The sequence below is a fragment of the Halomonas sp. DP1Y21-3 genome (assembly GCF_019801245.1).
Lineage (GTDB): Bacteria > Pseudomonadota > Gammaproteobacteria > Pseudomonadales > Halomonadaceae > Halomonas > Halomonas litopenaei.
Map to the genome: position 1 here is coordinate 1 of NZ_JAHVJM010000005.1, position 57,671 is coordinate 57,671.

The window sequence follows — 57,671 nt, forward strand, 5'->3', positions numbered from 1 at the left end:
CGCCACCAGGCCGGTGATAAAGGCCAGCGGCAGGCCGGTGACCAGCAGCGCGAAGATGGCGCCGACCAGCAGCAGGGTTCCGTCTGCGATGCTCATCAGTCAGCGCCTCCTTCGGGTGCATCGGGGGCGGGCTTGCCCTTGATCGACTGGATCAGGTGAATCAGCGCCTGGACGCACATGATCGCCACCGCGGCGAGGATCATGCCCTTGACCAAGGCGGGGAACGGCGGGTTCCAGGAGGTGCCGGAGCGCTCCAGCTGCCACTCGCCGAGGGGGTTGTGGGAGGCGCCGTAGAACATCACCCAGGCGGCGTAGGTCATGCCCAGGCAGAAGCCGAAGGTGACCAGGTCATTGAAGCGGTCGAGCCACAGCCGGAACCTCGGGCCCACGGCGTCATAGAGCACCTTGACCCGGATATGGCGGTTGGAGGCCAGCGCGGCCGGGCCGCCGAGACAGAAGCTGACCGCCACCAGCATGACCACGGTCTCGTGGACCCAGGAGGTGGGCGCGCCGAAGCCGTAGCGCATGATCACCTCATAGACGCTGATGGCCATGGCGATAAACACCAGCCAGGCGGCGAACTGGGCCACCCGGACCACGCCACGGTCGAACCGGCTGCGCACCACATCGGGGGCACGCTCGGGCGTCCTGTCCGCCGACGGGTCGGGGTTCGGGCCGTGAGAAGGCTCGGGTGAAGGATCATGCGAAGGCTCGTGCGAAGGCTCTTGTGACGGATCAGGCGGCCGCCCGGCGCCGTCATGTGGCGATCCGGCGGGGGTGTTGTGGGAGGAGGGAGGCGTCATGGTTGCTCCAGGCCGCTGGCGGCGTTGGTCAACAGGTTGAAGGTCACGACCACGGGTGCGGTCAGCAAGTCGTCACGGAGCTGCCCCCCGGTGTCAGCAGGCTGGACCGGGGGGCAGGGCCCCCATCGGGGGCAGGACGGCTGGCGATGCTTACAGTTGGCCGCGGGCGGTCAGGAAGCCGGTGGCGGCGTCGTAGACCTTCTGGGTCATCTCGTTCTTGCCGGCCCACTCCTGCCATTCCTGTTCAGCCGCCTGACGGAAGGCCTTGCGTTCTTCGTCGGGCAGGTCGAACGGGTGAACCTCCGGGTCCGCCTGGAGACGGGCAAGCGCTTCGATGTCCTGGGCCTTGAGTCGGGCGATCAGGTCGTAGGCCATGGCGTCGAAGGCGGTCTCGAGGGTGGTCTGAAGGTCTTCGGGCAGGCCGTCCCAGATATCCTTGTTCACCGATACCGCGATCATCGGCATGGAGTGGAAGCCCGGGTACAGCGGGTAGGGCGCAAAGGCGTGGAGGCCCTGGGCGTCGTTGTTCGACAGCACCGTGGAGTCGGCGGCGTCGATCACGCCCTTCTCAAGGCCGGTGTAGACCTCGGAGCCGGGCAGGTTGACCGGCGTGGCGCCGATGCGCTCGAAGATGTTGTAGACCATGCCCTGGGGCGCACGAATCTTGAGTCCCTCGAAGTCTTCCAGCGACTCGATGGCCACCGTGGACGGGATCGACTCCAGCGGGAAGGTCGCCGCCGCCACCAGATGGGCGCCGTAGGGCTCCACCAGCTCGTTGTAGAGATCCTCGCCGCCGGCGTTGTTCATGAACTCGAGGAAGTCATAGGGGTCGTTCCAGGCGCCCACCAGGTTGCCGAGCATGCCGAAGGCCGGGTTCTGGCCGGAGAAGTAGCTGGGGTCGGTCATATGGCCCTGCAGGATGCCGGAACTCACCGCCTGCAGGGTTTCGGTGGGACCTACCACCGAGTTGATCGGCAACACCTCGATGGCCACACGGCCATCGGTCATGGTCTCGATGCGCTCGGCCCACTCCTGCTTGATCTTGAAGCTCGGCTCGCCGGCGGTCTCGGAGGCCTGGAAGGTCCACTCGTATTCAGCGGCCTGGGCACTGGCGGCAGCAGTGATGGCGATGGATGCCGCACCGATGGAGGCGGCAAGACGGGAAAGCCTGGGGATAGCTCGCATGGTCGATCTCCCTGATGAGAGCGTGATCGTTATTGGTGTGGCGGCAAGTCTTGACCGAGTTGCGAGTATGTTCAACATATACTTTCGTATGTGTGTACTTTGTGGCGCCCGCGACGTAGGCTTGCCCAGGACCCGACGAGCGGGTCGGTATTCTCCATGACGTCAAAGGCCAGCGATTGGCCCGAGACAGCAGGCAGACCGGTTGCCGCTCGCCCCGTGACAGAGTTGAAGGAGCCAGGCAATGGCCGATAGTGATCAGGATTCCCCAAGCGTGGGTGTCGAGGCAGCAAGCGACGAAGCGGCGACCGAAGTGCCCCAGAAGGCACGCTTTCGTAGCGCCGAGTGGTTCGGCAGTGCGGACAAGAACGGCTTCATGTACCGCAGCTGGATGAAGAATCAGGGGATTCCTGACCACGAATTCGATGGCCGCCCGATCATCGGTATCTGCAACACCTTCTCCGAGCTCACGCCGTGCAACGCCCACTTCCGCAAGCTGGCCGAGCACGTCAAGAAGGGCGTGCTGGAGGCGGGCGGCTACCCGGTGGAGTTCCCGGTGTTCTCCAACGGCGAATCCAATCTGCGTCCCACCGCCATGTTCACCCGCAACCTGGCGAGCATGGACGTGGAAGAGGCCATTCGCGGCAATCCGCTGGACGGCGTGGTGTTATTGACCGGCTGCGACAAGACCACTCCGGCGCTGTTGATGGGGGCGGCCAGTTGCGACATCCCGGCCATCGTGGTCACCGGCGGGCCGATGCTCAACGGCAAGCACAAGGGCCGGGATATCGGCTCCGGCACCGTGGTCTGGCAGCTGTCCGAGGAGGTCAAGGCAGGCAAGATCTCGATCCACGACTTCATGGCCGCAGAGGCCGGCATGTCACGCTCCGCCGGCACCTGCAACACCATGGGCACGGCCTCCACCATGGCCTGCATGGCGGAATCGCTGGGCGTTTCACTGCCCCACAATGCGGCGATTCCTGCGGTGGACTCGCGCCGCTATGTGCTGGCACACCTGTCGGGCAATCGCATCGTCGACATGGTCAAGGAGGACCTGCGGTTGTCTCGGGTCTTGACCCGGGAGGCCTTCGAGAATGCCATTCGCACCAACGCCGCCATCGGTGGCTCGACCAATGCGGTGATCCACCTCAAGGCGATCGCCGGACGCATGGGCGTCGAGCTCGAGCTCGATGACTGGAACCGGGTAGGGCGCGGCACCCCGACCATCGTCGACCTGCAGCCGTCGGGGCGCTTTCTGATGGAGGAGTTCTACTACGCCGGCGGGCTTCCGGCGGTGCTGCGGCGCCTCGGTGAGGCAGACCGCCTGCCCCACAAGGAGGCGCTGACGGTCAACGGCCAGACCCTGTGGGACAACGTCAAGGATGCGCCGCTCTACAACGATCAGGTGATTCGTGAGCTGGACAACCCACTGGTGGACGACGGTGGCATGTGCGTGCTGCGCGGCAACCTGGCGCCCAAGGGCGCGGTGCTCAAGCCCTCGGCGGCCAGCCCCGAGCTGATGCGTCACCGTGGTCGCGCGGTGGTGTTCGAGAACTTCGACGACTACAAGGCGCGGATCAATGACCCGGATCTGGAGGTCGATGCCGACAGCGTGCTGGTGATGAAGCACTGCGGTCCCAAGGGCTACCACGGCATGGCCGAGGTAGGCAACATGGGCCTGCCGGCGAAGCTCCTGGCCCAGGGCGTGACCGACATGGTGCGGATCTCGGACGCTCGCATGAGTGGTACCGCCTATGGCACCGTGGTCCTGCATGTGGCGCCGGAGGCGGCGGCCGGCGGTCCCCTGGCGGCGGTAGAGAACGGCGACTGGATCGAGCTGGATGCCTACGACGGGCGCCTGCATCTGGACGTCGACGAGGCCGAGCTCGAGCGGCGCCTGTCCGCCAGCGATCCCACCGAGGCGTCGCGCCGTATCGCCTCCAGCGGTGGCTACCGTCAGCTCTACATCGAGCACGTGCTGCAGGCCGATGAAGGCTGCGACTTCGACTTTCTGGTGGGCTGTCGTGGCGCGGACGTTCCGCGACACTCCCACTGAGCGCCCCGACCTTCGCACCCAATGGCAGACCGTTGCCGCTCGCATGCCGGCGGCAACCGCAGGAGAACACCATGACCCAGCGCCCCCGCCTTACTCCCGACCAGCTGCGTTCCCGCTGGTGGTTCGACAACCCCGACCACCCGGGCACCACCGCGCTGTGCATCGAGCGCTACCTCAACTACGGGGTGACCCTCGATGAGCTGACCTCGGGCAAGCCGATCATCGGCATCGCCCAGTCCGGTTCCGACCTGACCCCCTGCAATCGTCACCACATCGAGCTGGTCAAGCGGGTCAAGGATGGCATTCGCGCCGCCGGCGGGGTGCCCTTCGAGTTCCCCCTGCATCCGATCCACGAGAACGTGCGCCGGCCCACCGCAGCACTGGACCGCAACCTGGCCTACCTGGGCCTGGTGGAAGTGCTGCACGGCTACCCGCTGGACGGCGTGGTGCTGACCACCGGCTGTGACAAGACCACCCCGGCCTGTTTGATGGCGGCGGCGACGGTCAACATTCCGGCCATCGTGCTGTCCGGCGGCCCCATGCTCAACGGCTGGCGGGGCAACGAGCGGGTCGGCTCCGGCACCATCATCTGGGAGCTGAGAAAGCGTCTGGCCGCCGGCGACATCGACTACGCCGAGTTTCTTGCCCGGGCCAGCGACTCGGCGCCTTCGGTGGGCCACTGCAACACCATGGGCACCGCCTCCACCATGAATTCCATGGCCGAGGCGCTGGGCATGAGCCTGCCGGGGTCGGCGATGATTCCCGGGCCCTACAAGGAACGCGCGATGGTCGCCTACGACACCGGCCAGCGCGCGGTCGAGATGGTGTGGCAGGACCTGCGTCCGCTCGACATCCTGACGCGCGAGGCGTTCGAGAACGCGGTGGTGGTGTGTTCGGCGCTGGGTGGATCGTCCAATGCGCCGATTCACGTCAACGCCATCGCCCGCCATGCAGGCGTTGCGCTCGACAACGACGACTGGCAGCGGCTGGGCCACCGGATTCCGCTGCTGGCCAACGTGATGCCGGCCGGTGCCTATCTGGGCGAGGAGTTCCATCGTGCCGGCGGGGTGCCGGCGGTACAGCACGAGCTGCTCGAGCGCGGACTGCTGCACGGCGACGTCACCGGCGTCGACGGTCGTCGCCTGGCCGACAGCATCGCGGGCCGCGAGACCCTGGACGAGGAGGTCATTCGACGCTTCGACAATCCGCTGGTCGAACACGCCGGCTTCCTGAACCTCAAGGGCAACCTGTTCGACTCGGCGCTGATGAAGACCAGCGTGATCTCACCGGACTTCCGCCGGCGTTTTCTCGAGAACCCCGACGACCCGGAGGCCTTCGAGGGCCGGGTGGTGGTGTTCGACGGCTCCGAGGACTACCACGCCCGCATCGACGATCCCGAACTCGGTATCGACGCCAGCACCATCCTGATCATGCGAGGGGCGGGGCCGGTGGGCCACCCTGGCGGTGCCGAGGTGGTCAACATGCAACCGCCGGAGGCGCTGATTCGCCAGGGGATCGAGTCGCTGCCGTGTCTGGGCGACGGACGCCAGTCGGGGACGTCGGGGTCGCCCTCGATCCTCAACGCCTCGCCGGAAGCCGCCACCGGCGGGCCGCTGGCGCTGGTCCAGACCGGCGATCGACTACGCGTGGATCTGGGACGCTGCGAGGTCCGCCTGCTGGTGGACGATGACGAAATCACCCAGCGTCGACAGCGTCTCGACGCCCAGGGCGGCTATCCCTATCCGGCCCACCAGACGCCGTGGCAGGAGATCCAGCGCACCCTGATCGAACCACTGGATCGCGGCATGACCCTGCGCGGCGCCGACGCCTACCGTGACGTGGCGCGCCAGAGTCCGCCCAGGGACAATCACTGAACGACGCACGTCAACCCGTGCTGATCCCCCCAGCCAGCCCGCCCCCGTCGTTGACGGGGGCGGGCTGTTTTGTCGGTGGGTGCCCGGGCAAGTTGACGGGCAGGGTGTCGGATCAGGTTCGTTCGTCATGCCGGCGCAAGGCTCGCCTGACCCAGCGCTCCAGGGTCGAGATCAAGCCCAGCGGCGGAGAGCATGGCAGCACGATCTCGGGTAGCCGAGTCGAACGTCTGCGTCTGCGATCATGCTGGTGCAGGGGAGGATCAAAAGGGCGCATGGTCTACCTCCAGAGTGTGGTTCAACCACCGTCTGCACGGGGTGGCCAGTTCGCAACGTTGGCGCGCGGGCAGGCGGTGAGACGTCGTCGCTGTTCGCGCTCGCAGGAAGCGCATGGCGCACCTCCTTGCGTCCTTTCCCGATCAGTATCGGGATGTCTGCCAGCATGGTCGTCCTCTCTGGTTCATTCCAGCGAAAGTCTCTACACTTTATTTTCAGATAAATTGAAAATAGTAGTGACATGCACAGCGACCATTTGAGCGCACGTCCGTTGCCGCTGCTGGATCTCGACATCGTCCGCAACTTCGTTGCCATCGTGGAACATGGCAGCTTTTCCCGTGCGGCAAAACAGGTGCATCGCACACCCTCTGCCCTGAGCATGCAGGTCAAGACCCTCGAGGCGACGCTCGAACAGCGGCTGCTGCTGCGCCATGCGCGTCGAGTGGTGCCGACGCCCGAGGGCGAAAAGCTTTTGGGCTATGCCCGGCGTCTGTTGCAGCTCAACCACGAGACGGTCTCCCAGTTTCTGCAGGCGCCGCTGCAGGGCGGCGTTCGCCTGGGCACCTCTGACGACGTCGGGACCCGGGTACTGCCGTGGGTGCTTTCGCGGTTTGCGCGGAGCTTTCCCGAGGTCCAGGTGGACGTGACCGTGGCACCGAGCGAGGATCTGGTGGCGCGGCTGGACGCTGGCGAGGTCGACGTGGCGCTGATCACCGCCGGCACGCAAGGCCTGGCTGGCGCCCGGGGTGAGGTGGTCCACCGGGAAGCGCTGGCATGGGTCGGACGCGGAGGAGGGGCGGCGCACCAGCGGCGACCGCTGCCGCTGGCGGTGGCCAACGCCGGCTGTGCCTGGCGAAAGCTTGCCCTGTCGGCGCTGGATGGGGCCAATGTCGACTATCGCATCGCCTACGTCAGCGAGAACTGCGCCGGCCATCTGGCGATACTCGACGCCGACCTGGCGGTGTCCGCCTTGCCTCGCAGCCTGGTGGAGCCGCCACTGGTCACCCTGGCAGAGCCCGAAGGGCTGCCGCCCCTGGGGCACTATCAACTGGTGCTGTTGCGAACACCAGGGGCAACCGCTGCGGTCGACGCCCTGGCCGAAGAAGTGGCCTCGGCGTTCAAGCAGTGGTCAAGCTCCGGCGCCCACCGCCCCGGCCTCCTGGGTGGCTGAAATCCCTGGTCCGGCGGCAGACCGTCTGGCCTGGCCCTGGCCCTGGCACCTGCTCTTGCCCTTGTTCTTGCGATAAGCTGGCGGCCTTTCGTCGGCCCGCCTGACGGTGGCGTGCGTCGACGGGAGGAAGGCAAGAGAGGGGGGAGAGGAAAGAGAGGAAAGAGAGCCAAGAGAGGCAGGAAAGAAGACGGGGGCGCTGATGGAGATGGAAGAGATGGATGAGGGGAAAAGTTGGAGGAGAGGGGAGAGATGGAGCAGATGAAAGCGAAGCCGTTTCGACTAGGCGTGGCCGGCGCCGGCAAGATCGTCCGAGACCAGCATGTGGACGCCATCCGTGCCACCGAAGGACTTGAGCTGGTGGCGTCGGCGGACCCTCATTCGCGCCTGGAGGGCGTGGCGTCCTACGCCAGTCTCGAGGAGATGCTCGACGCCGCGCCGGATATCGACGCCGTGGCGATCTGCACCCCTGCCCATCTGCGCCACAGGCTCGCCAGTCATGCGCTGGCCCGTGGCAAGGCGGTGCTGCTGGAAAAGCCGCCGGGTGCCACCCTGGCCGAGGTGCAGGACCTCAAGGCACAGGCCGAAAAGGCGGGACTTACGCTGTTCGCCGCCTGGCACTCGCGCTTTGCCCCGGGCATCGCCGCGGCCGCTGACTGGCTCGCTGGACGCCGGGTCGAGGGCGTCGATATTCGCTGGCACGAGGACGTGCGGGTGTGGCATCCAGGCCAGGCCTGGCTGTGGGAAGCCGGCGGCATGGGGGTGTTCGATCCGGGCATCAACGCCCTGTCCATCGTTACCGCACTGCTGCCCGATCCGTTCTTCTTGAAGCGGGCCAATCTGGTGGTGCCCGCCAACGCCCAGACACCCATCGCGGCGACGCTTGAATGGCGTACCGCCGATGGCGTCCTGCTGAGCGGTGACTTCGACTTCCGTCACGAGGACCCGCCGTGCTGGGAGATGACCTTCGTCACCGATGGGGGAAGCTTGACCCTGGAGGCGGGGGGCGCCCGCCTGATCGTCGATGGAAAGACGCTGATCGATGAGCCGGAGCGCGAATACCAGGGCGTCTACGCGCACTTCCACAGCTTGCTCGAGACTGGCCACAGCGATATGGACATCACGCCGCTGCAGCAGGTGGCCGACGCCCTGATGCTGGGGCATCGTCAGGCCACCGAGGCCTTCGTCGACGATGATGGCAGCGCGTGAACACGACACTTCGCGTCGATCTCTCGATGACCCACGACGTCGTCGCTCAATTGGTGTGAGCTGAACCTTTCAGAAACAGCGGGTTATTCGTCAGTGGCGAATTCGTCGTGGCGAGCCAGCAGCTGGCACAGTACCTGGGCGGCAGCGCCGCGGGCGGCGGTCGCGAGGCTGTCGTCGAGGATGCGCACCGGAATCGGCGGCGCCTGTGGCAGCAGATGGTTCTGATGACGAGTGAAGAACGCAAGCGCCGGGTCCAGCAGCAGTGCGCCCAGCTTCACCAGCGAGCCACCGATGACGATGCGCTCTGGATTCAGGGTGAGGTGGAGATTGAGCAGCAGCAGGCCCAGGGCTTCCCCTGCCTGGTTGAGGGTCTCGGCCACCAGGTCGGGGTCGCGGTGATGCTTGATGCCTTCGCTCAAGGAGGCGCCGGCCTCGATACCCAGGGCATCACGCAGGGCCCAGCCACTGACCAGGGTCTCGGCGCAGCCGTGGTTACCGCAGTGACACGGCTTGCCCCCCGGCGCCAGGAGTGTGTGGCCGATCTCGCCGGCCAGCCCATGCACGCCGCGAATCACCCGGGGCGGCGTGCCTTGCACCACCAGCCCGCTGCCGATCCCGGTAGCCGCGCTGACGTACAACAGTGAGGACGGCGTCGCGGCCTCCTGGCCGCTGGACGGGCTGCAATAGAGCTCGCCAAAGGCCGCCGCCTTGGCCTCGTTGTCCATGCACCAGAATCGTCTCGAATCATCGTCGAGTTCCGGCAGGCGCTGCCTGAGCATCTCGAGCAGCGGGACGTCTCGCCAGCCCAGGTTGGGCGCCAGGCTAAGCCGCGACTGCTCCGGCGACGTCGGCCCCGGCACCGCCAGTCCCACACCGAGCAGTGTCCTGTGTGAAAGCGCCGTCCGGATAAGCTCGCGCACCATGGGCACGATCTGATCCAGGGTATCGTCTGGCCGGGTCGGCACCACGGCCTGGTGTCGCTGGGCCAGGATCTGGCCATGAAAGTTGATGGCCAGCACGTGCAGGCCATGGACCCCGATCTCGATGCCCAGGATGGCATGGCTGTCGGGATTGAGGGACAGCGCCCGTCCGGGGCGGCCGCTACCCCCGCGCAGCAGATCGCCTTCGACCAGCCAGCCCTGGTCCAGCAGCGTCTGCACGGCGGCGCCGACGGTTACCTTGGTCAGGGCGGTGCGCTGGGCAAGCTCGGCACGGGTCAGCCCGGGCTGGCGGCGCAGCCACTCCAGCAGAGAGGCGCGGTTGCGTGACTTGAGCGCACCAAGGTCGCCGGCGGTGGAAGAGGCGGTCATGAACGAAAGTCTCCGACCCTGTCAGGGATGGGGAAGGTCGCGTCGAGTGTATCAAGGCGGGCGACGGGCCGCAGCGCCGGACTTTAGGGCTTGTCTGAAAAGTGCCTGCGCTCGGTAATACGGCGTTAAAAATCGGCTGGTGCGCCAGCCCGGTCAAAATGCTCATTTACACCCCGTAAACTGCGCTTTCTCACCGATTTTTGCCTTGTCTAACCTTCGCTCGTCGACTTTTCGGACAGCGCCTAGCGCCGTACAGTAGCGCCCGACTGCATCGCCCGACTGCATCGCCCGACTGCATCGCCCGACTGCATCGCCCGACTGCATCGCCCGGCTACATCGGCCGAACAAGGATCCTGAGTGAATCCGTGCGACGCCTGTGCCGCTTTTCAGAAGAGCACTGGATTTCAGAAGAGCACCGGGCGCCATCAAGCACCTTTCCGCTGGGAGGCTTCTGTTCGACATAAGTGCAATGGCACATGGCGTCCGACTCGACAAGACTGTGCACTTAGTTAGGACAAATTACTAACGAGATATTAGTAAAGAGAAGTAACAAACATCTCTCGTCGAACGAACGGATCTCGCCAGACGAAAGGCTTCGCCAATCGAAAGACTTCGCCGATCGAAAGGCGAAAGAGGTGACGCGCGCCGCCTCCAACAGGCCAAGCCGATACGTCGATGAGCGCAGGCGCTTCCAGGCAAGTCCTGGATGGCTTAGGTACAACCCCTACAACAGCAACGGGAGTCACGCTGACATGACGAAGGAATCTCGAGCGCCGGTGGCGCTTTATCCAGGCCTTGCGGGCAGGCGGGTGGTCATCACCGGTGGCGGCTCGGGAATTGGAGAGGGGCTGGTGGAAGCCTTTGTCGAGCAGGGCGCCGAAGTGCACTTTCTCGACCTCGCCGAGGCGCCATCACAGGCGCTGGTGGCGCGTCTGACCGAGCAGGGTGCCGGCCGCGATCGGCTGCAATTCCATCACTGTGACCTGACCGATCTGGCGCGTCTCGACGAGGTGCTGAGCGCGATCGGTGATGTCGATGTGCTGGTCAACAACGCGGCCAATGACGATCGCCATCGTCTGGCGGACATCACCCCGGCCTATTTCGACGAACGCATCGCCGTGAACCTCCGCCACCTGGTGTTCGCCACCCAGGCGGTGGCGCCGGGCATGGCCAGGCGTGGCGGCGGAGCGGTGATCAACCTCGGCTCGATCAGCTGGCACCTGGGCCAGGCAGGCCTGGCGCTCTACGAGACGGCCAAGGCCGGTATCGAGGGGCTGACCCGGGCGCTGGCCCAGGAACTGGGTGAACAGGGCATCCGGGTCAACTGCGTGATCCCCGGCAACATCAAGACGCCGCGCCAGTCACGCTGGTACAGCGCCGAACAGGAGGCCCAGATCGTCGCCGAGCAGAAGCTCAAGGTGCGCCTCGAGCCTCATCACGTCGCGGCGATGGTGGTGTTTCTCGCTTCCGACGCGGCCAGCGGCTGTACCGCGCACAACCACTGGGTGGACGCCGGCTGGCTGTGACCCAGCCTTTTTTCAACTGCGATATCACAACAACAAGGAGTTCAGCATGCCTATCGTATCCTCACCGGCGGACGCCGCCTCGCTCAAGCGACAACGCTATGTGTTCGCCATCTGCTGTATCGCCGCCATCGGCGGTTTTCTGTTCGGCTTCGACAGCGGCGTGATCAACGGCACCGTCGATGGTCTGCAGACGGCCTTCGACTCCGACAGCGTCGGCACCGGCTTCAACGTGGCCTCGATGCTGCTGGGTTGCGCCATCGGTGCCTTCTTCGCCGGCCGCCTGGCCGATCGCTACGGCCGTCGTGCGCTGCTGATCGTGTCGGCGGTGTTCTTTCTGGTCAGCGCCTGGGGCTCCGGGGTGGCGACCGGCTCGCTGGAGTTCGTGATCTACCGGGTGCTTGGCGGCATGGCGGTGGGCGCGGCCAGCGTGATGACGCCGGCCTACATCAGCGAGGTGGCGCCGGCCGAGCGGCGCGGACGGCTGGCCACGATCCAGCAGGTGGCGATCATCTCGGGGCTGTTTATCGCCTTCGTCAGCAACTATGTGCTGGCCAAGATCGCCGGCGCCTCCACCGCCAGTCTGTGGTTCGGCTTCGACGCCTGGCGCTGGATGTTCTGGATCGAGATGCTGCCGGCGGCGATCTTTCTGCTGGCACTGCTGGGTATCCCGGAGAGCCCGCGTTTTCTGATCAGCCGCGGACGCGACGACAAGGCGACACGGGTGCTGGTCACCCTGCTCGGCGAGCAGGCGGGGCAGGCCAAGGTCGCCGAGATCAAGGCGTCGCTGAACGCCGACCATGTGCCGAGCCTCAGGGATCTGATCAACGCCACCAGTGGCAAGGTGCACGGCATCGTCTGGGTCGGTATCGGGCTGGCGGTGTTCCAGCAGCTGGTCGGGATCAACGTGGTGTTCTACTACGGTGCGGTGCTGTGGCAGGCGGTGGGCTTCTCCGAGGGTGATGCCCTGCTGATCAACGTGATCAGCGGTGCGGTGTCCATCGGCGCCTGTCTGATCGCCATCGCGCTGATCGACCGCATCGGTCGCAAGCCGCTCTTGTGGGCCGGTTCAGTGGGCATGGCGCTGACCCTGTGTCTATTGGCCTACGCCTTCTCCACCGCCAGCATGGTAGACGGAAAGCTGGCCTTGGCCGGTGACATGGGGGTGCTGGCGCTGCTGGCGGCCAACGCCTATGTGCTGTTCTTCAATGTGTCCTGGGGGCCGGTGATGTGGGTGATGCTCGGTGAGATGTTCCCCAATCAGGTGCGCGGTTCGGGACTGGCGGTCTCGGGGCTGTTCCAGTGGCTGGCCAACTTCGCCATCACCATGACCTTCCCGATCATGCTGGCGGGAATCGGCCTTGCCGGGGCCTATGGTGTCTACGCCTTCTTCGCGGCCTGCTCAGTGGTGTTCGTGATGAAGTGGGTCAAGGAGACCCGTGGACGGGAGCTTGAGCAGATGGCCTACGAGTAACCCATGCGTTCGGGTTGGGCAGCAGGCGGGTTGCCCATGGTGAACGGGGCTGTCGTCCTGCATCTTAGGTGCCACGCCTGCTGATGGTGGGACCCCGGCGAGATCAAGGCGCCGGGGTCTTGTCGTCTCCAGTGGCCTCGGCGATGCCACGCTGGACGCGATGGTACAGCGAGACCAGCATCAGCACCGCCATCAGCCAGAATACCGCTGCGATAAACCAGCCTGCCGCCAGGCCCACCGCCACCACCAGGGCGAGCATGCCGATGACCAGGGCGCGATCGCTCTTGCCCATGGGGCCATCATAGCGACGGGTGGCGCCGACCAGGGGGCCCATGACGCCGGCGTACTCGACGATGATCGCCAGCACCATGGCGATCAGGACGGCGCCGGGGCCCGTCTCGGGCAGCAACGCGAAGGGAACGAACAGGGCGGCGTCCGAGACCACGTCGCAAAGCTCGTTGAGATAGCCGCCCAGGGCCGTCTGCTGGCCGTGTTCACGGGCGAGCATGCCGTCGATGGCGTTGAGCGCCATACGCAGGGGAAGCCACAGTGCGATCAGTACGAACCAGAGCTGCGTCTGCACGTTGAGGCCAACCACTGCCGCCACCAGCAGTGACAGCACGGCGGCCAGCAGGGTGACCTGATTGGCGCTGACGCCACGCTGGTGAAGGCGGCCCACCAAGGGACGCAGCAGGGCTTGAAAACGAGGCTTGAAATCATACACGGAGGCCATGTCAAAGGTCCTTTTTGACGGGCTAGGCGAGGGGGACGGGGCTGGCGGGTGCGTGGGCTGCGCCAGGCCGCCAGCATAGCATGGCGGCTCCCACAGGGCCTTGACTAGCCGGTAGGAGGCAACTCCAGGTCGCTGCCGAGCACCGAGTCGCCGGGCTTGATGCCCAGGGCATCGGCGGTACCGGCGAGCACCGCCTGGGCGGCGCGAAAGGCGTCCTGGGGACGCCGCGTGCGTATCGCCTCCATCAGCTCGCGGTGACGCTCGAGGCTGTCCTCGGGGTCGCTGGCGCTTTCGTTGGAGGTCTCGATCAGCAGGTAGATCGAGGGGCGCAGGATATGCGAGAGCTGGGACCAGACGATATTGCGGGTGGCCTTGAAGATGGCCACATGGAAGGCGATGTCGTGATCGCTGTGCAAGCGCTTGGCGTCGCCCTCGGCGGCGTTCATGGCGCTTTCCATGCCCTCGAAGGCCTCCTCGATGGCGACCAGATCGCGGGCCGTCGCGCGGCGGGCGGCGGTCATCGCCACGTAGGGCTCGACGTCGAGGCGGAAGCTCAGGATCTCGCGCTGGATCTCGGGGTTGGGAGCCGCGTAACGGGTCATCCAGTCGGTGACCGACGGGTCGAGGATGTTCCAGGCCTCGACCTCGCGCACCTTGGAGCCGTGGCCGGAAATGCGCTCGATGATGCCCACGTCCACCAGCTGGCGCAGGTCGCTCCTGACCGCCGAACGGTTCAGCGCAAACTGTTCGGCCAGGTCGACCTCCTTGGGCACGAAGTCGCCGGGGCGATAGCGTCCGCCGAAGATGGCCTCGGCCAGGTAGTCGGCCACGCTGGGGCGTTTGCTGTTGCTGCGAGATGGGACGGCCACTGACTTGCTCCTGGCGAATGCAGTGACGATGCTAGCGAATGTGCAACATAGTGACAATGCGCCTTAGTGACAACGCGGCACAGCGACAACGGGGCATAGCGACAATAGGGCACAGTGGCAGCGCTGGTGGGCTCGCGGGCAGGCAGTCTAGAGGGAACCGTCTTCTCAGAAGCCGCTCTCGCGGATCACCACCGAAGCGAGCCAGGTAGTGAACTGGCCGACCAGGCTCTGACGCTCGGCGTCGATGTGCAATTGGCCAGCGGCCTGCCTGCCGCCTGTCCAGGGGCTGTCCAGGCGGGCTTCGATCGCGATCAGCGCGCGTTCAAGACGCAACTTGCCGCGCTCCTCCGGGTCCTCGTAGATGGACAACGGGCCGCCGTGGCGCGCCGCCAGCAGGGGGTGACTCAGGTGCTCGGCGCGGGTGGCACCGATGCTGGTGACGTGTCCGGCCAGTGCTCGGGTGTGGCCCTCCACCAGAAAGCGCACCCGGGCACCAGGACTCAGGCGGTGGACCTCGTCCTGAGGCACGTAGGCATCGATGACCCAGGTCGAGGGGTCCACCAGTACGCCCAGCGGCTCTCGGGTCGCGACCCATTGCCCCGGCGTCTGTTGGCGATCGAAGCGCTGCCATTCGCCGGCGAAGGGGGCGTTGATGACCAGTCGCTGCTGCTCCCGCCGGGCGGCCTCTCGTCCGCTTTCGCTGACGCGGTGTAGCGCCAGGGTAGCGCTGTCGCGATTACGCCCATCGTCGGCGTCGAGCAGCCCCGCCAGTTCGGCCTCCAGCAGGTCGAGCTCGCTGTCCTGGGCCAGCTCGCGACGTCGGATATCCGGCTCGCTCAGCCGCACCAGGGCCGCCTCTCGCTCGACCCGCCCGGAGGCGGCGATGGTCTCCAGGCGTGCGGGAAACGGCGAGTACAGGGTCAGTTCGCGCTCGGCGTGGAGCACGCCAGGCCCGCTGACGCGGGTCTGCAGGGGCAGGCAGGCCAGCAACAGCAGGGAGCCGAGGGCGAACAGCCAGGCCAGGCGAAAGCGCCGGGGGACGGCGCGGCGATGGGACCACCAGTGCTGCAATTCTCGGGTGACGGGCATCAGGATGAACCAGGCTATTTCCACGGCGAACAGGACGATGCCCAGCGCCTTGAAGAACAGATGATAGACGGCCAGGGCGATGCCGAGGAACAGCACCAGTCGATACAGCCAGGTGGCGAAGGCGAACAGCACCAGCGAACGTCGCTGATGACGGGGGAAGGGGTCCGGCCAGGCCTCGTCGAGCCCCAGCAGTCGCCGGCGTAGCCACACGCGGGCCTGGGCGCCGGCGCGCTCGTGCAGGTTGGGGAAGTCGAGCAGATCGGTCAGCACGAAGTAGCCGTCGAAGCGCATGAAGGGACTTGCGTTGATCGCCAGGCTCAGCACCCAGCTGGTGGTGGCCAGATACAACAGCGCCGAGTTGACGGCGCCCGGCTCGGTCAGCACCCAGCCAAGGGTCGCCAGGCCTGCCAGGCCAAGCTCCACCAGCATGCCCGCCGACGAGATCGCCAGCCGCGATCGGCTGCGCCTGAGTTTCCAGCTCTCGCCGGTGTCGGTGTAGAGCATCGGCCACAGCACGATAAAGGCGACGCCCATATGCGCCACCTTTACCCCCAGCCGGGTCGCCACCAGGGCATGGCCGAGTTCGTGGCAGGCCTTGGCCACCACCAGCGCACAGGCGAAACTGAGTATGCCCGACAGCGAGAAGGCGTCCATCACCGCGTGGGTAAAGTGGTCCCAGCGGCGCACCACCAGCACCAGCCCGAGCAGTCCGAGCAACAGCACCGCCGTGACCATGCCACGGCTGAACAGCCAGGGCAGGGCGCGCACCACGGCGCCAAGAAAGCGCTGCGGGCGCACCAGCGGCAGGCGAAAGAACAGATAGTGATGCAGCCACCAGGACAGCTTGCGCCAGGCGGCGCCTGTGGCGGCCTCGCGGGCCATGCGGTCGGTAGCGTCGGGCCCGGCCCGCAAGAGACGGTGATGCTCGAGAAAGTCCACTAGTTCGAGCACCTGCTCGAGCGACGGCTGCATCGGCGTCTGGGCGGCGATCTCGTCGCGAATCCGCGCGGGACTCGCCCCCCAGCGCGCCAGACACTCGAACTCGAGCCAGCCGATCCGGTAGAAGCGATTGGTCACCGGGTCCTGGATCGACCACTGGGGCTCGCCGTGGCGATCACGGCCCGCATCCACCAGCACCAGGTCCTCGCGCAGCGGTGGCGGCGAACGATCCGAGCGTTCATCGACGCCGGCGGTGTGATGGGCCATCGTCGCGGTAAAGGGGCTGGCGTTGGCTTCCGTGGGGGAGGCAGCCGCGCTATGGGAAGCCCCCGGGCCATGGCTTGCGGGTGTCGCTGAGGCCATGGCTACCACCCCGTCCAGGCGCGCAGGGCCGACAGCGGCCGGCGCAGCAGGTAGTAGCCGAGACTGACCTCTTCGCCGTAGACCTTGGCGGTGCCGTGCAGCCCCAGGCGTACCTTGTTCGCTGTCGAGTCGGCCTGGGTATTGGTCCCCTGGTCGAGGCTCTGTCCGGCGCTGTCTTTCACCTTGGTCGGCGCAAGCTCGGCCAGCAGGCGATAGGCGGCGACGCCATCTGCGTCGGTCGAGGCTTCGTAGCTGGTCTGGGTGAGGCGCGCGCCGATCGGTTCCAGCGGACGGGCGCTGAGGAATACCTTGACCTCGGCCCCCGCTGCCAGGGTGATGGCGTCGGCGGCGGCCAGCTGGATCTCCACCGCCGGCTGATCGGGGTCGGCCAGGCGCAGGATGCGCTCGCCGGTGGCGACGGGGCGTCCTTCCCAGTCGTCGGGGTCGCTGTAGACCGCAACTCCCGCCGTCGGAGCCGTCACCAGGGTGCGTTCGAGCCTGGCCTCCAGTGCCTCCAGTTCGGCCAGGCGCTGTGCCTGCTGGCGCCTCAGGCGACTTATGTCGGCGAGCCGTGAGCGGTCGTCGAAGGCCAGGTTGCCGGCGGCGTCGAGCTCGGCGCTGGCCACCTCGAGCTGACGCCTGAGTACCTCGGCGCGGCCTTCGAGTTCGCTACGATCCAGGCGAAACAGGGGGGTGCCGGCCTCGACGCGTGAGTTGGGTTCCACCAGCATCTCGGCCACCACACCGTCCAACGGGCTGGTGATGGCGGCGCTGTCCAGCGACACGATCTCGGCCGGGGCCAGGGCCGACTGGCGCACCGGCAGGAACATCGCGGCGATCACTGCAACCAATAACAGCCAGCCGAGCCGACGACGCGGTAGCTGCCAGGCGCGGCGGCGTGGCGCCAGGGCCTGCCAGCAGTAGCGCCAGGTGGCGGCCAGGCCACCGAGCTGCTGGCGCAGCGCCTGGGGCGGTGGCTGCTCGAGCAGAAACAGCGCCCAGGCATGGTCGGTGGACGACTTTCGGTCGACGTCGGCGCCGCCGGGACCCAGCGGCACCAGCCACAGCACCTCTGGCCACCACTGGGCCCAGCCCTCGGCCAGGTCCTCGGGGAGTTCCAGTTGATCGCGCAGCAGCAGCCTGGGGCCATCGATGTCGTGTTGATCGAGCAGCCAGGCGCTGAGCCTTTCCACCCAGTTGACGAAGGGGGTGCGCTCGGTGGGCGTGGCCAGCCCCGAGACACAGCGAAGCTTGACCGCGCCCCGGGCACGGCCTTCCAGCACCAGGGCCTGACGAAAGCGCAGCAGCGGATAGGGGTCGTTGGCGATGGAGAAGGCCAGGGTGGTGCGTGAGTCGGCGTCCAGCGCGCGATCTCGCAGGGCCAGGCTCAACGACGCCAGCGACACCGGGCGTGGGTGTTCGCTGGCGCTCATGGCGTGCCTTCGTCGCTGTCCTCTGTGGTGGGCGATTCGGCCACCAGGGTGGCACGCCCGGTCATGCCCGGCATCAGCTCGTCATGGGCCTGGTCGAGGCGTGCCTCGAGCTCGACGGTCTGGGCCACCGCATCGATGCGGGCACTCACCGCGCTGAGCGTGGCGGCGTAGCGCTTGCCGGTCTCGCTGACGTCAAGACTGACTGGCTGGCCTTCGCCGAGCTCGGCCAGGTGCGCCGAGGGGGCATTGAGCCGGACCTTGAGAGGGCCATCACCGACCAGATCGGCGATCGGCGTACCGGCGGCCATGGTCTGAAAGGGCTTGACGTGAACCGCTGCGATGCGCCCGGCGAAGGGCGCCTTCAAGGTACAGCGATCGCGCTGGACGGCGGCAAGGTTCAAGGCGCTCTGGGCCTTGTCGACCTCCGCGCGGGCCAGCGCCACCTCGAGATCGCCCACTGCGTCCAGGCGGCGCAGGCGGTCCTTGGCCTGGCTGTTGAGCCGGGCCACGCCGAGTTCGGTATTGGCCACGTTGACCCGGGCCTGTTCGATTCGACAGTCGAAGCGGGCAAGCACATCGCCCTCGGCCACCGTAGCACCCAGCGACACGGCCAGCTCGTCCAGGGTGCCTTCCATGCGGCTGGACAGGGTCGCCTCCTGCTGGGGGGCCAGCAGGGCGCGCATGGTCAGCTCGCTCCGGCTTTGCTGGGTCGATTGCTGTGCCGACTGCTGGGTCGATTGAGGTGCCGACTGCTGGGCCGATGCCAGCGCCGAAAGCCCGAGCAGGGGCAGGGCGAGACCGAGGAGCATCCCGGCCGAGCGCGGGCGAAGACGACTAGACGGCATCGGTGCCCCCCTCATCGGCGCCCGTCCCAGGCTGCGGGCGACGCGGCTCCAGGGTGGGCCCGCCGGCTGGTGCCGGTGGCTGGCCCGGGTGAGGCGCAATGATGCCCTGGCGCTCGTGGGTGGTCATGATCCGCTCGATCTCGCTGGCCAGGGTCTGTACATCGTGCTGGGCGACGGTCTCGGGCAGCACGTCCAGGCCCACCGAGTTGAACAACCGGCCCCAGGCGGCCTGGGCGCGGGAGTAGGCCGCCTTGCGCTGGTACTGGGACAGCAGATAGCGGCTCTCGGCGCGAATCACCTCAAGCTCCGAGCCGATGGAAGAGGAGGCCGCGGCCTTGGCGTAGGCCAGCAGGTCCTCGTCCACCTCGAGGCTCTCGTCGCTGTACTCGAGCTCTTCGCGGGCCAGGTGGTAGCGCAGGGCGCCCACCCGAACCTGGGTCAGGACCGCCATGGACAGCGCGGTACGGCGCAGGTTGTCGGCGTCACCCTGGGTGTCCTGGGCTTCGTTCAGATCGGGATAGGACAACAGCTTCAACAGGTTCAGGGACACATTGACGCCGGTCTCGGTCCAGTCGTTGTTGTACAGGTAGTCGTTGGAGTCATACTCGATGCCCGCGCTGACCGTGACGTTGGGCCACAGCCTGAGCTTGGCGGCTTCCAGGTCGTTCTGGTTGACCCGCTTGCGGTACCACTCCTCCATGATCTCCGGGCGGTGCTGCAGCGCCAGCTGTTCCAGGCGCTCGATATCGCTGACGTCCGGGGGAAGATCCGGTTCCGGTTCGTCGGCCAGGATCAGGCGGGTACCGGGGGGCAGCGACATCAGCGCGGCCAGTTCGGTCTTGGCCAGCTCCAGATCCTGGCGGCGCGCGGTCAGCAGGGTGGTGGAGTCGAGCAGGGCGCGCTGGTAGGCCAGCACCTCCTGGCGTGGCAGCAATCCCTGGCGCTGGGCCTCACGGGCGGCGTCCAGCGCTACCTCGGTGCGCGCCAGCAGTACATTGAGGCGAGGAATCAGGCGTTGGGCGGCCAGCGCCCGCCAGTAGGCGTTGCGCACGTCGCGCAGCACGTTCTGGGCGACCTTGCGCCGACGTTCCTCGGCCATCAGCATCTGGTCGGCCTTCTGCTGGTTCTCGTAGTAGGCCAGGCCGAAGTCGAGCAGACTCCAGGACAGGCCAAGGCCCGCGGTGGAGCGGTAGCGCTGCTCCGAGGTGGAGGGGCGCAGGCTTTCCTCGCCGTCTTCGATACCGATGGAGGTGCCACCGGAGTCATTGCTGCGATCACTGTAGCCGGCCTCGGCGACGATGCGTGGCAGCAGTTCATGGCGCGAGACGTCACGCAGGTTCGAGGCCAGGGCGCTTTCCATCAGCTTCAGGCGATAGTCGAGGTTGTACTTGAGTGCCCGGGCGGCGGCCTCGTAGAAGGTAACCGGCTGATTGAGCGGCTCCTGCAGGCGATACATCTGGGCCTGGTCGCTGATCGCCCGCTGACGGATCTCGGTGGCGTCGAAGGGCTGGGGCTCGAGGCTGGAGCAGGCACTCAGGGTCAGGCCGGCGGTGACCGCCAGCGTGGTGAGCGGTAGTCGATGCATGCGGTGTCCTTGTCGTTCGAATCTCACAGGTCGTGCTCCCCTCGCAGCGGCGCGGTGGAGCCGGCCATGGCCGTCAGTTGTGCGCGAAAGCCTGCAGCGACTCTGGGAGAGGCGCCGGAGGTCTCTTCTGGCCCGCGCCAGCCGTCCTGGGCCAGCGCTGCTGGCTCGAGGCGATCGTCCTGGTCACCATCGGCGATCCATTCGGCCCCCGGCGGCAGCACAGGCCGGCCATCATCTGCCGCGTCGGGGTTCGGCGCCTCGGCCGAGCCAGGTTGAGCGTCGCCCGGCGTCGAGCTTCGCGTCGGAATCGTCGGTTCGCCATCGGTACCAGCGGCGTTGTTCAGCAATTGTTCGCGGGTGGGAGCGTAGACGGAGGGATCGGCCAGCAGGCCATCTGCCGTCAGGTCGGTGCGACCGTGGCGGCCCAGCAGCAGCAATTGATCCTGCTCGGCATATAGGCGACTCAAGGCTACGCCGCGCAGCACGTACTGGCCTGGCACCTCACCCAGGCCGTTGGCCAGCGACGGGATCTGCATCTCCAGCGGCCTGACCAGCCAGGGCTGGGCGCCGTGGGACAGGCGCAGGTAGTCGAAGACCTGGCGGCTATTGCGCTCGACCTCCGGGGTGACATAGACCACCGGGTCGACATCGCCGAGAGTGGCGCGCGACTGGCTCCCATCGTCCGGGCGCAGGAAATGGGGCCCGGCGCCATCCCTGATCGGAATATAGGGTGCGGCGATATCCAGGGTCAGGGTCAGGGTGGCGGTGTCGCTGGCGCCGGCCTGGTCGGTCAGGGTGTAGACGAAGACCTCCTGCAGCAGCGGACCCAGGCCGCTGGCGCGCAGTACCTCGCTGTTGGTGCGGTCGATAAAGTAGCGGTAGCTGCCGTCCGCCTCGATGATCAGGGTGCCGTAGCGGCCCGCCAGGCGCTCGCCGGGCGCCGCGCTGACGCCATCCTGTGCCACCAGGGTGACCCTTTGGGTCTCGCCGTAGCGCTCGGCGTCGACGTCGGTGTCGTTGGGCAGCACGTTGCCGGTGGCGTCGGGACGGCTCGCGCCTCCGCCGATGTCCACGGCGTCGCCGCTGTCGTCGCGGGCCGTCGGTGTATCGTTGCGCCCATCGATGGTAATCGTCAGGCTGGCACTGGCGGGACCGCCCCAGCGGTCCTCCAGCGCATAGGTGAAGACGTCGACCAGGGTCTGGCCGCTTTGACGCAACGCCTGGACCTCCGGGTTGTCGTCATCGACCTGGTAGCGGTAGCTGCCGTCGGCCTCCATCACCAGGCTGCCGTAGCGGCCCACAAGGGCATTGCCGAGGGTGCCTTCGGTGCCGGCACTTGGGTCATCGCCGGTGCGAACGCCGGTCACCGTCAGGTTGGGGCCGAGCAGGTTGACGCCGAGGTTGATGTCGCCATCGACGTCGCTGTCGTTGTCGAGCACATTGCCCACGGCGTCCGCCCCGGGCGTGGCATTGTCGCGGCCACTGGCCTCCACCGCCAGGCCATCGTCGGCGCCGGGCACCGGCGCCTGGTTCTGGCCGCGCACGAACACCGTCAGTTCGGCCAGGTCCACCAGTCCCGCCAGATCACGGGCCTCGTAGGTGAAGACGTCGCGGCGGAACTCCAGCGGGCCAAGCCCGAGGATCTCGGCGTTGGTCTGGTCGACCGCGTAGCTGTAACTGCCGTCGGTAGCAAGCGTCAGGGTGCCGTACTGGCCTGTCAGGGTTATCGTGCCGGCGCTGGGGGTGGACAGGGCCCCGCCTGCGGCCTCGGTGCCGGGTCGGGCGCCACTCACGGCCAGTTGGTCACCGGCGTCGATATCACTGTCGTTGTCGAGCACATTGCCGCTGGGATCACGGCCGGTGCCCTGATCGCTGTCGGCCACCGCCAGGGCGACGTTGTCGGCGGCCACCGGGGCATCGTCGCGTCCCTCGATGGTCACGGTCAGACGCGCCGTGGTGCTGGCACCCAGGGGATCGACGCTGCGGTAGACGAAGACCTCGGTGAGGGTATCGTTGGCGGTTCTTAGGGCCTCCACCGCCGGATTGCTGTTATCGACCACGTAGGAAAAGCTGCCGTCGGCGTTCAGGGTCAGGGTGCCGTAGCGCCCGGCCAGCGGCTGGCCGGCGGCCACCGTGGTGGTGTTGAAGCGGACCTGATCGACACTCAGTGTCTGTCCATCCACGTCGTCGTCGTTGGTCAGGACATTGCCACTGGGGTCGTCACCTGGGGTGGCGTTGGCGGTACCCCCGGCTTCCACCGCGATGGCCTGGTCGGCCACCGGACTTGGCGGATCGTTGGCGCCGGTGACGGTGACGACCAGCTCGGCCAGATCCGGATTGCCGGCGGTGTCGATCAGTCGGTAGGTGAAGGTCTCGCTCAGGGTGGCGCCTGCCGCCAGGGCCTGTACGGCGGCGTTGTCGCCGTCGACCACGTAGCGGTAGCTGCCGTCGGCGTCTACCGTGAGCCGCCCGTACTGACCATCGACGCTGGCGCTGACGCCACCGAGGCTGGTCATGGCGCCGCCGGCCGCCTCGCTGCCGGGGCGAATGGCGCCGATGGAGAGCGCACCCTGGTCGATGGTATCCACGTCAGCATCGACGCCATCACCGTCGTCATCAGCGATCAGATTGCCGGTGCCGTCCACCGCTGGTGTGGCACCGTCGGTGGACGGTGCCTGGGCGCTGGTGGTGTTGTTGGTGGCGACGGGGTTGTCCTGGGCGCCTTCGATGGTGATGGTCAGCACCGCGATGTCATCGAGTCCCTCGGCGTCGGTGACCAGGTAGCTGAAGGTCTCGCTCAGGGTATCGCCCACCGCCAGGGCTTCGACGGCTGTGTTGTCGTCATCGATGACGTAGTTATAGCTGCCATCCGGATTGATGGTCAGGGTGCCGTAGCTGCCGATCACGTCGGTGGCGCCGGTGACCTCATCGAAACTGCCGAGGAGCTCATCGCCAGTGCGGATACCGGTGACCGCCTTGGTCTCGCCGTTGCGGTCGACGTCGGTATCGTTGGTCAGCACATTGCCGCTGGCGTCCTGGCCGGCGGTGGCGTTGTTGATGCCACCTTTCTCGATGGCCACGCCGCTGTCGTCGACGCCCACCGGGGCGTCGTTGGCGCCTTCGATGGTGATGGTGATGGTGGCCTGGGAGGTGGCGCCCGCGCGATCGCCGATCTCATAGACAAAGGTTTCGGTCAGGGTATTGCCGCTCAGCCTCAGCGCCTCGACGGCAGCGTCGTCGTTGTCGAGCTGGTACTCCGCCGAGCCGCTCGAGGAGATCACCAGGGTGCCGTAGCTGCCCTGGATACGGGTGGGCGAGGCGGGGTCGCTGTTGACCGCCTGCAGTGAGCTGTCGTCGGTGCCCGCCCGGACCACCGTCAGCACGTCGGGGTCGGCGTCACCTTTGTCGGGGTCTTTGTCGTTGATGATGACGAGACCGTTGGGGTCGATGCCGCCGATATTGAAGCGCCCCCCTGCCTCCACGGCGGTGGCGCTGTCGTCGATGGCCAGAGGAACATCGTTGACCGCGATGACCTCGATGGCCAGTGTATCGCGGGCGATCAGGGCGTCGTCGATCTTCTCGCCGGGGATGCCGTTGCCGTTGTCCGGGTGATCGCCGAAGTTGCCGTTGTCGCTGGTAACGATGGTCAGGGTATCGTCACCGTTGAAGTTGGCGACGCCGGTATAGGTCAGGGTGGCGAGGGCAGCGTTGATCTCGTCGACGCTGCCCTCGATGGTCACGCTGGCGCCACTGCCTGACACAGTGGCGCTTCCGGTGCCGGCGGTGACCGTCAGGGTGCCATTGTTCACGCTCAGGGTGGTGGTGAGGACCTGTGCGCCGCTGGTGCCGGGCGTCAGGGCGTCGGGGTCGGCGATCGAGATGCCGGTGATGGTAATGTCGGTGTCTTCGTCACCGGAGACCGGCGAGGCCGGCAAGGTGTGGACCGGGGCGTCGTTGAGTTCGACATAGCCGATATCGGCGTCGAAGGTGGTGTCGCCGTCTACGGCGCCGGTGATCAACGATAGGCTGCCGTCGTCGGAGGGTCCGCTGTCGATACGCGCCTTCAGCTCGCCGGCATCGGCGTCGGTGAGGCTTTCGCTGGCCGAGATGCGATAGCTGCCCTTGGGCAGCACGCCGAAGGAGTAGTTGCCGTTTGGGTCGGTGACGGTGGTGTAGCTGACGTCGTCGGCGTTACCGAAGGTATCATCGCTGCCTGCCCAGGTCAGGGTCACACTGACGCCGGCCAGACCATCGCCATCGGGTGTCTTGCTGGTGTTGGCGCTGAGGGTGTCATTCCACAGGGTGCCTTCGATCAGCCCGAGACTCGCCCCGGCGGTCAACACATAGTCATTGAGCCCGCCGCTTCCGTCGGCATCGGTACGCTCGCCCGCTGCCGAGCCGTCGGGGCCGACATCGCTGCCAGCAAAGCCATCGAAACTGCCGTCGTCGGGCAGGCTGGACCAGGCAAGACGGGCCTCGGCGGCGGTGGCCGTCACCACCGCATCGTTGGGTACCTCGAGGCGATAGGACACGCTGACCTCGCTGCCCGGGTCGAGCTGTGCAAAGGTGACCTCGATTCCACTGGCGGTGGCGTTGGCCACGACTCCGGCCGGCAGGCCGCCCAGGCTGTAGCTCTGGCCATCGATGACCACACTGTCGATGACATAATCGCTGCCCGAGGGAGGAAAGGCGTCGGTCAGCACCACTTCGTAGGCGGGCATGCCACCGTTCTGGGTAAAGGCAACGGTGACGCTGGCGGTACCGGTGTTGTCATCCGGAGCGGGATCGAAGTCCACCACCGTCTTGGTCATATCGGTAAAGGACGGCTCGACGATTCGTTCGTAGATTTCCTCGCTCTGGAAACTGGTGCCGTCGCGGCTTTCGGTCACGACCATGCCAAGCTCTGTCCCTGCCTGGTTGGTCGAGACGTTGTCGACCCGCACATTGAACTCGAGCGAAATGCCTTCCTTGTCGAGGTCGTTGTTGGTGTTGGTGATGGTGCCCAGGTCGATGGTCAGGGTGCGTCCATCGCCGCTGATGGTGTAGCGGGCAGGGTCGAGCACACCCTCCGGTCCGACGCTCAGGTCGCTCTGGATGTACCCGGCCTCGGGGGACTGGCCATTGCCATCGACGGAATTGGCGCCGGTGTTAAGGTTGCTTGTCAGACCGCCACCGTTGGCGATGAAGGCCATCTTGATCTGGTTGGCCGTCTCCGGGAGAATGGTGAGACCTTCATCGACCTGAATCGTCAGTTGATAGTTGTCCGTAGTGCCTTCGGGCAGCAGCGCCACCACCCTGTAGCGGATGATTTCACCCACCGCGACGTCTTCGCGGGTGTCGCCGGTCGGGTCTGCAGCTGCGGTGCTGTCCAGCCCGCCGACGCGGGACACCTGCAGTGTCTGAGCGATCGGGATCGCCTGGATATCGATCTGCCGATAGTCGTTGAGGGAGCCATCCCCCAGTTCCCCGTTGGCCCCTGTACGTTCGGTACCATTGCTGGAGCTGGTCTCGTCGAGACTGGTCCAGTCGACCCGGGCCTCGGAGGTGAGGTTCGCCAGATCCGCGGCAGTGGCGCCCACGGTGCCTCCGATGGTCAGGGTGATGGAATGGTCGGTACGCAGGTCGAGATCGAATCCACTCTTGAGGCTGAGTTGATAGCCGTCGGTGTCGTTGCCGGTGATCTCGAAGTCACCCACGGCGGGCCCGTTGGCGTCGCTGAAACTCACCGCCTCAAGGCTGACGCCGTCGAGTTCAGCAGGTAGCTGGACAGACAGCCCCAGGTCGAAGGCGTCGACCCCCGAGGTGTTCGAAAAGGTGACGGCGTACTCGATGGCGTCACCAGAGTCGACTCCGAGACCCGGGTCGGAAGGGGTGGTCAGCGCCTGTTCGATGGTGACCGTGGGTTCCACCAGGGTGGTGGTCGGACCCGTACCGGGCTGACTGACGTCGCGATCCACGGCGGTGGCGCCGTTGATCTCGTCGCCGTCGACGTCCTGATAGCTCAGGCTGGCCTTGTGCTCGTGGGTGACGTCTTGCTGGTTGCCGGGGGTATTGCTGGCGATCAGTTGGAGGCGCAGCACGAAGGTATTGTTGCCGGTGTCGTTGTCGCCAGTGGCGCTGGCGGCGCTGAAGGTGAACTGGCCATCGACGCCGTCAGCGCCCAGGGTGCCGCCGCTGCCGGCAAGCGCGCTGACGGAGACACTGCCTGCGAAGTTGGCGCTCAGGTTGTCGCTGCCGGCGGCCAGGGTGATCAGTTCATAACCCGAGTTACTATTGAAGCTGGTATCCAGCGCCATGCCCGGCGGTATCAGGTCATTGACCCTGAGTTCCTGGGTAGTGCCTTCCGGCAGGGTCACCACGATGTCGTAGAGCATCGACTCGCCGACCACCAGGTCGGCGCCGTCGGTGTGGGTCTCGCTCGAGTCGTTATCAGTGGCGGCGCCGCCGTCCGCGAAGGTGGTCGTGATGGTTGGCGCCGCCACCTGCTGGGTCGCGTCGTCCTCGAGGTCCGTCGGGGTGAAGTCGGTGCCACCGTCGACGCTGGCGTAGTTGGTGAGCGTTGCCGTGGTGCCTAGGGTGCGACTGGCGCTGACCGCCTCGGCCACGGTCACGTCGTAGGTGATGACGATGATGTTGGTGCCGGCGGCGTCGCTGGCGCTGCCATCCCGCCCGGCCTGCAGGGTGGCCTGGCCGCTGTCGTCGAGCAGGGTGATGGTGTTGCCACTGACGCTGTAGTCGGTGCCCTCGATCAGCACGCTGCCGTCACCGAGCGTCAGGGTCAGGTTGGCACCGCCCAGGCTGCCACCGACAAAGGCCAGGTCCGTGGGCAGCTCGATCTCGGTCGTCACGTCGAAGGCGCCGCCGCCGCCGGTGTTCTCGAGCAGCGTGGCCAGGCGCAGGGTGTCGCCGGCGTCGATGTCGGTGACGTCGCCGTCAACCGCCGCCGGGTCGGTGATGCTGCCGGTGAAGGGCGCACCCGCCGAGCCGGGCGCATTCCAGCTGCCGCTGGTGCCGCTGACGCTGCCGTTGGTCGAGGACACCACCCCATGGGTGATGGTGACGACCGGCTCGGCCACCGATTGCACCTTGACCACGTCCTGGGTCACCAGTTCGGTCTGGTCGAGGGTGGTGGTCTGGCGCGATTCGGCCAGCACATCCAGCGAGCGGCCGTCGGCGAAGGGCTGATCCCCCACCGTCATGGTAAAGCTCAGGGCGATGGTGCTGGCCTCTGTCGTGGACAGGTCTGCCAGGGTAAAGACGATGGCATTGCCGGGACCGCTCGCTACGCTGGTGATCTCGCCCGCCCAGCTGTTGTCCGCTGCCAGGGACCACTGGCCGGAGTCAGTACCTTGCGTCCAGCTGATACCGGAGGTGTCGAGCAGCGGCAGCGGCAGGTAGGCGATCAACTGGAAGTTTTCGTGGTCGCCGGTGACCAGCTCGTAGCGCAGGGTGAAGGTCACCTCGTCGCCGGGAGCCAGTTCGCTGGCGCCTCCTTCGATGGCGATGTCCACCTGGCTGGTGGGCACCGTCAGTTCGGTGCTGGAGCCGTCGGTCTCGCTCTCGCCGGTCAGGTTGTTCGGGTTGAGCAGCAGGGTGGCGTCGACCTCGGCGGCATTGCCGATACTATCGCCTTCGTTGATGTCAGGGTGATCGCTCACGTTCGCGTAGGCGTCATCGATGACCGCGCGATAGCTGATCAGCGCACGGGTGGCGCCGGCGTCGATCATTCCGTCGAAGGCGGCGTCGCCGGCGAGCCAGGCCTGGTCGACCAGGGCGTTCTCGATCGACTGGGCGATATCGAAGACAAGGGTGGTGGTGCCATCGGCATTGACGCTGGTGGTGACCACCAGATCGATGGTGGTGGCGTCATCACCGCTGTAGAGGATCAGCGTCGGGGTGCCCTCGAGGGTCTGGCCGTCGCCGAGGGTATCGGTGACGACAAACTGACCCTCGAGCTGGGTGTCCTCGCCAAAGGCGAAGTAGTCCGACAGCGCCATCTCCAGCCGGTATTCCAGGGTGTCACCCGGGGTCAGGCCGCTGGTGCCGGTATCGATGGCCAGGGTGGCGGTCTTTTCCAGGGTGATCGACTTGGCAACGAAGCTCAGCTCATCGCCGGTACCCTCGAAGCTGACCTTGCCGTCGGGATCGTCGGGATTGCGGTCGCGATCGTCCAGCGGCAGCCAGACGCCGCTGCCGGTGGGGGCGCCAAAGGTGATCGTCTGGTCGTTGCCGGTCACCGGGTCGAGGACAGGGTCGCCGTTGGCATCGGTCTCCGGCACATAGAAGTCGACCCGGCTGGACTGGGCCTCGGTGAGGTTGGCGTAGGTCACCGTGTAGGAGGTGATGAAGGCATCGCTGTTGATCAGCGCCTGTATGGTCAGATCACCGGTGTAGGTGTTGCCGCTGGCCAGGGTGATGGAGGTCAGGGTGCCGTTGCCGGGATCGATGGCGGTGACCTGAACGTTGGTCGGCACCGGCTGGGTGATGACCACGTCGGTCAGGGTCTGGGCGGTGGCACCGGCGCCGGCCGGTCGCACCGTGGTGACCAGGCTGTGGGGGTAGTTCTCGCCGGTGGTGGTGTCGCCCTCGCTCATGTCGAGGCTCTGCTCCACCGCGATGACCGTGGGGGTGATGGTGAAGGCGACCGCACTGCCGACCAGGCTGGGGTCCTGCTCCGGGTTGGACAGGGCATCGTTACCGAGCTCGAAGCCGGCCATGGCCTGGATGACCAGGTCCGGGCTGCCGTTGGTCTGGGAGGTATCGGCCAGTTCGCTCAGCTCGCCGGTAAAGGTGACGTCGATACTTGGCTGGTCGCTGGTCAGGCTGGCGAAGGGCAATGCCGCCACCACCAGGGTGTCGCCGGCCTGGGCGCCATAGGCCGAGGCCAGCACGGTGATCGGGTCGCCATTGGCGTCCTTTGCCAGTGGGTGCACCGCCTCGCCGTTGGCGTCGAAGGTCACCTGGTAGAGGTCGAGTTGCCCTCCCAGGTAGCTTGCCGAGGTGATGATGACGCCATCGTCGACCTCGGCGCCGGCGCCGTCCTTGCCGGTAGCGGGCACGATCAACTGGACAAAGGGGGCGTAGCCCTCCTGGGCGGTGGAAGCATTGGACACGCTGACGGTGAACTGAAATTCCTCACCCAGCGGCACCTCTGTGGCGGATTCGCCGAGCGACGCCGTCGGCTCGGCGTCGGCCAGCAGGCCATCCAAGGGTGCGAGGGCGGCGAGTGCCACGCCACGGTCGTCAGCCAGTTGCCCCTGTTGACGCTCCAGCTCCCAGTCGCCGCCCAGGCCACTGTGGCCGGTATCATCGGTGGAGGCGCCCACGTCCATGCCGGTGGCGCTGGCGAGACCTTCCACCAGTTCGAGCCCAGCGTCGGTGGCGCCGATGCGACAGCCGTAGAGCAGCAGGTCGGCGTCGGCCGTCAGTGCCTCGCGCCACTGGCCGAGGCTCGCCGTCAGGCTCGTGAGAGTGTCGTTGCCGACCAGGGTATCGCCGAGCTGAAACTGTCCTGAGGCGCCGTGGCTGAAGATCTCCACGCTCTCGACCTGGTCCATGCCGGCCAGGGCCGCGGTGATGGCCTCGATACCGTTCTCGTCGGCGTCCACCTCGAGCAGTTCGGCGTCGTCGGCCAGCCCCTCGCGGATCGTCTGGCGCTGGGCGTCGGAGAGGCGGGCGTCCACCACCACCAGGTGGCGAGCGGGAGCCCCGGCGCCAGCGGGGCTGTCAGCCTGGGTGGCCGGTGCCTGGCCGTCGCCGTCTGTCGGCTGGTGCTGGTTGGGTTTCCCACCGTCGCCATCGCTGGCGGGGTCGGGGGTGGCCGCCATGGCGCCATCGAACAGCAGGCGTGGCTCCAGCGCGATCAGCCGTGAACGAGTTCCCTTCATACCGACTCCTGCCTTTCCTTGTTGTCACTGTATCGATGGCAGATGACGCTTTTAATGCCATATCTGCACAATACCCTAAACATAGACGTTGATTCTCATTCTGTGCCGAAAAAGTGGAGGAGTGGCTACGCGGATCAGGACGGTAGTGACAAGGCTATGGTAGGCGGCTGGCGCCAAGGCCCCAGCCCTTCACTCGAGGGCTGGCAGGGCCCTTTTTTGGGGGAGGGCGAACGCCAGGAATGCGCGCTGAAGCAAATAACGTGAGGGTTAACGCTGAAAACGATGTGGAACCACTGACGATTCCGGGGAGGAATGCCGGAGGGGGCAAGCCGAGCAGGCGCGTGAGGAAAAGAGGAAAAGGCGCCCTGTGCCGGCGGTCGATCGACATTGGCCGGCACAGGGAAAGGCGGGAAGGTCACATCAACATGGGCGTCGATGCCGGTGCGGATGGCGAAGCGACGTTACACCCGACGTGGTTGTCCAAAGGGGCGCCAGGCGCGACGTACCGGTTGTACGCCCGGGAAGTGGTGTTCGACCTGACGCAGGCATAGCGTCAGCACGATGGTCAGCAGCAGATAGACGGCGGCGATCAGCAGCAGTGGTTCGTAGGTCAGGAAGGTCTCGTCGCGAATGATGTTGGCCGCCTGGAGCAGATCCATCATGGCGATGGTCGAGACCAGCGGGATCGACTTCAGCAGCAGGATCATCTCGCCGGTGAGGGTGGGCAGACACAACTGTACCGCGCGGGGTAGCCACAGACGCCAGAATACCTGGAACGGGTTGAGGCCGAAGGCCCGCCCGGCCTCGCGCTCGCCTGGCGGTACGCTGAGCAGGGCGCCGCGCAGGATCTCGCCGCTGTAGGCGCCGACCGAGAGGGTGAAGGTAAGGGTGGCGTAGAAGAACGGGTCGCGCAGCAAGCCCCAGAAGATGCTGTCCTGGATGCCGGGGATGCCTTCCAGCAGCCGACCCACGCCGTAGTAGAAGAAGAAAAGCTGCACCAGCAATGGGGTGCCGCGAATGACCGAGGTCACCGCCGTGGCCGTCCAGGCCAGCGGTCGGGGGCCCCTGATGCGTGCCATGGCCATACCGACGGCCAGGGTGAGGCCGGCGATGGCCGATACCAGCAGCAGCCACAGGGTATTGATCAGGCCTTCGATGAGGTATTCCTGATAGAAAGGGTCGCTCAACCAGCTGAAGTCCATGTCAGGTCTCCCGGGGCTGGAGGTGAGAGTGGGGCTGGCCGCGTTTGACACGCCGTGAACGACCAAAGGGCGCAATGGAATGACACCAGCGCATATCAGGTCTCCCGGCTCTGGGGCTGTCCACGCCTGACCCGGCGCTCGATCAGCGCGAAGACCAGGTTGGACGACAGCGTCATCATCAGATAGAGCACACCTGCGGCGGCGTAGAACAGAAAATGCGCACGGGTGCTGGCGGCGGCCTGTTGGATGGTGAAGAACAGTTCGCTGTAGCCGATCACGCTGATCAGGGCGGTGTCCTTGATCAGGATCAGCCAGAGGTTCGACATCCCTGGCAGGGCGTTGGGCAGCATCGCCGGCAGGGTGATGTGGAGAAAGCGTGCCCAGGGGGAAAAGCCGAAGGCGTCGGCGGCCTCGAGCTGGCCCTTGGGGATGGCGGAGATGGCGCCGCGGAACACCTCTGTCATGTAGGCGCCCTGGACGAAGGCCAGCACCCCCACGGCGGTAACGAAGCCGTTGATGGCGACCTGCCCGGGCAGGCCCAGGGCGTTGGTCAGGGCGGTCAGCGCCTGGGAGCCGGCATAGTAAAGCAGGATGATCAGCAAAAGCTCCGGCACCGCACGCACGCCGGTGGAGTAGGCGCCGCCGATTCCGCGTAGCCAGGCGTGTCGAGACAGCCGGCAGGCGGCACCGACAAAGCCAAGCAGCACGCCGATGGCGTAGGCCAGGCAGGCAATCTGCAGGGTGGTGAGGGCGCCGTCGAGGATCGGTCCGGCCCAGTCGGCCAGCCCCTCCTGAGAAGCGTTGTTCATGGGGCATTCTCGTCGTGGGTGAAAGTCGCGATGGCAGCGGGCCTGGTGCGCATCCGGCGGCTGTTGCCGGCGTTCGACCAGGCCACGGCCTCAGGCAGAAGCGTCGTTCACACGAGCGCAGACATTTTCGTACAGGCCCTAGCCCACGCAGACGTCGGTGCCGAAGTAGCGCTCGGACAGCTCGCTGCAGATGCCCTGCTGATTGACCGCCTCGATGGCGGCGTTGACGTCCTCGGTCAGGGCGTCATCCTCCTGGCGCAGGCCGATGCCGACGCCTTCACCGTAGGCCTCGTGGTGCGGCGCCGTGGCCTTGATCTCGAAGTCGGCGGCTTCTTCGCGTTCGACCAGCTCGGTCATGGCGATCTCGTCGGCCAGGATCAGGTCCAGGCGGCCGGAGAGCAGGTCGCGATTGACCTGTTCGGCCTGGTCGTACAGACGGATGTCGACGCCGCTGTCGCGCAGGGCGCGACGGGCGTAGGTGGCGTTGGTGGTGGCGCTCTGCACCCCCAGCACCTTGCCGTCCAGGCCCTCGGGCGGCTCGATGTCCAGTGAGCGGGCGGCGACGTAGGCACCGGGCGTGAAGTAGTAGGGCGAGCTGAAGTCGATGACTCGCAGGCGCTTCTCGGTGATCGACATGGAGTTCATGATCATGTCGATGCGTCCGGCCTTGAGCGAGGGGATGATACCGCTCCAGCCGGTCGGGGTGATCTCGCACTGACGACCCATCTGGTCGCAGATGGCCGATGCCAGTTCCACCTCGAAACCGGTCCAGTCACCGTCGGAGGAGGTGTAGGTGAAGGGCGGATAGGGTTCGGCGGAGATGCCGATCTTGAGGGGCTCGCCAGCGTCCTGGTTGGCTGCCTGGTCGGTCGCATGGGCGCTGCCGATGGTGGCGGCGCCGAGGGTCGTGGCGAGCGCGACGCCCAGGGCAAGGCGACGAGCGAGGTCGGCTGATGGGCGCAGGGAATGGGATACGGTCATGGGAACTCCGGGTTGTTGTGTGACTGGCAGTCAAGCTGCGGGGGCGATGAAGCGCCGGCAGCGTTCGTTGTTGCTGTGTTCGAAGATGCGCTCGGGGGGGCCGGCTTCGCCGACGACGCCGCGGTCGAGAAACACGATCTGGTCGGATACCTCCCGGGCGAAGGCCATCTCGTGGGTCACCATCAGCATGGTGCGCCCCTCGTCGGCCAGGCCGCGGATGACCCCCAGCACCTCGTTGACCCTTTCCGGGTCCAGCGCCGAGGTAGGCTCATCGAACAGCAGGATCTCGGGCTCCATGGCCAGCGCTCGGGCGATGGCCACACGCTGCTGCTGGCCACCGGAGAGAAACGCCGGGTAGGCGTCGGCGCGCTCGGCCATGCCGACGCGCTCCAGATAGTGGGCGGCCAGGGCGTTGGCCTTCCTGCGTGAGATTCCCTTGACCCGCACCGGGGCCTCGCTGACGTTGCCGAGCACGGTCAGGTGCGGCCAGAGGTTGAACTGCTGGAATACCATGGAGACCTTGCCGCGCAGGCGTTGCAGCTGATGGCGACTGAGCGGCATGTCGGTATGGCTGCTGCGGGGGCCCTGCTCGGTGAAGCGGATGCGTTCATCGGTGATGGACAGGCTGCCCTGCTGGGGCCGCTCCAGCAGGTTCATGCAGCGCAGCAGGGTGCTCTTGCCGGAGCCACTGGCGCCGATGATGGTGGTCACAGTGCCTTCGGCGACGCTCAGGGAGACGTCGCGCAGCACGCTGGTGTCCCCGTAGCGCTTGACGAGGTGACGAGCCTCGACCACGGGGGAGGTCGGGCTCAAGTCGTCGCTGGTGGTGACGGATGGTGGCATAGGCGACTCAGGGGCTGGTGACAAGACAGGCATCGGCAAATTCACGAAGCCGTGTTGCGGCGCGACTCAGGCGCTCCGGGGGCTGGGTCAGGCTCAGCCTCACGAAGCCAGCCGCCGAGGGGCCGAAGGCCTCGCCGGACAGCACCGAGATGCCGCATTCGTCAAGCAGGCCATCGGCGAACTCGGCCGATGACAAACCGGTGGCGCGGATGTCGACCATCACGAACATACCGGCGTCCGGGCAGATCGCCTTGACCGAGTCGGCGCCATCGAGGGCGCGGCAGACGCTGTCGCGGCGCTCGCGGTAGGCGGCGTGCATGGTGGCAAGCTCGGGAAGGTCGCTGTCGAGCGCGGTGATCGCCGCGTCCTGGATAAAGTCCGGGCAGCCGTACAGCATGCACAGCGCCAGATTGTCCAGGTGCTCGATCAGCGCCTCGGGCGCGACCACCCAGCCCAGCCGCCAGCCGGTCATGGCGTGGGACTTGGACAGGCTCGAGATCACCACGCTGCGATTGGCCATGTCGGGCAGCGCCAGCGGGCTGTGGTGCTCGCCCTCGAAGATCAGCTCGGCGTAGACCTCGTCGGAGATCAGCCAGAGGTCATGGCGGTGACACAGCTCGGCGATCTGCTCCCACTGCTGCCGGGTCATCGACTGGCCGGTGGGGTTGTGGGGGCTGTTGAGCAGGATCGCTCGGGTGTTGTCGGTGATCGCGGCGGCGATATCGGCCACGTCGAGTCGAAAGCCGGCCTCTGGCCGCAGCGGCACTCGGGCCAGTCGTGCACCGGTCGACTGGATCACCGCCTCGTAGGTGACGTAGCTCGGCTCCGGCACGATCACCTCGTCGCCAGGGTCGAGCAGGCATTGGGCGGTGGCGTAGAGCCCGCACTGGGCGCCGGCCATCACGATCAGTCGCTCGGGGGACACCTCGACACCCTGATGGCGACGATAGTGGCGGCTGATGGCTTCGCGCAGCTCACCCTTGCCCTGGACGTCGGCATAGTGGGTCGCGCCGCGGTCGAGGCTTTGCTTGGCCGCCTCGATGATCGGGTCGGGGGTGGTGAAGTCGGGATCGCCCACCGACAGTACGGTGATGTCTTCACCGCTGGCCTGGCGCTTCAGCGCACGCACATGGATGTCCCAGGCGGCGGCGCCTTCGCCGGCGATGCGTTGGGTCAGGGCGGAGACTTTCATGGTGAAGGGTCCTTGTTGTCGGAAGCGGCGGGAGCGTCGATGCCGAGGCGGCGCAGTTCCGCCCGCCAGGCAAGCTCGGTGCCCTGGGGGCTCGCGGCCCAGTCGTCGTACTGGCGGGCGACCTTTTCGCAAAGCTCAGGACTGGCGCTGACCAGCGCCGCCCCGGTGGCCTGGGCCGCGAGCTGGGCCTGGCAGGAGCGCTCCAGGTCGCGCATGCGCAGAAAGGCGTCGCCGACGCTTTCGCCGACCACCAGCAGGCCATGCTGGCGCAGGATCATGCTCATGTGCTCGCCGAGGTCACGTACCAGCCGTTCGCGCTCGTCCAGGTCGAGGGCGATGCCCTCGTAGTCGTGATAGCCGATGCGCCGATAGAACTGCATCGCCCACTGGTTCAGCGGTTCAAGGCCCTGCTCGAGGCAGGACACGGCGACCCCGGCGACGCTGTGGGAGTGCAGTACACAGTGGGCGTCGGGTCGCGCCGCGTGGATGGCGCTGTGGATGGTGAAGCCGGCCGGGTTGATGCCGAGGCCGGTGGGATCGTCGAGCACCTGGCCGTGCTCGTCGACAGTCACCAGAGAGTCGGCGGTGATCTCCTCGAAGCGCAGACCGAAGGCATTGAGCAGGAAGCGCCCCGGGGCGACTCGCGCCGAGATATGGGTCGAGATGCCGTCATCCATGCCATCCATGGCCATCAGCCGGTAGGCGGCGGCCAGGTCGCGGCGGATGCGCTGCTGGCGGCTGTCTTCGCTCACAGGCTCGCCTCCAGGGCGGCCAGGGCGTCATCGCCGTCGCGGGTGGTGACGCCTTCGAGGAAGGCAGCGCGCTTGTCGGGATGCTGCTCGAGCCACTCTCGGGCGACCTCATCGAGGTCACGCTCCTCGAGGCTGAAGGCCTTGATGAACTCGCTCTGCTCATGCGCGCTGAACACGAACTGGTCGAGCAGTCGGGTCAGGTTGGGATTGGCCTCGGCGAACTCGCTGGCGACGATGGTCTTGACGTCGCTGCGGCCGTTGTCGGGGCCGAACACGCCTTCGCTGTCGTCGAGAATGTGCACGTCGTACTCGGGGATCATCCAGTGAGGCGTCCAGCCGTAGAAGACGATCCAGCGTTGTTCGTTCACCGCCGCCTTGACTTCGCTGAGCATGCCGGGGGTCGAGGAGGACATGACCTCCCAGTCACCGAGCCCGTGGGTGTCGCTGTCGATGGCGGCGTGGATGAAGTCGGTCACGGTGGAGCCGCTTTCGATCGAGTAGAAGGTGTGCTCGAAACGCTCGGCGTTCTGCGCCTCGCCCAACTGGGAAGCGTCGGTGATACCGGCCTCAGCCACGTAGCCGGGCACGGCGAATCCCATGCGCGCGCCGGTCACGTTGTTGCCTAGATCGACGATGGCGTCCGCCGCCATGGCGGCGTCGTAGCTTTCCTGCTGGGCCGGCAGCCAGCCGGCCAGAAAGGCGTCGCTGTCGCCGGTGGTCAGGGTCTTGTAGCCCACCGTGGAGCTGAGCTCCTGGCGTTCGACCTGGTAGCCCAGGGGCGCGACGAGCTGCGCCAGGATCTCGCTCTTGACGGTGACCCCGGGCCAGGGCGGGACGACCAGGCTCAGCTCATCGTCGCGGTCAGCGGCCTGGGCGGAGGCGGCGGCAAGGCCGAGCGCGGCTGCCAGGGCGATGGAACGGGGCTTGTGCGAGAAACATCGAGTCACGGGGAACTCCTTCGTTATTTTATGGATGCATAACTGATGCATAAGTGATGCATGGTCGGGACGCCGTCGATCCGCTCGGCGCAGGCGTCCTGCCTCAGTGTTCGATCCTGCGACACCAGGCCAGGGCGTCGATCTCGACGATCAGCGGTGAGCCGGCATCATTCAGGCTTGAAAGCGCCGACGCCAGGTCGTCGGCGCTGGCGGCCTGACGATAGCGGCAGTCGAAGGCCTGGGCGAGGGCGGCGAAGTCCGGGGGAGCCAGATCGACCCCCACGTGAGCCACACCGTCGGCGCTCATGTAACGGCGTATCTCGTCGTAGCCGTCGTTGTTCCAGATCAGGATCGCCAAGGGCCTGGCCAGGGCGGTGTCGGCGCAGGCCGCTTCGCTCGAATCACGGTCGATTGCCCCCTGCTCGGCGCGAGCGCGGTCGGCCTCCAGGGCGATATCCCGGGCGGTGGCTAGCTCTCCCAGCACGAACTGCAGGCCGCCGTCGCCGACCAGCGCCACCACCGGCAGATCCGGTCGTGCCAGTCCCGCGCCCAGGGCCGCAGGCAGGCCGTAGCCCAGGGTGCCGAAGCCGGTGGCGGCGTTGAACCAGCGACGTGGCGCCGGGCGCCTGGCCACCACGTTGCCGGCGTACACCGGGCCGGTGGAATCGCCGACGATGATCGCCTCGGGCAGCACCTCGTCGAGGGTGGCAAACAGCGGCCGATAGCGCGCGAGCTCCGGGTCATCGGCGAGGGCCAGCTCGTGGCGCACCCGCTCGCAGCGCTCGCGACCGACTTCTCGTTGTGGCCGGCCTTCATCTTCGCCGCGCTCCAGTGCGCCCAGCAGGGCCTCGGCGGTCAGCCCGATATCGGCCACCAGGGCCAGGTCGGCGATGTGACTGCGCGCCAGCTGCTCGGCGTCCAGATCGACCCGGATCAGGCTGCCCTCGAGCTTGAAACCGTCGTCGAACACCAGGTCGTAGTCGGTCTCGCCGAGTTCGGTGCCAAGGGCCAGGATGACGTCGGCCTGCCGGGCCAGTCGGCGTGTCGCCGGCAGGCTGGCGGTGGCGCCCAGGTCCAGCGGATGGTCGGCACCGAGCAGCCCGCGTGCATTGATGGTGGTCAGGGTGGGGGCGTCCAGGTGTTCGACCAGGGCGGTGACGCTGGTGGCGGCGGCGCAGGCGCCACCTCCCACCAGTACCAGCGGGCGCTGTGCCTCGCCCAGCAGTCGGCTGGCGGCCGCGACGGCCCGGGGCGCTGGCGCCGGGGGAAAGACGCGCATCGCCGCAGGCATCGGTGCCTTGACCGGGGCGGCGAACAGATCGATGGGGATCTCGATATGCACCGGCCCCGGGCGTGCGCCCTGGAACACGGCGAAGGCGCGGGCCAGCACTTCGGGCAGCGCCTCGGGATCGAGCAGGGTATGGCTGAAGCGCGCGACCCCGGCCAGGGTCTGGCCCTGGTGGGGCATCTCGTGGAGACGGCCCTGGCCGCGCCCAAGCGTCGCCACGCTGTTGACGCTGGAAATCACCAGCATCGGCACCGAGTCGGCCAGCGCCTGACCCATGGCGGTGGCGATATTGGTCATGCCCGGGCCCGTGATGATGAAGCAGGCGGCGGGTCGCCCGCTGGCCCGGGCGTAGCCGTCGGCCATGAAGCCGGCGCCCTGTTCGTGGCGTGGCGTGACATGACGAAGTCGCGAATGCTCAAGGCCCCGGTACAGCTCGACGGTGTGCACGCCGGGAATGCCGAAGACGGTGTCGATTCCCTGGGCCTCGAGCAGCTCGATCAGGCGCTGGGCGCAGGTAGTCATCGGCAGGCCTCCCGGGCATTCGCCTTGGGCTCGGGGCTCGAGTCGCTGTCTTCTACCACACTCGGCAGGCCACCGAAGGGTTCGCGGCCCATGACGTTTTCGATCATCGGCAGGAAGGCGTCCAGTGGCAGGGTGTCGTAGTCGGGGTCGAAGCTGGTCTGGTCCCAGTCGTCGCAGAAGCGCACCGTGCGGGCGTAGGCCGGGTGGTCGCGATAGGCCTCACGGGCGTGGCGATCCTGGCCGAAGAAGTGGCGGTAGTGGTAGCCCTGAAACAGCTCGTGGTGACGGATCATCCAGACATTGAGCGGGTCGACGAAAGGCTCGAGGATGGCGGCGGCGATCTCGGCGTGATTGGCCGGGGCCAGGTCGTCGCCGATGTCGTGGAGCAGGGCACAGACCACGGTCTCTTCATCGGCGCCGTCACGCAGCGCGCGGGTGGCGGTCTGCAGACAGTGCTCGTAGCGGTCCACCGGATAGCCGTGGGTGTCGCCCTTGAGTCGCTCGAGGTGGGCGAGCACACGACGGCAGGCGTCGCTCTGGTAGGCACGAAAGTGGCGGTCGATCAGGCGCCACTCTTCGGCGGTGCTCTGGTCAAAGCGCGCGAAGCGGGCCTGGGTCAGTGCGAGATCGCTGGTGCTCATACGCTGGCCCCCTGGGTGGTTCGTGCGAGGTTGTCGGCGGTACCGGCTTCCGAGTCGTGTGCGGGCTTGAGCCGATCCTTCAGCAACAGGCGTCGACTGGCGGTGCTGTCACGGTCCACGTAGCCCTGGCGCAGGTGGCGTACGCCGCCTTCGAGCTGAAAGGCGGTACGCCCGTGCAGCAGGCGGTAGTTGTCCATGATCAGCATCTCGCCAGGGGACAGCTTGAGTTCGAGGGTGAGCTCGGACGAGCGAATCAGTTGGTAGAAGGCCTTGCGGGCGGCGTAGTAGCGGCGCAGCAGGGCGCTGTCCATCAGGTCGATACGCTCGGTGCGGTTGGAGTAGCGTACCCGCGTCACCTCGCCCCGGGCGTCTAGCTCGATCAGCGGACCTTCGCTCTCCAGACGGGTGGTCTCGTCGTGGTAGCGAAAGCGCGGGGTCACTTCGGTCAGGCAGGCGAAGGCGTCGGGATCCTGCTGACGCAGGCGTCGAGCGGCCTCGAAGCCGTCCACCAGGGTGCTGTCGCCACCATCGGCGGCGTTGGTCAGACAGTGCAGCCAGATGTAACCGGGGATCGGATCGCGATAGGGGTTGTCGGTGTGGGGCTCGAGGCCACGCTGGGTCATGGTCAGGTCGTAGGCGTTGGCCACCGACTTGACGTCGGCGATGCCGCCCCAGTTGGTCCGGCGCAGCGGGCCGATACGGTCGATCAACGGCTGCATGCCGTCTTCGCTGACCGGTACGTCCGTGACGCGCACGAAACCGAAGCGATGTAGCTGGTCGAGCAGATCGAGCAGCGCCGGATCGCTTTCCAGTGCTTGCTTGAAGCTGGCCTGCGGGGGGGGGGCGAGCGTCGAGTCCCAGTACACCCGTGAGGCGTTGTCGTCCGAGCGCTGGCAGCGCACGGCATCCTCGAGCTCGTCGATCGTGATGCTGCCTCGATGGCCATCGGAGAAGGCCACGACCAGCCGCTCATCCTGGATGTCTGCCTGGGTGAGGATCAGATCCAGCGGTAGTTCGGCGGCCTCGATCAGACGCTGCCCGGTCTGGGGGTCCAGGGTTTCGGCATCGGGCAGGCGTTCGCGCAGCCACAAGGCATCAAGACGGTGATGCCCTTCACCAAGGGTCAGCGCCAGTTGGCGGCCGTCATCGGTCAGTTGCGGGGGCGTCTGCTGGGTCATCGTCGAGGCTCTCTCCGGATTCGATCGGTCTGGCGTTGTTAAAGGCTCACCAGGTCGAGGAAGGGCGGTTCGACACCTGGCGTCGCTGTCTGGGTTACAGGTTACTGTGCTATTTGGGATATAATTTGATCAAATTCGCCATAGCCTTGATAAAATTCGCCCCATGTCGGACGTTGATCACCACTTGCACAGTGACATAGACAGGCACGCCAACCGCCACGCCAACCGCCAGGCAGACAGCGAGGCCCGCTGGCCCGACAGCCATCCCTATCCGCGCCCGGACTCGCCGCCGCTGTTGTCGCCCGACCAGGCCGAACACACCCTGGACGTGTGGCTGGTGCCCAAGTTTTCGATGCTGACGCTGTTCTGCCTGCTCGAGCCGCTTCGGGTGGCCAACCGTTTTGGTCGGGATCTGTTTGCCTGGCGCCTGCTGTCCGCCGATGGCGAGGCGGTGACGGCCAGCAATGGCGTACGCATCGATGTCGATGGACGTCTGTCCGAAGTTACCGAGGCCGACTGGTACCAGGGGCTGGCGTCGAAGGGGCGTCTGATGGTGGTGTCGTCCTATGAGCCGGAAGCCTGTATCGGTGCCGAGGATCTGGCGCTGCTCAAGCGACTGGCGGCCCATGGCGTCTGGCTTGGGGGGGTGGACACCGCACCCTTTGTCCTGGCCAGGGCGGGCGTACTGGAGGGCTATCCGGTGGCGCTGCACTGGGAAAGCGTGCCAGCCTTTCGCGAGGAGTTCCCTGAGCTGGAAGTGCGAGCGGACAGCTACGTCTGGGAAGGCGGACGTCTCACCGGCTCCGGCGGCGCCGCCAGCATCGACATGATGCTCGAGTGGATCGTGACCCTTTATGGTCCTTCGCTGGCCGAGGCGGTGGGGCGACAGATCGTGCATTCGCGGCCAGCGGAGGCGAGGGGAGCCGCAACATCGCAGCAAGCAGCAGGGAGGGCTGGAGCCAGCACCGGCTGGGTAGCGGATCGGGCTTCGCCCAGGGAGCTGCCGCGTGGGGTGCTGCGCGCACTGGCGGTAATGGAGGCCAATCTCGCCCAGGCGCTGCCGATTCCCGACGTCTGTCGTCTGGCGGGCCTGTCCCAGCGCCAGTTGACCCGGCTATTCGTGCAGGAGTTCGGCGAGACGCCCAAGCAGTGCTATCTGAACATGCGGCTGGACCAGGCCCAGCGCATTCTGGCCGACAGTCGCATTGCGGTGACCGAGGCCGCGGTGGCGGTGGGCTTCAGCCACCTGGCGCACTTCTCCAGGGCCTACCGCAAGCGCTTTGGCGAGGCGCCGAGCGTGACCGCCCGGCGTGGGCTGCGGCCACCGGCGTCGGCGGAAGGCTAGCCGGTGGCCTTGCCTCGCCGCTAGGCCTGTCCGGCCTCGGCCAGTTCCCGCTCGCGGCGACGGCGCTGGACGATGCGATAGCGCGAGCGCACCTCATCGCGCTCGAGGTAGCAGCCCTGCAGCCAGCGGTGGCCGGAGTCGCCTTCAAAGGCGTCACGAGCGTGCAACAGGCGGCGATTGTCGAAGATCACCAGGTCGCCGGGGGCGTAGGTGAAGCGCAGGGCGAAACGGGGCTCGCGCAGGCGCTGCTGGAGCGCCATCAGTGCCCGGTAGGCCTCCTCGACCTGGTCGAAATCGGTCATCAGCGGGCCGCGCAGGAAGTCGGCGATGCGCACCTCGAGCAGTTGCTGCTGTTCATCGAGCACGATCATCGGTGAGTGCCAGACGTAGTCGGTGGTCTTGGCGGTATTGGCGTAGCGCCAGTGGACGCGAGTCAGGGTAGCGAAGGCCCCGGGGTCTTCCTCGCGCAGGGCCTCGGCCACCGCGAAACCATCGAGCATTACCGCCTGGCCGCCGGCCACGCTGTTCTCGAGACAGTGCAGGAACTGAAGACCGGGATGGTACTCGCGGGTCGGCAGGTCCACGTGGGGCGGCAGGGCAATCGAGGTGTAGGCGTTGGAGTCCGGGTCCGGCTTGGCGCGAACGTTGAACAGGGTGCCGAAGTTGGTGGCCCGCAACGGCCCGAAGCGCTCGGCGATGTTCTCCAGGGTGCCGGGCTCGGTGGGCAGGCCGCGCAGCCGCACGAGGCCGTGGCGCAGCAGCGCGTCGAGCGCCGGGGCCAGGATCGTCTCTTCTTCGGGGCTGTCGGCCTGGGTCGCGGTCCAGCCGCCGGCGTCCAGGGTGACCGGTTCCTTGTCCTGGCCGCCGAGCCAGGTCTCGACCGGTACCAGCGGCGCCAGCGGATCTTCGGTGTTGTCGTAGTCGTGGGCTCTCAGCCAGCCGGGGTGAAAGCGCAGGCTGCGCTGTTCCGGCGTCATCAGCAGTTCGACGGCGCCGCTGGCGTCCAGCGTCGCTTGGGCAATTTCCGGCCAGGCGTCCAGGCTCGACAGATCGAGGATGCGCTCCCTTGTCGCCGGATTGATGGTGCTGTCGTCGGCGGCGTTTTCGCGCAGCCAGACGCTGTGATAGCGGCTGACACGGCCGTCCTGCCAGTTCACGGTCAGCACCCTTGGCGTCGAGGCTACGCTTGCGATGGGCACCTCGATCGGCCAGGCGTCATAGTCCGGGGTGCGCGGTAGATCGACCGACGCGGACTGCTGGTGTTCGCTGGTGTGCTGTGGCTGGTTCATCGGGACTCCGTCGAAGCTGGGACGGGCGCGTGGTGCGTCATGGATGGCAGCGCCCGTGCTGTGCGTCATGGATGGCAGCGCCGGCTGGCGCTCAAGTGGAGACCAGCTTGCCTGTCAGGCAGCACCGAAGTCGTGCATAAATCGACAGGTATCGTGCAGAATCCGACATTCAGGGCGCGCCAGGTACGCCAGGTATGCCAACTGGCCAGGGCGAACAGGGCGACAGATGGTGGCCCGTGTCAAAGGAGGCGTCGTCTTGGCTCCCCATAGGATGGGCCAGTGTTAAAGGAGGCGTCGTCTTAGCTCCCGGGGGCTGGCGCCGTGTTGTTGTCGACTGCGGGCGAAAGGCGCGGGTGAAGCTCGAAGATGGTAGGCCAGTGTTTAAAGGAGGCGTCGTCTTAGCTCCCGGGGGCTGGCGCCGTGATGCTGACGAAAGGCGCGGGTGAAGCTCGAGGCGGAGGCGAAGCCGCTGGCCAGAGCGATGTCCATGACGCCGTGACGAGTGCTGGTCACCAGATGGTGGGCCAGCGCCAGGCGACGCTCCAGATACAGCCGGCTCGGGGTACGGGCCAGGTGGTGCTGACAGTCGCGCTCTAGCTGACGCTCCGACAGGCCGATCTGGGCGGCCAGTTCGGCGATGGCCAAGGGAGACTCCAGGTGGCTGTCCATCAGGCCGATGACCCTGGTCAGGCGTTCGGGCAGCCGCTCGAATTCGCTGGCGTCACGTTGGCGGCTGGCCGGCAGGCGACGATGGTCGTGCACCAGTTGCTGCTTGACCCGCCGGGTCAGGGCATCGCCGTGGCGGCGGCGGATGGTGTCCAGCGCAAGGTCAATGGAGGCGCTGGCGCCGGCGCCGTAGAAGCCGACCGGGCCGACCTCGTAGAGCGACTCCACCGCTTCGATGTCGGGATGGCGACGTCGAAACTCGGGCAGGCTTTCCCAGTGCAGGGTCACGGTGTCCTCGATCAGCCCGGCGTCGGCCAGGCAGAAGACACCGGTGTCCAGCGCCCCCAGACAGGCGCCCTGTGCCCGGCGTTGCGCCAGCCAGTCCCTGAGCGGCTGGTCCACCGCGGCCATCGGCTCGAAGCTTGCGCACACCGCCAGACTGGGGAGCCAGGGGGCATTGTCCAGGTCATGCTCGACGCTCAGGGGAATGCCGTTGCTGGCGGTGACCGGCTCGCCGTCGCGGCTGACCAGGTGCCAGCGAAACAGCGGCTGTCCGGCCAGACGATTGGCGATTCGCAAGGGGTCGATGGCCGAGAACAGCGCCACCATGGAGAAACGCGGCAGCAGCAGAAAGCCGATGGGTTCCGGGACAGGGCCCTGGTAGGTCAGACGCATGGTGGCCTCATGGATGGCGGGGGCGGGACGGCGCTGGCCGCGCCAGGATCGGTGGTTCGGGTATCGGCGCACCAGCGGCAGCGGATTCACGATCGGCCCGGTCCACACCGCGCTGCAAGGGTGCCACCGTCGTGCGCTGCCCTCAACTCAGGGCGCAGGCGAGACACGGCCAGCCAGGAGGCGCGGCCCCACTCTACTCAGCCTTTCGACGTTATCGTCGATATCCTCATGCTATGCTGCGCCGCAGTCACGGGCGTCGGTAAGGAGGCGGACAGCGATGGTAGAGCTCAGTGGTCAACGCCTGGAGGCGAGCGCCGGTGAAATCGAGCAGGCCGAACAGCGGCTGGGTTTTCTGCTGCTGCCGCAGTTCTCGATGATGGCGTTTTTCTCGGCGGTGGAGCCGCTGCGCATCGCCAACCGCATCGCCGGTCGCGCTCTTTATGACTGGACGCTGATCGGGCTGGGCGGAGGGCCGGTGACCGCCAGCAACGGCATGACCCTGCTGGTGGACCACCCCATGGAAGACGTCCGCAATCTGCCGTGGCTGGCGGTATGCAGCGGCTTCGATCCGGAATTGTGGATCGGCCACGGGCTCAGCGCCTGGCTCAACCGGCTCGACCAGGGTGGCTGCTGCATCGGCGCGCTGGACACCGGCGCGGTGGTGCTGGCGGAGGCCGGCTTGCTCAGGGGGCATACGGTGACCCTGCACTGGGAGACGCTGCCCACCTTCAACGAACGCTATCCCTCGATTCGCACCTGCGACGAGCTGTTCCTGCTGGAGGAGCGGCGCTTCTTCTGTGCCGGCGGCGCGGCGGCCATGGATATGACCCTGGAGATGATCGCCCGTCGCCACGGTATGGCGCTGGCGGTGGACGTGTCCGAACAATTGATTCACGACCGCCTGCGCTCGCGCACCGACCAGCAGCGAATGAGCCTGGTCAGGCGTCTTGGCACCCACCAGCCGCGGCTGGTCGATGCGGTAGCGCTGATGGAGTCGCACCTGGAAACGCCCCTGCCGTTGGCCGAGATCGCACGCCGCAGCCGCGTGTCGAGTCGCCAGCTACAGCGCTTGTTTGCCGATGTGCTGGGCACCTCTCCCAGTGCCTACTACCTGTCGCTGCGCCTCAAACGTGCCGCCCAATTGCTCAAGGATACCGACCTCGATGTGCTGGCGATCGGGCTCAGCTGTGGATTCGGCTCGGCGTCGAGTTTCAGTCGCGCCTTCCGCAGGGCGTTCGGAACCGCGCCGCAGGCCTTTCGACACCACGGCTGACCGGCACTCAAGTCAGATCTCGGCCCACATCCGCAGGAGATTGGCCAGGCTCTTGGAGATGCTGTCGAACTCGGCGGTCTTGCCGTCGCGCTCGAAGATCTGGCGGCGAGTGGTGTCGAGGTCGAACAGCACTTCACGTTGTTCAGGATGGCGTACCTGGCTCTGCAGCCAGCCCACTGCGGCCAGTCGTTGCCCCTGGGTGACCGGGTCGACGCGATGCAGCGTCGAGGACGGGTACAGGATCATCGAACCCGCCGGCAGCTTGAAGCGCTGTTCGCCCTGGGTGGTCTCGGTGACCAGCTCTCCGCCCTCGTAGCTGTCCGGATCCCCAAGGAAGATGGTGAAGGACAGGTCGGTGCGCATCGGCCCCTGGGGGGTGGGCATCACCGCGTCGTCGACGTGATTGCCGTAGGTCATGCCTTGCTGGTAGCGACTGAACATGACCGGCTTCATTCGGCGCGGGCGCGCGGCGATCTGGAACAGGGTGTGTGCGGACAGGGTCTGCATGACCTCGTCACGCAGGGCGGCGATGGCGGGCTCCTGGCTGCTCGCCTGCTGATTGCGCTTGACCGTGCGCGCATGCCAGCCGGCGGTCTCCCGTCCGTCACGAAAGTCGCTGGCGTCCAGTGTCTGGCGAATACGCTGGAGCTGGTCGTCGGTCAGCACCTTGTCGATACACAGAATCATCGGAGGCTCCCGCAAATGGCCGTCAGTATACCCGACTGTTAATCGTTTGCATTACACTTCGTGACACGCCAGTCTAGTGGGCAGGCACCTGATGGTTTGACTGGCGCAGACATTGCCAGATCGGACATGGGTTTGCGGCAAGTGGACCCTAGTTCCATCGAGCGCGAGCCCTGAACAAGAAATTGGCCCCAAGTAGACGTAGAAGGAAGGAGCACCCCATGACGCAAGAGACCCGTACCAAGCTGTGGATTGGCGTTGGCGCCAGCATCCTGCTCGGATCCAGCGCCGCCTGGGCCGACCATCACGGCGATGGCGACGATATGCACAAGGACGACGCTGCCTACGAACAGAGCCACGGCGGTGAAGGTGGCGAAGGTGGCGAAGGTGGTGAAGCCGGCCACGGTGGTGAAGGTGGCGAGAAGGGCCACGGTGGTGAAGGCGGCGAGCATGGCCACGGTGGTGAAGGCGGTGAAGGTGGCGAGCACGGCCACGGCGGTGAAGGTGGCGAAGGTGGCGAGAAGGGCGACGGCGGTGAAGGTGGCGAAGGTGGCGAGAACGGCCACGGCGGCGAAGGCGGCGAGCACGGCCACGGTGGTGAAGGTGGCGAAGGTGGTGAATCTGGCCACGGTGGTGAAGGTGGCGAGCACGGCCACGGCGGCGAAGGCGGTGAAGGCGGTGAAAGTGCCTCCCTCGCCAGCGATCCCTATGCGGTCTTTGCCTATCTGACGGCGTCTTCCGGTGGTGAAGGCGGTGAAGGTGGCGAAGGCGGTGAAGGCGGTGAAGGCGGTGAAGGCGGTGAAGGCGGTGAAGGCGGTGAAGGCGGCGAAGGTGGCGAAGGTGGCCACGTCGACGCGGCCAACCCTGGCGTCTACACCACTGAGCTCGCGCTGATGCTCGGCCACCTTGAGGTCGCCAAGGAGCTCTACACCGAGGGGGCCAAGACCGCGTCCTATCCCCACTTTGGCCATCCCTACCATGAGGTGTACCCGGGCATCGCGCCTGCGCTGGAAAGCCGTGGCATCGACGCTTTCGATACTGAGCTGGAAGCCTTCTCCGGCAAGGTGCAGCAGGGCGGTGACTGGAGCGAGGTCGAACAGGATTACGCATCGCTTCGCGAGACCATCCTCTCGGCCATGGCCGACGTCGACGATGGCCTCGAGCAGGATGCGGGCTTTCAGGCCAAGGTCCAGCTGGCGCTGTTGAAGACCGCGCTGCACGAGTACGAAGAAGCCGTGGATGACGGCGAGTTCAAGAACGTGGTCGAGTATCAGGACGGTCGTGGCTTTGTGCTGACCGCCCGGGAGTCGCTGGAGCGCCACGCCGACATGTTCCGTCAGGCGGGTGCCTACGATGCCCTGGTCGAGGGCTACGACGGGCTGCTCGAGGCCTGGCCGACGGCCAAGGCGCCGGAGTCTCCGGTGATGACGGTAGGCGAGCTGTCGGCGGCGATGTTCCCGCTGGAGGCCGAATTGGGCAAGTTCTGATGGAACTGCCCTTGAGCTAGCATCCCAGAGCTAGCGTGAAGGGGCCGGCGTCTGCCGACGCTGGCCCCTGGACGTAAGTCCGCCAACCACACCTGGTCATGACGCAGACAGGGCCTGTTTACAGGCCCTGTCTGCGTTGGTCGTTGGGGTGGCACTCGACAATGCGGCTCAGGAGTCCTGGCCCTGCCTGTCGCTCAGATCATCGTGTCTGCCTCGGATGCGCACCAGGAAGGCGGCGACCAGGGCGAAGATTCCGAAGGCGACAGGCACGGCGGCGACCGAGATCAGGGTCAGAATGACCTTGAAGATGTCGCCTTCCAGCCAGTTGATCACCACCGCCAGGGCGGCCATGGCAACGATCCAGAAGGCCCGTGAGCGGCGCACCGTCAGCATCTCGCAGACCAGTCCCGCCGAGTCTGCGCTGGTGACGAAGAACAGCAGGATGTTGAGCGCCAGGACGGCCGACAGCACGCCATGGCTGTCGAGGGTCGCCATCAGGGCGAAGACGTCCTCGGAGCCGGTCTCGAGTCCGCCGAGGCCGAAGGTGGTAAACCACAGGCAGGAGAACAGGCTCGGCACCAGCATCACCCCCAGTACCAGCTGGCGCAGGGTGCGGCCCTTCGAGATACGCGCGATGAATACGCCGGTGAACACAAACCAGCCGTACCAGGCGGCTTCGAAGGCGTACAGCCAATCCGCCAGCCAGGCCTTGTGCTCGGGATCGCCGAGGCCGATATCGGTCGCCATCGCCGGGTACTTCACCAGGTATTCCGGCAACAGTCGGGTGAAGGTGCCGAGGATGTCCAGCGGTGAGGTCAGCACGAAGACGCTGACCATCAGAAACAGGGCGAACAGCGTGTTGTAGTTGCTCAGCCACTTGATGCCACGCTGGAGCCCCGAGGCGCTGGAGGCGATCGCGAACAGCGACAGCACCAGTATGATCAGGGTGGGGCTGGCGTCGATGCCGAAGAACTGCTCGAGGCTCTGTTTGAGCGGATCGGTGGCGTAGGAGAAGGTCAGCGACAGGCCGATGACGGTAGACACCACCAGGCTGACCAGGTTGAGCTTGCTGAGAAAGCCGCCACCAAGCAGCGTCTCGGCGGGCTTGTCGATGTTCAGGTTGTACATGGCGTGAGCGAAGATCACGCCGATCGCCAGATAGCCGGCCCAGGCCAGCAGGCCCCAGTGGTTGAAGGCGTACAGCAGGGCCTGGTCGGTGCTGTGGCCGGCATCGACGTGGTAGCGCGGTTCCAGCACGCCCCAGGTCACCAGGCCGATGCCCATGCCGGTGGCGAACAGCATGCCGAGCCAGGCCAGGGTGGAGAATTCGGGATCTCCCTGGCCGAACCGGAGCCGCCCCAGGGGGGTGAACATCAGCACGGTAAAGACGATGGAGGCGGCGAAGGCCGGGTAGGTGAAGATGAAACCGAAGTTGCCGATGACGTTGACCTTGATGGCGTCAAGCAGCGTCTGGAAGGGGCCTGGGGCGAGGGCGGCAAAGGAGATCAGGGCGATGACGGTGGCCACGGTGGCGACCGAAGTGGTGATGTTCTGGTTCATTGGCGTCTCGTTGTCGTTTTGGAGGGGCGGGCGGTCGGCGGTGTCCTCGGTTGGGCAGGGTAAAGGCGACGAAAATGTGCCGGTTAGTCGATTCAAGCACTTGAAAAACAAGGTGTTTAGAGAAAAGACTCTAGTCAAGATGTGCGGCAAGCGCACGGCAGAATGCTCGCCAGGCAGCCTCCATGGCAGGCAGTGACGAGCGCGCGTGCAGGGCGCCGTGCAACATGCCCTCGGCCATATGCACACCGATCTGGTGGTGGCAGCGGCGCCATTCATCGAGTGTTGCCAGCAAGGGGGGCGTCAGCGGGTCATGCTCCACGGCCAGGCACTCGATGGCCCGGCTGGCGGGCAGGTCGTCGCCGATCCGGCGAGCCTGTTCGGCGATCATTGACCAGGCTGCCAACACGTCCTGACGGCTGAGCAGCGGCGCGTCCGGTCCGAGGCTTGTGTCGCTTGGCGTGCCGAGCAGCGGGTAGACCAGGCCCAGGGGGCTGTCGTCGGCAGCACGCCTGGCGGCGTCCAGCACCAGCCGGGCACCGGCGCTGTCGCCGACCAGGGCAACCGGCGCAAGCCGCTGACGGACCACCTCGACGTCGTCGAGCAGCGCGAGATAGCACGCCTCGGGCGTCAGCCGGTAGTTCAGGCTGACGACCTCTCGCCCGAGGGCCTGGGCAAGACCGGCGGCGACACCCTGGTGGCTCTCTATCGAACCGATGGTGAAGCCGCCACCGTGGGCGTAGAGCACCACGCCTTCGGCGCCGAGGTGCGGCCGATAGCGGCGCACGCCGACGCCGTCGATGACCTCGTCGGTGACTGCGATCGTGGCCGGTACGGGGCCGGCGAAGCTGGCGCAGAGCTCGTCGTAGTGGCGCCTCGCCTGGTTCATCGGCATCGTCGCCATGGCGTCGAGCCCGGCCTGGAAACGTTCGGCGAAGTCATCGATGGTCATGGTCTGGTGTTCCCTGGCCGAATCTGCGCTGATGGCGCCGTCAGCGTCGGACGATGCCGATACGCCGCCCGAGTCCCTCGGGAGCGGGCGATGAGATGACCGGCAGCGCAGCGATGGCGGTGTCCACCGCCTCGGGGAAAGGTCCCGGTCGACCGCTGTCGAGGTCGATGCCCATCAACATCTGTTCGCTGGTGGCCAGCAGCTGTTCGCCGCTGTACAGCTCGAACCACAGATGCAGGCGCTTGGCGTCACGATCGACCAGCGCGACCTCGACCTGAAGGGGCTGCCCCTGGTGGGCCTCGCACAGGTAGCGCAGATGGGTCTCCAGGGTGTAGAGGGTGTAGCCGTGCCGGTCGCGCCCGGCCTCGTCGAGGCCGATGCGCTCCATCAGGGTGTCGACCGCCAGGGAAAACACCCTGGCGTACTCGGCGTCGTTCATATGGCCGTTGTAGTCGACCCAGTCAGGCTTGACGTCGGTGTCGAGCAGCGCCATCAGATGCGCCCCTCGAGGCCTTCCGCCTCCGGCCAGTACTTCTGGACCAGCCCGAGCAGCTCGACCAGAAAGTCGTCACGACGGCGATCCAGCTCGGACACGCTGCGACCCGCGGCCTGGTGCTCGCAGCCCTCGACCACCCGATCGATCAGCTCGTCGGTCAGCTCCGGGGCCTCGAGCTTGGTCCAGGGCAGCTTCAGGGCGGGGCCGAACTGTTCCAGCATGTGGCGCATGCCCTGATCGCCGCCGGCCAGATGGAAGGTCAGGAAGGTGCCCATCAGTGACCAGCGCAGGCCGCAGCCGTAGACCACGGCGGCGTCGATCTCTTCTGTGGTGGCGACACCGTCGTTGACCAGATGCAGGGACTCCCGCCACAGCGCCTCCATCAGGCGATCGGCGATATGCCCTTCGATCTCGCGACGCACCACCAGCGGGCGCATGTCGAGTGCCTGGTACAGCGCCTGGGCCCGCTCGGTGTGCTCGGCCTGGGTGGCCTCGCCGCCGACCAGCTCGACCAGCGGCAGCAGATACACCGGATTGAAGGGATGGGCGACGATGACCCGGCCGGGCGCGTGCTGACAGCCCTGTTGCAGGTCGCTGGGCTTGAAGCCCGAGGTCGAGGAGCCGATCAGCACCTCAGGCGGCGCCGCGGCGTCGATCTGGGCCAGGATGCTGCGCTTGAGCTCGAGGCGCTCGGGCACGTTTTCCTGGATCAGGTCGGCGCCGTCCACTGCGGCTTCCAGCGAGGTCGCAAAGCGCAGGTTGTCGGGGCTTGCGCCCTCGGCCAGGCCCCGTTTTTCCAGTGACGGCCAGGCATTGTCGACGAAGGCACGGGTGCGTGCCTCGGCCTTGGGGTCGGGGTCAAAGGCGGCAACACGCCAGCCGTTGGCCAGGGCGCGAGCGATCCAGCCGTTGCCGATGACGCCGGTACCGATGACGGATAGCTGTTTCATGCATCACCTCCAGCGCTGTCGCCGGCGATCTGACCGGTGGACGGGTCGCGCAGCTTGAGGAACTTGCGGGTTTCGGCCGGGGTCATCACGTTGGCGCCAAGGTGGTTGATCATCCGACCGGCCTTCTCGACCAGCTGGGCGTTGGAGGCCAGTACTCCCTTTTCCAGGTAGAGGTTGTCCTCGAGGCCGACGCGGGCGTGGCCGCCGAGCAGTACCGCCTGGGCGGCCATGGGCATCTGGTGGCGACCGATGCCGAAGGCCGCCCAGTTGGCGTTGGTCGGCAGCTTGTTGCGCATGGCCAGCATGGTCTCGGTGTCGGCCTCGGCGCCCCAGGGGATGCCCAGGCAAAGCTGGTAGAGCGGGTCACCGTCGATCAGGCCTTCGGCCTGGAGCTGGCGGGCGAACCATACGTGGCCCAGGTCGAAGCACTCGAGCTCCGGCTTGACCCCGGCGGCCTGCACCAGGCGGGCGTGTTCACGCAGCCAGTCGGCGGAGTTGACGTAGATCATGTCGCCAAAGTTGAGGCTGCCGCAGTCCAGGGTGCACAGCTCAGGCAGCAGCTCGCCCACCGGCTCATGGCGCTGGGCCGGGGTCTGGATGTCGGTGCCGGGGCCGCCACGGGTCGGATCCTGGCTGTCCGGAATCCAGTCCCCGCCACCGCCGGCGGTGATGTTCATGACGATGTCGGTGTCGGCCTCGCGCACCCGCTCCATCACCTCGCGGAAGTGATCCAGCGAGTGGCTGACGCCACCGGTCTCGGGGTCGCGCACGTGGATGTGGGCGATGCTGGCGCCGGCCTTGGCGGCCTCGATGCAGTCGTTGGCGATCTGCTCGGGGGTGACCGGGACCTTGTCGCTCTTGGCGGTGGTGTCGCCGGCGCCGGTCACGGCGCAGGTCAGAATGACGTTGCGGTTCATGATGCTCTCCTCGTCGTGAATGGGCGCAGTGTGGCGAAGATGACGGCCTGTCACTTGGCACCGGGCGTCGTTTTGTTGACGTCATGCGACATCCTTGGTGTCGCTGCCAATCTGTGCCAGAACAGGCGTGATGAGGAGGGTAGGGAGAGCGCGGGGAAAGGATTCGGCAACGAGCGCCACCAAGTAGCACGTTCATCGACGTATCCCTTCACCTCTGTATTGGAATAGAGACCCATGACCGACTTTACTCAGCACGATCTGTCCAGCGCCCCCGAAAGAAGCCGCCCCCTGCTCGAGAAGGCGCAGAAGGAGATGGGCATGATCCCGGCCCTGTATAGCGTGATGGCCGAAGCGCCGGGCGTGCTGGAGGCCTACCAGCGACTGCATGAGCTGTTTCTCGCCTCGAGTTTCGATGCCGCCGAGAAGACGGTGGTATGGCAGGCGATCAACGTCGAGCATGATTGCGAGTACTGTGTGGCCGTGCACACGGCGGTGGCCGGCATGATGAAGGTGGACCCCGCCATCACCCAGGCGCTGCGCGACCAGCAGCCGCTGGAAGACGCTCGTCTGGAGCTGCTGCGCCAGACCACGCTGGCCATCGTGCGTGATCGCGGACGTCCGGATCCGGCCGTGGTGGAGCACTTCCTCGAGGCGGGCTTCACCCGGCAGCAGCTGCTGGATATCGTGCTGGGGGTGAGCCAGAAGATTCTGTCGAACTACGTGAACCACCTGGCGGACACGCCCATCGACGACGCCTTCAAGCGCCACGCCTGGACGAAGGGGGCTGCAGGTACCGACGCGGCGGCCTGATCGAGGGGGCCTTCACCGGCGACGCAGTGGCGTGCAGCCAAGCGGCAGACTGCTGTTTGCATAGGCCTGAGACAACAACAACCGCCGCTGGCAAAGGCCACCGGTAAACAACGGATATTGGCAAGAGCCGCTACTGGTAAAAACGAATAGTGGCAAGAAACGATACGGCCAAGAAACGATAGTAGAAGCACCAAGGGCGCCCGCTGGGCGCCCTTGGCATATCTGGCTGGTGTCAGGAGACCGCCTGGCTATTTATCGCCTGGCTGTTGATGGCTGGCGACACGCAGACAGCAGCGTCGGTCGCTCGCTTTAGACCTCAGGCGCTGGCGTGAAGGTCGGCGGCGCCGACACCATAGAGATCAAAGGCCAGTTCACGTCCGGTGGTGGTGAGCACCAGCCGCCCCTGGCTATTGTGGGCCACCAGCGCCTGGCGCAATAGGCGGCGCAGACGCGAGGCCTGGGACCGTGAGCGGGTCAGAGAATCGAGCCGCTCGGCGCTGAGCCCGCGACTGGGCTGGGTGATCGCCTCCAGCACCTCGCCATCGCGGTAGAGATCCTCGATGAAGGCGGTGAGGTCGATGCGCTGGGCGGTGTCGTTGTGATCAGCGGTGAGGGCCATGGTCCCATCCCGAATAAGAAGATGGGACCAGTATACGACAATCGTCGAATTAGACCAAAGTCTATAAGTGCGTCGACCAGGATCTCAGCCGTTGACCTGACCCAGCATCAAGAACTCCAGCAGCGCCTTCTGGGCGTGCAGGCGGTTGCCGGCTTCCTGCCAGACGACCGCGCGGGGATCGTCGAGCAGGGTCTCGCTGATCTCCTCACCGCGGTGGGCCGGCAGGCAATGCAGGAACAGCACGTCCTTGGCGGCGGCGTCGAGCATCGCTTCTGTGACCTGGAAACCGGCAAAGTCCGCCTCGCGACGAGCCTGCTCTTCCTCCTGGCCCATGGAGGCCCAGACGTCGGTGGTGACGAGGTCGGCGCCGGCCACGGCGGTCATCGGGTCGCGCTCGATCACCACCCGATCACCGGCGGCGGCCAGGATATCCTCGCGGGGGTCGTAGCCCTCGGGGCAGCAGATACGCAGCTTGAAGTCGAACTGACGCGCGGCGTTGATCCAGGAGTGGCACATGTTGTTGCCGTCGCCGATCCACACCGCGGTGCGGCCCTTGACGCTGCCGCGCAGCTCGGTCCAGGTCATGACATCGGCCAGCAGCTGGCACGGATGGTAGTCGTCGGTCAGGGCGTTGATCACCGGCACGTCACTGGCGGCGGCGAATTCCTCGAGACCCTGGTGGGAAAAGGTGCGGATCATCACCGCATCGACCATCTCCGAGAGCACCCGCGCGGTGTCACCGATGGGCTCGCCGCGCCCCAACTGGGTGTCGCGCGGTGACAGAAACAGGGCGTGCCCGCCAAACTGGGCCATGGCGGTCTCGAAGGACACCCGGGTACGGGTCGAGGATTTCTCGAAGATCATCGCCAGGGTGCGGTTGGTGAACGGCGTGTAGGTCGGGCCGTGGGCCTTGAGGCCGTTCTTGATGGTGATGGCGCGCTGGATGAGGTAGCGCAGTTCATCCTGGCTCAGGTCCAGTAGGGTCAGGAAGTGGCGGGTGGCCATGGCATCTCTCCAACGAGGTAAAAAACGACCATCCTAGCCAGCCCCGAGGGGATGCGCAACGCGCCGCCGGGCCGTACAATGCGGCCATGCAAAGGCCGAGTGTGGCCATCGGGTATTGCCTCCTGCGAGGTAGTCCGCCGGGGCCGCATTGAAAATGGGGCGGGATGCCCCCATTGTCCCGGTCTGCGTCACTTAGCAAGGGCGAGCAAGCCAAGCCCGTTTCAACGAGGAGCCGTGATGAGTACCACCGTCGAGAATATTCAGCGCCAGATCAGTGAAAATCCCATCCTGATCTACATGAAGGGGTCTCCGCAGCTGCCGCAGTGCGGCTTCTCCGCCCAGACCGTGCAGGCGCTGATGGCCTGTGGCGAGCGCTTTGCCTTCGTCAACGTGCTGGACAACCCCGACATCCGCGCGGAGCTGCCCAAGGTGGCCAACTGGCCGACGTTCCCGCAGCTGTGGGTGGAAGGCGAGCTGGTCGGCGGCTGCGACATCGTCGTCGAGATGCACAACAACGGCGAACTCGAGCCGCTGGTCAAGCAGGCCGCCGAGCGTGCCCGCCAGAACGAGGAAGGCGCTGCCGACTAAAGAGCGCTGTTGGTGGCCGTGCGCCCGCCAGGCCAACGCCTTTCCATAAGGCGGTGTCCGGTGGGACCGCGTCGACCGGCTGCCGCGAAAGCTTCGCACCTACGATAAAGGCCCCGATGGTCATCGACCATCGGGGCCTTTATCGTCTTGAGACTTTAGTGGCCGAAGGGGATCAATCCTCTTCCATGCCTTGCTCCTGCTGGGCCAGCCGCCATCCGCCCAGGTCCTTGTAGCGATTGACCATGGCGCAGAACAGCTCGGCGGTGCGCTCGGTGTCGTAGCGGGCCGAGTGCGCGGCGTTGTTGTCGAACTCGATACCGGCGGCGCGACAGGCCCGGGCGAGCACGGTCTGGCCGTAGACCAGGCCGGCAAGCGAGGCGGTGTCGAAGCTCGAGAAGGGGTGGAAGGGGTTGCGCTTGATCTCGCAGCGATTGACCGCGGCGTTGAGAAAGCCGTGGTCGAAGGCGGCGTTATGACCCACCAGGATGGCTCTGGTACAGCCGTGTGCCTTGATCGCCTTGCGCACCGGTCGAAATATCTCGCCAAGCGCCTCGGACTCGCTGACCGCCACCTGCTTGCGCAGCGGGTCATCGAGGCGGATGCCGGTGAAATCCAGCGCTGCCTGCTCCACATTGGCACCGGCAAAGGGTTCGATGTGGTAGGCGAAGGTGGCGTCGGGCAGCAGGTTGCCCTCCGGGTCCATGGTCAGGGTGACGGCGGCGATCTCCAGCAGGGCGTCGGATTCCGGGTTGAAGCCGCCGGTCTCGATATCCACCACCACCGGCAGAAAACTGCGAAAACGTTGCGCCATGAGTTCGCGGGCGATCAGCTCGCTCATGCACCTCTCCTTAGTCGGGCCGTGTGGGGTCAGGGGGCCTGCTGTTGGCAGGCCGAAACGGCGAAAGTCTAGCAGTTTGGGGCAGCGGCGTCCCGTGGCCGGTATTCGGCACCCCAGATGCACGCTATAATCGGCGCTCTTCGGGCGTTATTCGCGCCGCGAATGCGTTGGTCACACCATGGTTGGTTACAAGAAGGAGCCCCTAGCATGTCCGATGTAAAGAAGGTCGTGCTCGCCTATTCCGGCGGACTGGACACATCCGTCATCGTCAAGTGGTTGCAGGAAACGTACGACTGCGAGGTGGTGACCTTCACCGCTGACATCGGTCAGGGCGAGGAAGTCGAGCCTGCCCGTGCCAAGGCCGAGGCCCTGGGCGTCAAGGAAATCTACATCGAGGACCTGCGCGAAGAATTCGTGCGCGACTACGTCTATCCGATGTTCCGCGCCAACACCATCTACGAGGGCGAGTACCTGCTGGGCACCTCCATCGCCCGTCCGCTGATCGCCCGCCGCCTGATCGAGATCGCCAACCAGACCGGTGCCGACGCGATTTCTCACG

The 57,671-nt window shown here is 66.4% G+C and carries 43 protein-coding genes (1 of these 43 running past the window's edge); 12 read left to right on the plus strand and 31 right to left on the minus strand.

Annotated elements, in window-relative coordinates; genetic code table 11:
- Positions 1-95 precede the first annotated feature (95 nt).
- A complete protein-coding gene (locus KUV74_RS14810) occupies positions 96-803 on the minus strand; it encodes a TRAP transporter small permease subunit (protein WP_222516728.1) in 708 nt (235 codons plus the stop codon).
- 150 nt (positions 804-953) lie between these two features.
- Positions 954-1,988, minus strand: a complete 1,035-nt coding sequence (locus tag KUV74_RS14815; RefSeq protein ID WP_108133327.1) for a TRAP transporter substrate-binding protein — start codon at positions 1,986-1,988, stop codon at positions 954-956.
- 241 nt (positions 1,989-2,229) lie between these two features.
- Between KUV74_RS14815 and KUV74_RS14820 the strand changes: the two genes are divergently transcribed.
- The 4 genes from KUV74_RS14820 to KUV74_RS14835 all read left to right on the plus strand — a co-directional run bounded on the left by KUV74_RS14820 (position 2,230) and on the right by KUV74_RS14835 (position 8,565).
- On the plus strand, positions 2,230-4,041 hold the full coding sequence (locus KUV74_RS14820; protein WP_253029530.1) for an IlvD/Edd family dehydratase: 1,812 nt from the start codon (positions 2,230-2,232) through the stop codon (positions 4,039-4,041).
- A 71-nt stretch (positions 4,042-4,112) separates the two neighbouring features.
- Positions 4,113-5,915: an IlvD/Edd family dehydratase gene (locus KUV74_RS14825; protein ID WP_222516729.1), complete on the plus strand. Its 1,803-nt coding sequence runs from the start codon at positions 4,113-4,115 to the stop codon at positions 5,913-5,915.
- Between the two features lie 514 nt (positions 5,916-6,429).
- The gene (locus KUV74_RS14830) at positions 6,430-7,359 is read left to right on the plus strand and encodes a LysR substrate-binding domain-containing protein (protein WP_222516730.1); all 930 of its coding nucleotides are present in this window, start codon (positions 6,430-6,432) and stop codon (positions 7,357-7,359) included.
- Positions 7,360-7,617: 258 nt separating this feature from the next.
- Positions 7,618-8,565: a Gfo/Idh/MocA family protein gene (locus tag KUV74_RS14835; RefSeq protein ID WP_222516731.1), complete on the plus strand. Its 948-nt coding sequence runs from the start codon at positions 7,618-7,620 to the stop codon at positions 8,563-8,565.
- A gap of 83 nt (positions 8,566-8,648) precedes the next feature.
- Here the strand turns inward: KUV74_RS14835 and KUV74_RS14840 are convergent, their stop codons facing one another.
- Complete coding sequence (locus KUV74_RS14840; protein WP_222516732.1) at positions 8,649-9,875, minus strand: ROK family protein; 1,227 nt, start codon at positions 9,873-9,875, stop codon at positions 8,649-8,651.
- A gap of 752 nt (positions 9,876-10,627) precedes the next feature.
- Here KUV74_RS14840 and KUV74_RS14845 point away from each other — a divergent pair.
- Positions 10,628-11,401, plus strand: a complete 774-nt coding sequence (locus KUV74_RS14845) for an SDR family NAD(P)-dependent oxidoreductase (protein ID WP_222516733.1) — start codon at positions 10,628-10,630, stop codon at positions 11,399-11,401.
- A gap of 46 nt (positions 11,402-11,447) precedes the next feature.
- Positions 11,448-12,872, plus strand: a complete 1,425-nt coding sequence (locus KUV74_RS14850; RefSeq protein ID WP_045994536.1) for a sugar porter family MFS transporter — start codon at positions 11,448-11,450, stop codon at positions 12,870-12,872.
- A 103-nt stretch (positions 12,873-12,975) separates the two neighbouring features.
- On the opposite strand, the gene KUV74_RS14855 is transcribed toward KUV74_RS14850, so the two are convergent.
- From KUV74_RS14855 to KUV74_RS14935, 17 genes are all read right to left on the minus strand, one after another.
- A complete protein-coding gene (locus tag KUV74_RS14855) occupies positions 12,976-13,605 on the minus strand; it encodes a CDP-alcohol phosphatidyltransferase family protein (protein ID WP_045994537.1) in 630 nt (209 codons plus the stop codon).
- 104 nt (positions 13,606-13,709) lie between these two features.
- Positions 13,710-14,474, minus strand: a complete 765-nt coding sequence (locus KUV74_RS14860) for a FadR/GntR family transcriptional regulator (RefSeq protein WP_231498686.1) — start codon at positions 14,472-14,474, stop codon at positions 13,710-13,712.
- 165 nt (positions 14,475-14,639) lie between these two features.
- Positions 14,640-16,865 carry an HlyD family efflux transporter periplasmic adaptor subunit gene (locus tag KUV74_RS14865; RefSeq protein ID WP_222516734.1) on the minus strand — a complete coding sequence of 742 codons (2,226 nt, stop codon included), beginning with the start codon at positions 16,863-16,865 and terminating at the stop codon, positions 14,640-14,642.
- Positions 16,866-16,867: 2 nt separating this feature from the next.
- Positions 16,868-18,298 carry an efflux RND transporter periplasmic adaptor subunit gene (locus tag KUV74_RS14870; RefSeq protein ID WP_222516735.1) on the minus strand — a complete coding sequence of 477 codons (1,431 nt, stop codon included), beginning with the start codon at positions 18,296-18,298 and terminating at the stop codon, positions 16,868-16,870.
- Positions 18,295-19,143 carry an efflux RND transporter periplasmic adaptor subunit gene (locus KUV74_RS14875; RefSeq protein ID WP_222516736.1) on the minus strand — a complete coding sequence of 283 codons (849 nt, stop codon included), beginning with the start codon at positions 19,141-19,143 and terminating at the stop codon, positions 18,295-18,297. Before KUV74_RS14875 ends, KUV74_RS14870 begins: the two co-directional genes overlap by 4 nt.
- On the minus strand, positions 19,133-20,728 hold the full coding sequence (locus KUV74_RS14880; RefSeq protein ID WP_222516737.1) for a TolC family protein: 1,596 nt from the start codon (positions 20,726-20,728) through the stop codon (positions 19,133-19,135). The genes KUV74_RS14875 and KUV74_RS14880 overlap by 11 nt, the downstream gene beginning before the upstream one ends.
- Before the next feature lie 23 nt (positions 20,729-20,751).
- On the minus strand, positions 20,752-30,615 hold the full coding sequence (locus KUV74_RS14885) for a VCBS domain-containing protein (RefSeq protein ID WP_222516738.1): 9,864 nt from the start codon (positions 30,613-30,615) through the stop codon (positions 20,752-20,754).
- A gap of 461 nt (positions 30,616-31,076) precedes the next feature.
- Positions 31,077-31,817 (minus strand): ABC transporter permease, encoded by a 741-nt coding sequence (locus KUV74_RS14890; protein WP_222516739.1) that lies wholly within the window; start codon positions 31,815-31,817, stop codon positions 31,077-31,079.
- A gap of 95 nt (positions 31,818-31,912) precedes the next feature.
- A complete protein-coding gene (locus KUV74_RS14895; protein WP_222516740.1) occupies positions 31,913-32,626 on the minus strand; it encodes an ABC transporter permease in 714 nt (237 codons plus the stop codon).
- Positions 32,627-32,764: 138 nt separating this feature from the next.
- Positions 32,765-33,607: a transporter substrate-binding domain-containing protein gene (locus tag KUV74_RS14900; RefSeq protein WP_222516741.1), complete on the minus strand. Its 843-nt coding sequence runs from the start codon at positions 33,605-33,607 to the stop codon at positions 32,765-32,767.
- 30 nt (positions 33,608-33,637) lie between these two features.
- Positions 33,638-34,450, minus strand: coding sequence for an amino acid ABC transporter ATP-binding protein (locus KUV74_RS14905; RefSeq protein ID WP_222516742.1), 813 nt, complete (start codon positions 34,448-34,450; stop codon positions 33,638-33,640).
- A gap of 7 nt (positions 34,451-34,457) precedes the next feature.
- On the minus strand, positions 34,458-35,642 hold the full coding sequence (locus KUV74_RS14910; protein ID WP_222516743.1) for a pyridoxal phosphate-dependent aminotransferase: 1,185 nt from the start codon (positions 35,640-35,642) through the stop codon (positions 34,458-34,460).
- Positions 35,639-36,394: a class II aldolase/adducin family protein gene (locus KUV74_RS14915; protein ID WP_222516744.1), complete on the minus strand. Its 756-nt coding sequence runs from the start codon at positions 36,392-36,394 to the stop codon at positions 35,639-35,641. Before KUV74_RS14915 ends, KUV74_RS14910 begins: the two co-directional genes overlap by 4 nt.
- The gene (locus tag KUV74_RS14920; RefSeq protein WP_052704501.1) at positions 36,391-37,341 is read right to left on the minus strand and encodes an ABC transporter substrate-binding protein; all 951 of its coding nucleotides are present in this window, start codon (positions 37,339-37,341) and stop codon (positions 36,391-36,393) included. The genes KUV74_RS14915 and KUV74_RS14920 overlap by 4 nt, the downstream gene beginning before the upstream one ends.
- A 94-nt stretch (positions 37,342-37,435) precedes the next feature.
- Positions 37,436-39,142 (minus strand): 5-guanidino-2-oxopentanoate decarboxylase, encoded by a 1,707-nt coding sequence (locus KUV74_RS14925; RefSeq protein ID WP_222516745.1) that lies wholly within the window; start codon positions 39,140-39,142, stop codon positions 37,436-37,438.
- Entirely contained in the window at positions 39,139-39,762 is a 624-nt protein-coding gene (locus tag KUV74_RS14930; RefSeq protein ID WP_222516886.1) for an HD domain-containing protein, read from the minus strand. The genes KUV74_RS14925 and KUV74_RS14930 overlap by 4 nt, the downstream gene beginning before the upstream one ends.
- Before the next feature lie 17 nt (positions 39,763-39,779).
- A complete protein-coding gene (locus tag KUV74_RS14935) occupies positions 39,780-40,961 on the minus strand; it encodes a TauD/TfdA family dioxygenase (RefSeq protein ID WP_222516746.1) in 1,182 nt (393 codons plus the stop codon).
- Between the two features lie 292 nt (positions 40,962-41,253).
- Between KUV74_RS14935 and KUV74_RS14940 the strand changes: the two genes are divergently transcribed.
- Positions 41,254-42,306, plus strand: a complete 1,053-nt coding sequence (locus tag KUV74_RS14940) for a GlxA family transcriptional regulator (RefSeq protein ID WP_261395496.1) — start codon at positions 41,254-41,256, stop codon at positions 42,304-42,306.
- 20 nt (positions 42,307-42,326) lie between these two features.
- Here KUV74_RS14940 and KUV74_RS14945 read toward each other — a convergent pair whose 3' ends face one another.
- Positions 42,327-43,595 (minus strand): TauD/TfdA family dioxygenase, encoded by a 1,269-nt coding sequence (locus KUV74_RS14945; protein ID WP_222516748.1) that lies wholly within the window; start codon positions 43,593-43,595, stop codon positions 42,327-42,329.
- A gap of 381 nt (positions 43,596-43,976) precedes the next feature.
- Positions 43,977-44,936, minus strand: coding sequence for a GlxA family transcriptional regulator (locus KUV74_RS14950; protein WP_222516749.1), 960 nt, complete (start codon positions 44,934-44,936; stop codon positions 43,977-43,979).
- 277 nt (positions 44,937-45,213) lie between these two features.
- Here KUV74_RS14950 and KUV74_RS14955 point away from each other — a divergent pair, with 277 nt between their 5' ends.
- Positions 45,214-46,209 (plus strand): GlxA family transcriptional regulator, encoded by a 996-nt coding sequence (locus tag KUV74_RS14955; protein WP_045994548.1) that lies wholly within the window; start codon positions 45,214-45,216, stop codon positions 46,207-46,209.
- 12 nt (positions 46,210-46,221) lie between these two features.
- Here KUV74_RS14955 and KUV74_RS14960 read toward each other — a convergent pair whose 3' ends face one another.
- A complete protein-coding gene (locus KUV74_RS14960) occupies positions 46,222-46,896 on the minus strand; it encodes a Fe2+-dependent dioxygenase (protein ID WP_045994549.1) in 675 nt (224 codons plus the stop codon).
- A gap of 218 nt (positions 46,897-47,114) precedes the next feature.
- Between KUV74_RS14960 and KUV74_RS14965 the strand changes: the two genes are divergently transcribed.
- Positions 47,115-48,380 (plus strand): hypothetical protein, encoded by a 1,266-nt coding sequence (locus KUV74_RS14965; RefSeq protein WP_222516750.1) that lies wholly within the window; start codon positions 47,115-47,117, stop codon positions 48,378-48,380.
- A gap of 168 nt (positions 48,381-48,548) precedes the next feature.
- On the opposite strand, the gene KUV74_RS14970 is transcribed toward KUV74_RS14965, so the two are convergent.
- From KUV74_RS14970 to KUV74_RS14990, 5 genes are all read right to left on the minus strand, one after another.
- Positions 48,549-49,940: a BCCT family transporter gene (locus tag KUV74_RS14970; RefSeq protein ID WP_045994800.1), complete on the minus strand. Its 1,392-nt coding sequence runs from the start codon at positions 49,938-49,940 to the stop codon at positions 48,549-48,551.
- A 130-nt stretch (positions 49,941-50,070) separates the two neighbouring features.
- Positions 50,071-50,889 (minus strand): alpha/beta hydrolase fold domain-containing protein, encoded by an 819-nt coding sequence (locus KUV74_RS14975; RefSeq protein WP_222516751.1) that lies wholly within the window; start codon positions 50,887-50,889, stop codon positions 50,071-50,073.
- Between the two features lie 40 nt (positions 50,890-50,929).
- Complete coding sequence (locus KUV74_RS14980; RefSeq protein WP_222516752.1) at positions 50,930-51,382, minus strand: thioesterase family protein; 453 nt, start codon at positions 51,380-51,382, stop codon at positions 50,930-50,932.
- On the minus strand, positions 51,382-52,335 hold the full coding sequence (locus KUV74_RS14985) for an L-carnitine dehydrogenase (RefSeq protein WP_213227967.1): 954 nt from the start codon (positions 52,333-52,335) through the stop codon (positions 51,382-51,384). Before KUV74_RS14985 ends, KUV74_RS14980 begins: the two co-directional genes overlap by 1 nt.
- Positions 52,332-53,252 (minus strand): 3-keto-5-aminohexanoate cleavage protein, encoded by a 921-nt coding sequence (locus KUV74_RS14990; protein WP_108133355.1) that lies wholly within the window; start codon positions 53,250-53,252, stop codon positions 52,332-52,334. Before KUV74_RS14990 ends, KUV74_RS14985 begins: the two co-directional genes overlap by 4 nt.
- A 234-nt stretch (positions 53,253-53,486) precedes the next feature.
- Here KUV74_RS14990 and KUV74_RS14995 point away from each other — a divergent pair, with 234 nt between their 5' ends.
- Positions 53,487-54,062, plus strand: coding sequence for a carboxymuconolactone decarboxylase family protein (locus KUV74_RS14995; RefSeq protein WP_222516753.1), 576 nt, complete (start codon positions 53,487-53,489; stop codon positions 54,060-54,062).
- A 316-nt stretch (positions 54,063-54,378) separates the two neighbouring features.
- Here KUV74_RS14995 and KUV74_RS15000 read toward each other — a convergent pair whose 3' ends face one another.
- A complete protein-coding gene (locus tag KUV74_RS15000; RefSeq protein ID WP_045994794.1) occupies positions 54,379-54,681 on the minus strand; it encodes a hypothetical protein in 303 nt (100 codons plus the stop codon).
- Positions 54,682-54,765: 84 nt separating this feature from the next.
- The gene (argF, locus tag KUV74_RS15005; RefSeq protein ID WP_045994793.1) at positions 54,766-55,686 is read right to left on the minus strand and encodes an ornithine carbamoyltransferase; all 921 of its coding nucleotides are present in this window, start codon (positions 55,684-55,686) and stop codon (positions 54,766-54,768) included.
- A 237-nt stretch (positions 55,687-55,923) separates the two neighbouring features.
- Here argF and grxD point away from each other — a divergent pair, with 237 nt between their 5' ends.
- Entirely contained in the window at positions 55,924-56,274 is a 351-nt protein-coding gene (gene grxD, locus KUV74_RS15010) for a Grx4 family monothiol glutaredoxin (protein ID WP_045994792.1), read from the plus strand.
- 172 nt (positions 56,275-56,446) lie between these two features.
- Here grxD and rnt read toward each other — a convergent pair whose 3' ends face one another.
- Positions 56,447-57,112, minus strand: a complete 666-nt coding sequence (rnt, locus tag KUV74_RS15015) for a ribonuclease T (protein WP_045994791.1) — start codon at positions 57,110-57,112, stop codon at positions 56,447-56,449.
- Between the two features lie 207 nt (positions 57,113-57,319).
- Here rnt and KUV74_RS15020 point away from each other — a divergent pair, with 207 nt between their 5' ends.
- Positions 57,320-57,671 carry the 5' end (the start) of an argininosuccinate synthase gene (locus KUV74_RS15020; RefSeq protein ID WP_045994790.1) on the plus strand. It continues 866 nt past the right edge of the window, so only the first 352 of its 1,218 coding nucleotides appear in the window; the start codon lies at positions 57,320-57,322; its stop codon lies off the right edge, out of view.

What these genes read in the sequence shown, in the direction of transcription:
- KUV74_RS14810 (WP_222516728.1), bottom strand. Translation starts at nt 803, where the DNA reads ATGACGCCTCCCTCCTCCCACAACACCCCCGCCGGATCGCCACATGAC.
- KUV74_RS14815 (WP_108133327.1), bottom strand. Translation starts at nt 1,988, where the DNA reads ATGCGAGCTATCCCCAGGCTTTCCCGTCTTGCCGCCTCCATCGGTGCG.
- KUV74_RS14820 (WP_253029530.1), top strand. Translation starts at nt 2,230, where the DNA reads ATGGCCGATAGTGATCAGGATTCCCCAAGCGTGGGTGTCGAGGCAGCA.
- KUV74_RS14825 (WP_222516729.1), top strand. Translation starts at nt 4,113, where the DNA reads ATGACCCAGCGCCCCCGCCTTACTCCCGACCAGCTGCGTTCCCGCTGG.
- KUV74_RS14830 (WP_222516730.1), top strand. Translation starts at nt 6,430, where the DNA reads ATGCACAGCGACCATTTGAGCGCACGTCCGTTGCCGCTGCTGGATCTC.
- KUV74_RS14835 (WP_222516731.1), top strand. Translation starts at nt 7,618, where the DNA reads ATGAAAGCGAAGCCGTTTCGACTAGGCGTGGCCGGCGCCGGCAAGATC.
- KUV74_RS14840 (WP_222516732.1), bottom strand. Translation starts at nt 9,875, where the DNA reads ATGACCGCCTCTTCCACCGCCGGCGACCTTGGTGCGCTCAAGTCACGC.
- KUV74_RS14845 (WP_222516733.1), top strand. Translation starts at nt 10,628, where the DNA reads ATGACGAAGGAATCTCGAGCGCCGGTGGCGCTTTATCCAGGCCTTGCG.
- KUV74_RS14850 (WP_045994536.1), top strand. Translation starts at nt 11,448, where the DNA reads ATGCCTATCGTATCCTCACCGGCGGACGCCGCCTCGCTCAAGCGACAA.
- KUV74_RS14855 (WP_045994537.1), bottom strand. Translation starts at nt 13,605, where the DNA reads ATGGCCTCCGTGTATGATTTCAAGCCTCGTTTTCAAGCCCTGCTGCGT.
- KUV74_RS14865 (WP_222516734.1), bottom strand. Translation starts at nt 16,865, where the DNA reads ATGGCCTCAGCGACACCCGCAAGCCATGGCCCGGGGGCTTCCCATAGC.
- KUV74_RS14870 (WP_222516735.1), bottom strand. Translation starts at nt 18,298, where the DNA reads ATGAGCGCCAGCGAACACCCACGCCCGGTGTCGCTGGCGTCGTTGAGC.
- KUV74_RS14875 (WP_222516736.1), bottom strand. Translation starts at nt 19,143, where the DNA reads ATGCCGTCTAGTCGTCTTCGCCCGCGCTCGGCCGGGATGCTCCTCGGT.
- KUV74_RS14880 (WP_222516737.1), bottom strand. Translation starts at nt 20,728, where the DNA reads ATGCATCGACTACCGCTCACCACGCTGGCGGTCACCGCCGGCCTGACC.
- KUV74_RS14885 (WP_222516738.1), bottom strand. Translation starts at nt 30,615, where the DNA reads ATGAAGGGAACTCGTTCACGGCTGATCGCGCTGGAGCCACGCCTGCTG.
- KUV74_RS14890 (WP_222516739.1), bottom strand. Translation starts at nt 31,817, where the DNA reads ATGGACTTCAGCTGGTTGAGCGACCCTTTCTATCAGGAATACCTCATC.
- KUV74_RS14895 (WP_222516740.1), bottom strand. Translation starts at nt 32,626, where the DNA reads ATGAACAACGCTTCTCAGGAGGGGCTGGCCGACTGGGCCGGACCGATC.
- KUV74_RS14900 (WP_222516741.1), bottom strand. Translation starts at nt 33,607, where the DNA reads ATGACCGTATCCCATTCCCTGCGCCCATCAGCCGACCTCGCTCGTCGC.
- KUV74_RS14905 (WP_222516742.1), bottom strand. Translation starts at nt 34,450, where the DNA reads ATGCCACCATCCGTCACCACCAGCGACGACTTGAGCCCGACCTCCCCC.
- KUV74_RS14910 (WP_222516743.1), bottom strand. Translation starts at nt 35,642, where the DNA reads ATGAAAGTCTCCGCCCTGACCCAACGCATCGCCGGCGAAGGCGCCGCC.
- KUV74_RS14925 (WP_222516745.1), bottom strand. Translation starts at nt 39,142, where the DNA reads ATGACTACCTGCGCCCAGCGCCTGATCGAGCTGCTCGAGGCCCAGGGA.
- KUV74_RS14935 (WP_222516746.1), bottom strand. Translation starts at nt 40,961, where the DNA reads ATGACCCAGCAGACGCCCCCGCAACTGACCGATGACGGCCGCCAACTG.
- KUV74_RS14945 (WP_222516748.1), bottom strand. Translation starts at nt 43,595, where the DNA reads ATGAACCAGCCACAGCACACCAGCGAACACCAGCAGTCCGCGTCGGTC.
- KUV74_RS14950 (WP_222516749.1), bottom strand. Translation starts at nt 44,936, where the DNA reads ATGCGTCTGACCTACCAGGGCCCTGTCCCGGAACCCATCGGCTTTCTG.
- KUV74_RS14955 (WP_045994548.1), top strand. Translation starts at nt 45,214, where the DNA reads ATGGTAGAGCTCAGTGGTCAACGCCTGGAGGCGAGCGCCGGTGAAATC.
- KUV74_RS14960 (WP_045994549.1), bottom strand. Translation starts at nt 46,896, where the DNA reads ATGATTCTGTGTATCGACAAGGTGCTGACCGACGACCAGCTCCAGCGT.
- KUV74_RS14965 (WP_222516750.1), top strand. Translation starts at nt 47,115, where the DNA reads ATGACGCAAGAGACCCGTACCAAGCTGTGGATTGGCGTTGGCGCCAGC.
- KUV74_RS14970 (WP_045994800.1), bottom strand. Translation starts at nt 49,940, where the DNA reads ATGAACCAGAACATCACCACTTCGGTCGCCACCGTGGCCACCGTCATC.
- KUV74_RS14975 (WP_222516751.1), bottom strand. Translation starts at nt 50,889, where the DNA reads ATGACCATCGATGACTTCGCCGAACGTTTCCAGGCCGGGCTCGACGCC.
- KUV74_RS14980 (WP_222516752.1), bottom strand. Translation starts at nt 51,382, where the DNA reads ATGGCGCTGCTCGACACCGACGTCAAGCCTGACTGGGTCGACTACAAC.
- KUV74_RS14985 (WP_213227967.1), bottom strand. Translation starts at nt 52,335, where the DNA reads ATGAAACAGCTATCCGTCATCGGTACCGGCGTCATCGGCAACGGCTGG.
- KUV74_RS14990 (WP_108133355.1), bottom strand. Translation starts at nt 53,252, where the DNA reads ATGAACCGCAACGTCATTCTGACCTGCGCCGTGACCGGCGCCGGCGAC.
- KUV74_RS14995 (WP_222516753.1), top strand. Translation starts at nt 53,487, where the DNA reads ATGACCGACTTTACTCAGCACGATCTGTCCAGCGCCCCCGAAAGAAGC.
- KUV74_RS15000 (WP_045994794.1), bottom strand. Translation starts at nt 54,681, where the DNA reads ATGGCCCTCACCGCTGATCACAACGACACCGCCCAGCGCATCGACCTC.
- argF (WP_045994793.1), bottom strand. Translation starts at nt 55,686, where the DNA reads ATGGCCACCCGCCACTTCCTGACCCTACTGGACCTGAGCCAGGATGAA.
- grxD (WP_045994792.1), top strand. Translation starts at nt 55,924, where the DNA reads ATGAGTACCACCGTCGAGAATATTCAGCGCCAGATCAGTGAAAATCCC.
- rnt (WP_045994791.1), bottom strand. Translation starts at nt 57,112, where the DNA reads ATGAGCGAGCTGATCGCCCGCGAACTCATGGCGCAACGTTTTCGCAGT.